At 63.4% G+C, this 46719-nt stretch carries 41 protein-coding genes, 1 tRNA gene and 3 pseudogenes; 28 read left to right on the top strand and 17 right to left on the bottom strand.

The window, feature by feature from the left end:
- The 5 genes and pseudogenes from CWO89_RS06500 to CWO89_RS06480 form a co-directional block, all read right to left on the bottom strand.
- On the bottom strand, positions 1-1570 hold a 1570-nt coding region (locus CWO89_RS06500; RefSeq protein WP_130577809.1), incomplete at its 3' end, for a methyl-accepting chemotaxis protein.
- A gap of 38 nt (positions 1571-1608) precedes the next feature.
- Positions 1609-2079, bottom strand: a complete 471-nt coding sequence (locus CWO89_RS06495) for a chemotaxis protein CheW (protein WP_130577808.1) — start codon at positions 2077-2079, stop codon at positions 1609-1611.
- Positions 2080-4118, bottom strand: a pseudogene (locus tag CWO89_RS06490) (chemotaxis protein CheA).
- A complete protein-coding gene (locus CWO89_RS06485; RefSeq protein WP_130577807.1) occupies positions 4115-4480 on the bottom strand; it encodes a response regulator in 366 nt (121 codons plus the stop codon). Before CWO89_RS06485 ends, CWO89_RS06490 begins: the two are co-directional and overlap by 4 nt.
- Positions 4480-4797 carry an STAS domain-containing protein gene (locus CWO89_RS06480; RefSeq protein ID WP_130577806.1) on the bottom strand — a complete coding sequence of 106 codons (318 nt, stop codon included), beginning with the start codon at positions 4795-4797 and terminating at the stop codon, positions 4480-4482. The genes CWO89_RS06485 and CWO89_RS06480 overlap by 1 nt, the downstream gene beginning before the upstream one ends.
- A 297-nt stretch (positions 4798-5094) precedes the next feature.
- On the opposite strand from CWO89_RS06480, the gene CWO89_RS06475 reads away from it, so the two are divergent.
- Positions 5095-6177, top strand: a complete 1083-nt coding sequence (locus CWO89_RS06475) for an HD domain-containing phosphohydrolase (RefSeq protein ID WP_130577805.1) — start codon at positions 5095-5097, stop codon at positions 6175-6177.
- Positions 6178-6475: 298 nt separating this feature from the next.
- Entirely contained in the window at positions 6476-6730 is a 255-nt protein-coding gene (locus CWO89_RS06470) for a hypothetical protein (RefSeq protein WP_130577804.1), read from the top strand.
- Positions 6731-7155: 425 nt separating this feature from the next.
- Here CWO89_RS06470 and CWO89_RS46850 read toward each other — a convergent pair whose 3' ends face one another.
- Positions 7156-8352: a hypothetical protein gene (locus tag CWO89_RS46850; protein ID WP_207234415.1), complete on the bottom strand. Its 1197-nt coding sequence runs from the start codon at positions 8350-8352 to the stop codon at positions 7156-7158.
- A 52-nt stretch (positions 8353-8404) separates the two neighbouring features.
- On the opposite strand from CWO89_RS46850, the gene CWO89_RS06455 reads away from it, so the two are divergent.
- The 9 genes from CWO89_RS06455 to CWO89_RS06420 all read left to right on the top strand — a co-directional run bounded on the left by CWO89_RS06455 (position 8405) and on the right by CWO89_RS06420 (position 23008).
- A complete protein-coding gene (locus CWO89_RS06455; RefSeq protein ID WP_130577801.1) occupies positions 8405-9589 on the top strand; it encodes an efflux RND transporter periplasmic adaptor subunit in 1185 nt (394 codons plus the stop codon).
- Positions 9586-12699, top strand: coding sequence for an efflux RND transporter permease subunit (locus tag CWO89_RS06450; protein WP_130577800.1), 3114 nt, complete (start codon positions 9586-9588; stop codon positions 12697-12699). The genes CWO89_RS06455 and CWO89_RS06450 overlap by 4 nt, the downstream gene beginning before the upstream one ends.
- 122 nt (positions 12700-12821) lie before the next feature.
- Positions 12822-12980, top strand: a complete 159-nt coding sequence (locus tag CWO89_RS45735) for a hypothetical protein (RefSeq protein WP_165421026.1) — start codon at positions 12822-12824, stop codon at positions 12978-12980.
- Between the two features lie 193 nt (positions 12981-13173).
- On the top strand, positions 13174-14397 hold the full coding sequence (locus CWO89_RS06445; RefSeq protein WP_245475775.1) for an MdtA/MuxA family multidrug efflux RND transporter periplasmic adaptor subunit: 1224 nt from the start codon (positions 13174-13176) through the stop codon (positions 14395-14397).
- Positions 14394-17501, top strand: a complete 3108-nt coding sequence (locus CWO89_RS06440; protein ID WP_130577798.1) for an MdtB/MuxB family multidrug efflux RND transporter permease subunit — start codon at positions 14394-14396, stop codon at positions 17499-17501. Before CWO89_RS06445 ends, CWO89_RS06440 begins: the two co-directional genes overlap by 4 nt.
- A gap of 3 nt (positions 17502-17504) precedes the next feature.
- Positions 17505-20792 (top strand): efflux RND transporter permease subunit, encoded by a 3288-nt coding sequence (locus tag CWO89_RS06435; RefSeq protein WP_130577797.1) that lies wholly within the window; start codon positions 17505-17507, stop codon positions 20790-20792.
- 85 nt (positions 20793-20877) lie between these two features.
- Positions 20878-22335, top strand: a complete 1458-nt coding sequence (locus tag CWO89_RS06430; protein WP_130577796.1) for an efflux transporter outer membrane subunit — start codon at positions 20878-20880, stop codon at positions 22333-22335.
- A gap of 55 nt (positions 22336-22390) precedes the next feature.
- Positions 22391-22687 carry a hypothetical protein gene (locus tag CWO89_RS06425; protein ID WP_130577795.1) on the top strand — a complete coding sequence of 99 codons (297 nt, stop codon included), beginning with the start codon at positions 22391-22393 and terminating at the stop codon, positions 22685-22687.
- A gap of 9 nt (positions 22688-22696) precedes the next feature.
- The gene (locus tag CWO89_RS06420) at positions 22697-23008 is read left to right on the top strand and encodes a BA14K family protein (protein ID WP_130577794.1); all 312 of its coding nucleotides are present in this window, start codon (positions 22697-22699) and stop codon (positions 23006-23008) included.
- Between the two features lie 142 nt (positions 23009-23150).
- On the opposite strand, the gene CWO89_RS06415 is transcribed toward CWO89_RS06420, so the two are convergent.
- Positions 23151-23396 (bottom strand): hypothetical protein, encoded by a 246-nt coding sequence (locus CWO89_RS06415; RefSeq protein ID WP_130577793.1) that lies wholly within the window; start codon positions 23394-23396, stop codon positions 23151-23153.
- Positions 23397-23591: 195 nt separating this feature from the next.
- Positions 23592-23819 carry a hypothetical protein gene (locus CWO89_RS06410; RefSeq protein WP_130577792.1) on the bottom strand — a complete coding sequence of 76 codons (228 nt, stop codon included), beginning with the start codon at positions 23817-23819 and terminating at the stop codon, positions 23592-23594.
- Here CWO89_RS06410 and CWO89_RS06405 point away from each other — a divergent pair.
- From CWO89_RS06405 to CWO89_RS06390, 4 genes and pseudogenes are all read left to right on the top strand, one after another.
- Positions 23806-24108 (top strand): BA14K family protein, encoded by a 303-nt coding sequence (locus CWO89_RS06405; RefSeq protein WP_130577791.1) that lies wholly within the window; start codon positions 23806-23808, stop codon positions 24106-24108. The two genes, CWO89_RS06410 and CWO89_RS06405, sit on opposite strands and share 14 nt — an antisense overlap.
- A 213-nt stretch (positions 24109-24321) precedes the next feature.
- Positions 24322-25385, top strand: a pseudogene (locus tag CWO89_RS06400) (ketopantoate reductase family protein).
- 193 nt (positions 25386-25578) lie between these two features.
- Complete coding sequence (locus CWO89_RS06395) at positions 25579-26358, top strand: alpha/beta fold hydrolase (protein WP_130577790.1); 780 nt, start codon at positions 25579-25581, stop codon at positions 26356-26358.
- Between the two features lie 118 nt (positions 26359-26476).
- A complete protein-coding gene (locus CWO89_RS06390) occupies positions 26477-26902 on the top strand; it encodes an OsmC family protein (protein ID WP_130577789.1) in 426 nt (141 codons plus the stop codon).
- Positions 26903-27171: 269 nt separating this feature from the next.
- Here the strand turns inward: CWO89_RS06390 and CWO89_RS06385 are convergent, their stop codons facing one another.
- From CWO89_RS06385 to CWO89_RS06370, 6 genes and pseudogenes are all read right to left on the bottom strand, one after another.
- Positions 27172-27363 carry a hypothetical protein gene (locus tag CWO89_RS06385; RefSeq protein WP_130577788.1) on the bottom strand — a complete coding sequence of 64 codons (192 nt, stop codon included), beginning with the start codon at positions 27361-27363 and terminating at the stop codon, positions 27172-27174.
- Between the two features lie 34 nt (positions 27364-27397).
- Positions 27398-27529, bottom strand: a pseudogene (locus tag CWO89_RS49415) (DUF8370 family protein); the annotation flags it as partial.
- 156 nt (positions 27530-27685) lie between these two features.
- Positions 27686-28102: a hypothetical protein gene (locus CWO89_RS46845; protein WP_207234414.1), complete on the bottom strand. Its 417-nt coding sequence runs from the start codon at positions 28100-28102 to the stop codon at positions 27686-27688.
- Positions 28075-28881: a hypothetical protein gene (locus tag CWO89_RS06380; RefSeq protein WP_207234413.1), complete on the bottom strand. Its 807-nt coding sequence runs from the start codon at positions 28879-28881 to the stop codon at positions 28075-28077. The genes CWO89_RS46845 and CWO89_RS06380 overlap by 28 nt, the downstream gene beginning before the upstream one ends.
- Positions 28882-29240: 359 nt before the next feature.
- A tRNA-Arg gene (locus tag CWO89_RS06375) sits at positions 29241-29317 on the bottom strand.
- A gap of 192 nt (positions 29318-29509) precedes the next feature.
- Complete coding sequence (locus CWO89_RS06370) at positions 29510-30988, bottom strand: sensor histidine kinase (RefSeq protein WP_130577787.1); 1479 nt, start codon at positions 30986-30988, stop codon at positions 29510-29512.
- A 374-nt stretch (positions 30989-31362) separates the two neighbouring features.
- On the opposite strand from CWO89_RS06370, the gene rpmH reads away from it, so the two are divergent.
- From rpmH to dapE, 11 genes are all read left to right on the top strand, one after another.
- On the top strand, positions 31363-31497 hold the full coding sequence (gene rpmH, locus CWO89_RS06365) for a 50S ribosomal protein L34 (protein ID WP_008542748.1): 135 nt from the start codon (positions 31363-31365) through the stop codon (positions 31495-31497).
- A 27-nt stretch (positions 31498-31524) separates the two neighbouring features.
- Positions 31525-31905: a ribonuclease P protein component gene (rnpA, locus tag CWO89_RS06360; protein WP_130577786.1), complete on the top strand. Its 381-nt coding sequence runs from the start codon at positions 31525-31527 to the stop codon at positions 31903-31905.
- Positions 31906-31924: 19 nt separating this feature from the next.
- Positions 31925-33775, top strand: coding sequence for a membrane protein insertase YidC (gene yidC, locus CWO89_RS06355; RefSeq protein ID WP_130577785.1), 1851 nt, complete (start codon positions 31925-31927; stop codon positions 33773-33775).
- Positions 33776-33884: 109 nt separating this feature from the next.
- Positions 33885-34538 (top strand): ribosome biogenesis GTP-binding protein YihA/YsxC, encoded by a 654-nt coding sequence (yihA, locus tag CWO89_RS06350; protein WP_130577784.1) that lies wholly within the window; start codon positions 33885-33887, stop codon positions 34536-34538.
- A complete protein-coding gene (locus CWO89_RS06345; RefSeq protein ID WP_130577783.1) occupies positions 34535-34912 on the top strand; it encodes a DUF423 domain-containing protein in 378 nt (125 codons plus the stop codon). The genes yihA and CWO89_RS06345 overlap by 4 nt, the downstream gene beginning before the upstream one ends.
- 117 nt (positions 34913-35029) lie before the next feature.
- Positions 35030-35926 (top strand): acetylglutamate kinase, encoded by an 897-nt coding sequence (argB, locus tag CWO89_RS06340; RefSeq protein WP_130577782.1) that lies wholly within the window; start codon positions 35030-35032, stop codon positions 35924-35926.
- Positions 35927-36090: 164 nt separating this feature from the next.
- A complete protein-coding gene (locus CWO89_RS06335; protein ID WP_165421027.1) occupies positions 36091-37077 on the top strand; it encodes a DUF1036 domain-containing protein in 987 nt (328 codons plus the stop codon).
- A 42-nt stretch (positions 37078-37119) separates the two neighbouring features.
- Complete coding sequence (locus CWO89_RS06330; protein ID WP_165421025.1) at positions 37120-37818, top strand: pyrimidine 5'-nucleotidase; 699 nt, start codon at positions 37120-37122, stop codon at positions 37816-37818.
- A gap of 151 nt (positions 37819-37969) precedes the next feature.
- Positions 37970-38815, top strand: a complete 846-nt coding sequence (dapD, locus tag CWO89_RS06325) for a 2,3,4,5-tetrahydropyridine-2,6-dicarboxylate N-succinyltransferase (RefSeq protein ID WP_130577779.1) — start codon at positions 37970-37972, stop codon at positions 38813-38815.
- A 51-nt stretch (positions 38816-38866) separates the two neighbouring features.
- Positions 38867-40081, top strand: coding sequence for an MFS transporter (locus CWO89_RS06320; protein ID WP_130577778.1), 1215 nt, complete (start codon positions 38867-38869; stop codon positions 40079-40081).
- An 89-nt stretch (positions 40082-40170) separates the two neighbouring features.
- Positions 40171-41337 carry a succinyl-diaminopimelate desuccinylase gene (gene dapE / locus CWO89_RS06315; protein ID WP_130577777.1) on the top strand — a complete coding sequence of 389 codons (1167 nt, stop codon included), beginning with the start codon at positions 40171-40173 and terminating at the stop codon, positions 41335-41337.
- Positions 41338-41550: 213 nt separating this feature from the next.
- Here dapE and truA read toward each other — a convergent pair whose 3' ends face one another.
- From truA to def, 3 genes are all read right to left on the bottom strand, one after another.
- Positions 41551-42288 (bottom strand): tRNA pseudouridine(38-40) synthase TruA, encoded by a 738-nt coding sequence (truA, locus tag CWO89_RS06310; RefSeq protein WP_130577776.1) that lies wholly within the window; start codon positions 42286-42288, stop codon positions 41551-41553.
- A 3-nt stretch (positions 42289-42291) separates the two neighbouring features.
- On the bottom strand, positions 42292-43227 hold the full coding sequence (gene fmt, locus CWO89_RS06305; RefSeq protein ID WP_130577775.1) for a methionyl-tRNA formyltransferase: 936 nt from the start codon (positions 43225-43227) through the stop codon (positions 42292-42294).
- A gap of 126 nt (positions 43228-43353) precedes the next feature.
- A complete protein-coding gene (def, locus tag CWO89_RS06300) occupies positions 43354-43881 on the bottom strand; it encodes a peptide deformylase (protein WP_207234411.1) in 528 nt (175 codons plus the stop codon).
- Positions 43882-44051: 170 nt separating this feature from the next.
- On the opposite strand from def, the gene CWO89_RS06295 reads away from it, so the two are divergent.
- Both CWO89_RS06295 and CWO89_RS06290 read left to right on the top strand, forming a co-directional pair.
- Positions 44052-45260, top strand: a complete 1209-nt coding sequence (locus CWO89_RS06295; RefSeq protein ID WP_130577773.1) for a DNA recombination protein RmuC — start codon at positions 44052-44054, stop codon at positions 45258-45260.
- 42 nt (positions 45261-45302) lie between these two features.
- Positions 45303-46673, top strand: a complete 1371-nt coding sequence (locus CWO89_RS06290) for an AmpG family muropeptide MFS transporter (RefSeq protein WP_130577772.1) — start codon at positions 45303-45305, stop codon at positions 46671-46673.
- Positions 46674-46719: the final 46 nt, after the last annotated feature.

Genomic DNA, 46719 nt, shown 5'->3' with positions numbered 1-46719 from the left:
CGCCGCGATCGGCGGCCGCCATGGTCGCGGCCTTCGCGCGCAGTTGGCTGACCGCCTTGTCGATCGGCGCGGCCGCGGCCTTGCGGCCATGGTCGATACGGAAGAAGGCGATCGTCGACTGCAACTGCTCGGCCTGGGAGGCCAGTTCTTCCGACGTCGAAGAGACCTGCTCGGAGGCGCTGGCGTTCTGCTGGCCGACCTTGTCGAGCTGCTGGATCGCCTGGTTGATCTGCGCCGAACCGACGTCCTGCTCGCGGCAGGCCGCCGTGATCTCCTGGACCAGGTCCGCGGTTTTCTTGATATCGGGCACGAGCTTCGAGAGCATGCTGCCCGCCTCTTGCGCGACCTTCACGCTCTCCGTTGACAGCGTGCCGATTTCGGCGGCCGCCGCCTGGCTGCGTTCGGCGAGCTTGCGCACTTCGGAGGCGACCACCGCAAAGCCCTTGCCATGCTCGCCGGCGCGCGCGGCTTCGACCGCAGCATTCAGGGCCAAGAGATCGGTCTGCCGGGCGATCTCCTGCACGATGGTGATCTTTTCCGCGATCGTCTGCATCGCTTCGACAGCCCGGCCGACCGCGGCGCCGCTGGCTTCGGCATCCCTGGCCGATTGCCCTGCGATCTTCTCGGTCTGGTTGGCGTTGTCGGCGTTCTGCTTCACATTGGAGGCCATCTCCTCCATCGAGGACGAGGCTTCTTCAGCCGAAGACGCCTGCTCGGTCGCGCCCTGCGAGAGCTGTTCGGCGCTGGCAGAGAGCTCCTGGCTGCCGGCCGAAACGTTCTGCGCTGCGGTCAGGGCTTCCGAGACGATCTGCCGGAGTTTTTCGACCATCACGTTCAGCGACTTGACGAGATCGCCGATCTCGTCGTTGCTGGCATTGGGAATGGTCTTGCTGAGATCGCCGTCGGCGACTGCGCCTGCAAGACCGACCGCACGTCCCAGCGAGCGGCTGATGCTGATCGAAATCCAGAGCGCCGCCGCGATCGCAACCGCGAGCGAGATACCAATCAGGGTCATCAACATCAGTTGCGCCTGATGGCCCGCCTCCTTCGATTGGACAGCCTGCTCGGCCAGCTGCCTCTTCGTATTCGCGACATAGGCGCCCATGGCGTCGAGCGCATCGGCGACGACCTTGCGTCCCTCATGCATCGAGCGCTCTGTGGCCTTGGCCTTGTCGGTCTTCGCCAGCTTGATGGTATCTTCCTGGAAGGCGTTCATCTTGGCGTAGGCGGCCGCAAACGTGTCGAGCAGCTTCCTGCCGGCCTCGCTCGCCAGCGCGTAGACCTCGTCCTTTATCTTCAGCGCCGCCTCGCGGGTCTTCGCTGCCTCTGCGGCAAACTGCTCGACGTCAGCTTCCGTCCCCAGAATCGCATTCTTCTCCGCTCGAAGCTGGAGCAGGATGTCCTTTTCGATCTGAGTCGCCTTCTCCATCCGCGTGGCGCGCAGCACCATGCTGTCGGCGGTCTCCATCATGTCGCCGAGCTTCATATAGGCGACGCCGCCCGCGACCGCGGACAGGACGATGATCAGACCGAACGCAGTGGCCAGCTTGGCCTTGACCGTAAATCTCATGTGCAGCCCCTAACCCCAGTCTCGCCCCCGAGACTTCTTCAATTCAGGATACGTTCCATATTCGGTACGATGACGAACTCTTCACGCCACTTGGTGATGAAGCGGATGAACTCCGGCTTCCAATGCATGCCGACGCGCGGCGTCTGCTGCACGTCGGTCCGCGAGATCTCGGTGACCTCGTAGACTTTGTCAGCGGTGACGCCGACCAGCACCGGCTCGTTGTCGATGCCGACCTCGATCACGACGATCCGTGTCTCCGTGGAGGCTTCGGTCTGCGGCATCCCGAAACGGATGCGCAGGTCGGCCAGCGGAATGACATTGCCGCGCACATTGATGACGCTGGGCACGAACGAGCGCGAGCCGGCCACTTTCGTTGCGGGAACCGGATCGATGATCTCGCGCACCAGGCCTGCATCGAGCGCGAATTTCTCGTCGCCGAGCCCGATCATGACCACCTGCATCGAACCGTCCTGGACGGTTCCGGCGTCTTGCTGCCGATCTGTCGCCATCTATGCCGCCTCGCTCATCTGCTGCTTTTCCGCACGCGACTGCGCCAGCGCGACGAGCTGCACCACGTCGAGAATAAGCGCGGCGGTGCCGTCACCCAGGATGGTCGCGCCGGAAAAGATCGTGACATCGGAATGCAGCTTCGAAAGCGACTTGATGACGGTCTGATGATTGCCGATGATCTGGTCGGCAACCAGCCCGACGCGGGTCTCGCCGGTCGAGATGATGATCGTCTTCTGATGCTGTCCGGGCACACCCGGCACGTCGAGAATGCCGCGGAGCCGCAGGAAGGGCACGAGGTTGCCGCGCACGTTGAGGAAATTGCGGCCGCGCGAGCGCTCGTCGTCCGCCGTGAGTTCGACGCACTCTTCGACCGCCGGGAGCGGAATGATGTAGCGTCCCTCGCCGACCCGGATCAGCAATCCCTCGATGATCGCAAGCGTCAGCGGCAGGCGCAGCGTGACATTCGTTCCCTCGCCGGCTTTCGTCGACAAATCGATCGAGCCGCGCATGTTCTCGATGGTGCGCTTGACCACGTCCATGCCGACGCCGCGGCCGGACAGCGCCGAGATGGTCTGGGCGGTCGAGAACCCCGGATGGAACAGGAACTGGTGGATCTCATGATCCGACATCGCGGCACCGGGCGCGATCAGCCCCTGTTCTTCGGCCTTGGCGCGGATGCGCGCGGTGTTGAGGCCGCCGCCATTGTCCTTGACGGTGACGAGGACCTGCGCGCCGGAATGGACCGCCTGCAGCTCGATCCGTCCCTGCTCGGTCTTGCCGGACGCCGTGCGAGCCTCGGAATCCTCGATGCCGTGATCGATCGCATTGCGGATCAGGTGCACAAGCGGATCGGCGAGACATTCGATCATGGTCTTGTCGAGCTCGGTATCCTCGCCCGAGGTGACGAATTCGACCGGCTTGCCAAGGTCGCGGGACAGATCGTGGACCAGTCTTCGGAAGCGCCCAAACAGGGAGCCGATCGGCACCATCCGCGCGCCCATGGTGGTGTCGCGCAGGCTTCCCGCCAGCCGCTCGATCTCCTCCGCGATCATCTTGATCGAGAGATCGGAGCCGGCCGCGGCCAACTGGCTGAGCCGCGCCTGGGCGATGACGAGCTCACCGACCCGGTCCATCAACTCGTCGAGCCGTTCGGCCTGCACGCGGACCGTGGCGATGCCACGCTCTTCGGTGCGCTTCGGCTCCTCGCGCTTCCGCTCCGGCGACGTCGCCGGCTCCGCCGCAGCGGGGACCAGGGCAGCGGCCAGCACCGCAGCCGGGGCGCCGGCTCAGCTTCCACCACCGGCAATGCGAGCGCCGGCGCCGCGCGCTCAACCTGCGCCAGCGGCACCAGCGTCAGCTTCATCTCGTCCTGCACGAACATGAAGACGTCGTCGATGGCGTCCTTGTCGCAACCGCTATGCAGCGTGACGTCCCATTTCAGGTAGCAGTCCTCGGGCTCCAGCTCGTCCAATAGCGGCACGCCATCGGTGACCGGCACGACGAAGCAGGGACCGAGCTTGCAGAGATCATCCAGGAGGTCGAGCGGATTGGAGCCGTTGCGGAGAATATGTGACTCGAATTCGAGGCGCAGTTGCCAGCCCGCCGGACGGCTCTCGCTTACCGGCCGGGCGTCGACGTTAGACTCGACCGGCAGGACCTGCTCGACAGGTGAAACGAAGCGCTTCAGATCATCCAGGATGGCGTCGCCGATGATCGAATCAGCGTCATCGGGCGCTTCGATCAGGGCACGGATATAGTCCTTCGCCGCCAGCGCGACCGCGATCAGCTCCTGCGTCGGCTTGATCTCGCCTTTGCGGACCAGTTCGAAGGCGGTCTCGAATTCATGGGTGAACGCGGCCACCTTGTCGAAGCCGAACATGGCGCCGGAGCCCTTGATGGTGTGCAGGGCCCGAAACGCCGAGTCGACCAGCTCGCGATCGTCGGGACGCAGGCCGAGATCCAGCAAGGCCCCTTCGAGGGTTTCGAAAAGCTCGCTCGCCTCCTGACGGAATATCTCCGTCGGGTCCATGCTGCTCATAACCGCACCAGCTTGTTGACCACCGCGAGCAATTGCTCAGGCTTGAAAGGCTTGGTGATCCATCCGGTGGCGCCGGCGCTCTTGGCTTCCTGCTTCACCGCGTCGTTGGACTCGGTGGTGAGGAAGACGATCGGCAGGCCGACCTGCGACGGCAGCTTGCGCAGGGCCCGTATCAGTTCGAGGCCGTTCATGACCGGCATGTTGAGGTCGGTGATCACGAGATCAAGCTTGCCCGCCTGCGCCTTCGCCAGGCCCTGCGCCCCGTCGCCGGCCTCGATCACGTTGTGGCCCGCCGGCTCGAGCACGACCTTGATCATCTGGCGGATGCTGGGCGAATCATCGACCGTCAGGACCGTAGCCATCACGCGCCATCCTTCTTGTGAAAATGTTGGTCGATCATCGCGTCGCTGGAGAAGCCTGCGCGGCGAAGGGTATTGCGGAGGCTTTGCGAGAACGCAGTCAGGACGACCGGGCGGCCCTGCGCCTTGCCGGTCTCCGCGGTGGAAAGCAAAAGCTGGATCGACGTGACGTCGGCCTTGTCGACGGCGGAGCAGTCGATCTCGAGCCGATCATTGCGGCTGAAGGCCTCGCGGATCGTTTCATAGACCTGACGGATCGACGCGATGCTGCAGTCCGGTGGCAATTGTAGCCACCGTTTGGGCTCCGTCACTTCAGCCATTCGCCGTCCCCCGCATTCCCAGTGATTCGCTTTAGCCGGAATGCGAATCTCTTTCGGCTGAAGTATCGGCAGAGATGGTGATTAAGATGTTAATCAAGCGCGATCTCGTTTCTGTGCGAGACGTCCGTACGAATACGGTGCCGAGGATTCGATGGGTAGCCTGGTACGATTTGCGCCTGCATTCACGCGCATCGAGCAGGTTGTGCAATCGGCGATTGTCAGGCTTAGGTCGACGTTAAGAGCCCGCACAGTAGCTCTTGATCTCGTACAACCGACCGTCGCGTACCTGGACACCCGATGCTTACACAAGCGCTTCTCGTTGACGACAGTCGCTCTGTCCTCGACTTCCTCACGCGGCTCCTGGAAGCCGACGGCGCCGTTCAGGTCACGGCGTACACGGATCCGCTCCAGGCGATGACATCGGCGATGCAGCGCCAGTACGACATCGTGCTCGTGGACTATGAGATGCCGAGAATGGACGGCGTCACCTTCATCCGCGAACTCCGTGCACTCCAGAACTTCGGCAATATTCCGATCGTGATGATCACCTCGATACAGACGGACGAGGTGCGGATGAAGGCACTCGAGGCCGGCGCCACCGATTTCCTGCCGAAGCATCCGCAAACTCTGGAGACGAGGGTTCGGCTCAGAAATCTTATCCGGCTGGGCATTGCCGTTCGGCAACTGAACGACCGCGCTGCCGACCTCGTCCGGGACGTTGCCAGCGCCACGCAGAAGCTCCAGGAACGCGAGGAGGAGATCATTCTGCGTCTGGCGCTCGCCGTCGAGTACCGCGACAACGACACCGGCGAGCACACGCTTCGGGTAGCGAAATACAGCCGCATCATCGCCGAAGAACTCGGCCTGCCGTCGCGGCTCATCCGCGACATCTATCTTGCGGCACCCCTGCACGACGTCGGCAAGGTCGCGATACCCGACAGCATCCTGCTCAAGCCGGGCCGGCTGAACGCGGAGGAGATCGCGATCATGCGCACCCACGCCACGATCGGCGGACGCATCCTCGCCGACAGCCATTGCGAGCTGATCCAGCTTGGAGCCGAGATCGCTGCCGCTCATCACGAACGCTGGGACGGCGGCGGCTATCCCAACGGGCTCAGGGAAACCGACATTCCGATCGCGGCCCGCGTCGTCGCAGTCGCCGATGTCTTCGATGCGCTGACAATGAAGCGTCCCTACAAGGACCCGATGCCGCTTGCGGACGCACGCCGTTACCTCCAGGACAACAGGGCGCGCCAATTCGATCCCGCCTGCGTCGACGCCTTTCTTTCGCGCTGGAACGAAGTCGTGACGATTGCTACCGCGCAACATACAATAGCACCGTGGCAGGCCGAAATGCGCGCGCTTTCGACGGCCGTCTAGCTTCAACTGAAATCAAGCTGCTCGAGCGGGATGATTTTTTCCTCGAATCATCATCCCGCTCTATCCTCTTGTTTGAGCATGATCTTTTCGGAAAACCGATATCCGCTTTTCCGGATCATGCTCCAGGTTGTGTAACGTCGTTGTGAGCGGGCAGCTCCCGTCTGCAACCTGCGCACGAATGTGCTCACGCGGCATTGAGAGAACGTGAGAAGACGCGCCCTTTAAACAGCCTGCCGTGATCCGCACTTCGGAAAGGGAGCCACGCTCCATTGGCTCCGCTTCCTGATGGAGAACACCTATGTCTGCAATCAAGTTCTTGTCGATAGCGCTGGTCGCTGCGGCGACGCTTGCGACTCCCGCGATGGCTCGCGAACACACCCGGCACGTCGCGCGTGCCAATGCCGTTGCGGCACCGGAGCAAGTCTATGTCGGCGGACCGGGCTGCGTTCCTGCCCCGCGGGTAGGCGCCTTTGCATCGCAGCCCTGGACCGACGGCAACGTTCCCTGTGAACCGGGCACCGGCTACGGCTATTACGGTTACGGCTCTTATTGATCCGGTCGCTTCGGAGCCACCGTCGAACGTTGGCCGCCACTGGCCGGAAAACGAGTGTCCTGTCGGTCAAGCTGACAGTCGAGACTGAAGAGGCCGGACCGCTTATGCGGTCCCGGCCGCTTTCTTTATTGATAGTATCGTAGATTCAAATCCCGCGATCCTGCGCATCCGCGCGTCCGTGGATTAGCGCTGCGCTATTGCCGCGCTCCGCGCAGCGGCTGCGCAAAGAAAATCCCAAGCGATATCTCACTGCATTCCTAAAGACGAATTTAGTGGATGCGCCGTCGAACGCGCCTACGTTCAAGCCGTCGGAGAACCCGGTCGGCTCGTTCGGCTGGCGCATTCGATGCGGGGCGCTTCATTCACGGAGAGGAAGTGTCATGATGAAACGATTGACAGCGATCCTGGCGACAACCTTGCTTGCCTCAAGCTTGTTTACCGCTGCAGCGGAGGCGCGCGGCGGTGGCGGCCATATGGGAGGGTTTGGCGGCGGAGCTCATTTCGGCGGGCTCGGCGCCGGCGCCCATGTCGGAGGTCTCGGCGGTGTCCACGCCGGAGGAATTGGCGGCGGCGCGCATGTTGGCGGTGTCGGCAGCGGCATTCGCCCGGAAGGCTTCGGTGGTGGCGCCAATATCGGCGGCATGACAGGGCACGTTGGGGCAGACGGCCATACCAGCGCTTTCAGCCCGGGTCTCCATCATCACGCCCTTGGTCGCCTCCGTCTCGAGGAGGGCGACAGTCTCGGCTGTTCCGATTGGAACCTGCTGCATCCGGGCGAGCCGCGGCCGCCGAGCTGCAGCTAAACCCGCAACGTCCCCTTTCCTACGGAGAATGCAAATGAGATTCTCGCTGGCCGCTGCGATCCTTCTTCCCGCGTTGCTCACAGCGAATGCCGCTGTCGCGCAAGTGACTGGTATGGCGACCCCGACTCCGACGCTTGACGCAACCTCTCCGCTAGGCAGCGCGAGCTCGCCGGTCTCGCCAACGGGAATTCCGCTGGGCGCGACCGAGCTCTCATCCGCGGGAGTCAGTCCGCTCGCGGCTCCCGCGACGGGCACGATCGCCATTCCAAGCAGCGGCACGGTCTGCTCGACAGTTGGGACAGCGCCGACCCAGATGTTCGGATCGACCGCCACATTCGACGGCGCTGGAATGGCGGTTGGATCGACCGCGCCTGCAACCGCGGCCATGGCGGGCGATACGGCCGCAACACCGGGCATGTCGCCTGCGATATCGGCGACATCGGGCGTGTCGACGACGTCAGGCACGCTTGAGAGCTCGGGCATGGCGACGGCCTCCGGCATCATCGACACGTCGGGAACGTCGGGGATGTGCGGTTCGGGCTCGACCAGCGTCATCGCATCATCGACGCCGTCATCGACCTCGCCCACGACAGTCGGCGGCGTCCAGCGAACCGGCATTCCCCTCGACTCGTCCGAGATCAGCAATCTCGGCGTCAGCTCGGGGGCGCCGGTGCCGACACCTGGCGTATCGCTGCTCCCAGGTGTCGTTGGACCGGTTGCAGCCTTGCCGACAGTGCCGACGGTTCTCGCTCCCACTCCAACCGCCTCCACGATGGCGGGCAGCAGCGCCTGCTCAGGCTTCGTGACGGGGAGCGTCACGTCAAGCGCAGTTATTCCGGGTTGCTAACAACCTCTCAGCGAAGCCCAGACCATGAAAAAGAAGATCGTTGTCGGTGCCGTCATGCTGACCGCCGCAGTGGCGACCGGCGCTCTGCTCCACGCCATGCATGACTTCCCGTTCGAGACGGCGGTCGCCGCGCCGGCCCGGCCGTCCCCGGTGCCGATCGTCGCCGGAACGGTCAGCCAGCACGACGTGCCGATCTATCTGACCGGCGTCGGCACCGTGATCGCCTACAACACCGACGTGGTGCGCGCCCAGATCCAGGGCCAGATCTTCACCATCAACTTCACCGAAGGCCAGCATGTGCATGCCGGCGACCTGCTGGCGCAGATCGATCCGCGTCCCTATCAGGCGCTGATCGATCAGTATACCGGATCGCTCGAACGCGATCAGGCGCAGCTCGCCAACGCCAATGCCAACCTCGTCCGTTACAGCCAGTTGGGAGCCAAGGGCTGGGCGACGCCGCAACTGATCGAAACCCAGAAGGCGCAAGTCGGGCAGTTGGACGGCGCGATCACAACCGACAAGGCGCTGATCGAGGCCGCGAAAGTGCAGCTCAGCTTCACGCGCCTGACCTCACCGATCGACGGCGTGGTCGGGATCCGCCAGATCGACGTCGGCAATATCATAAGCCCGTCGAGCACGAACGGTCTGTGCGTCGTGACCCAGCTCGATCCGATTTCTCTGATCTTCACGCTTCCGGAGACGGTTCTGCCGCAAATCCAGAAGCAGCAGCAAATCACCAAGGCGCCGCTGACCGTCCTCGCCTATAACCAGGACGACACGATAGAGCTCGGTCAAGGCCAGCTCGGCCTCGTCAACAACGAGATCCTGCAGACCACGGGCTCGATCCAGCTCAAGGCCAATTTCTCCAACAAGGAGAACCGGCTCTGGCCGGGCGAGCTGGTCAACGCACGGCTGCTGCTCGACACACGACACAACGGTCTCACCGTGCCCGCGGCGGTGATCCAGCAAGGTCCGAACGGAGCCTATGCGTGGGTCGTCAATCCCGACAACACCGTATCGATCCGCCAAGTCAAGGTCGCGCAAATCAGCGACGGACAGGCGCTGATCGATTCCGGGCTCTCGGCAAATGAGCGGGTGGTCCTCGACGGCCAATACAAGCTTCAGCCGGGTACACATGTCATCGCGCTCCATGGCAAGGCGGCCGAGGAAGCCGCCGCGCAGGACGCCATGCAGACGCCAATCCCATGAATATTTCCGCACCGTTCATCCGACGGCCGATCGCGACCGCCCTGCTCATGGTGGGGCTGCTGGTAGCCGGCCTGGTCGCCTATCCGCTGATGCCGGTGGCGGCGCTGCCGAACGTCAATTATCCCACGCTGACGGTCACTGCACAGTTGCCGGGCGCTGATCCGCAGACCATGGCGTCCTCTGTGGCATCGCCGCTCGAACTGCAGTTCGGCGAGATCCCCGGCCTCACCCAGATGACGTCGGCGAGTGCGCTGGGCTACACCCAGATCACGCTGCAGTTCGACCTGAGCCGCCAGATCGACGGCGCGGTGAGCGATACGCTGTCGGCGATCAACGCCGCTTCCCCGTATTTGCCGGCGGGCCTGCCGTATCCGCCGACGATCCGCAAGGTCAATCCCGCCGACACGCCGATCCTCGTGCTCGGCATCACCTCGGACAGTCTGCCGCTCACTACAGTGGACGCCTATTCCGAGAACATCCTGCTGCAGAAGATTTCGCAGATTTCCGGCGTCGGCCTCGTCGGCGTCGGCGGCCAGCAGAAAGCCTCCGTCCGCATCCAGGTCGACCCCGAGGCATTGGCCGCCCGCGGCATCAATCTCGAGGATCTGCGGACGGTGCTGGGCCAGGCCAATGTCGATCTGGCGAAGGGCACGCTCAACAGCCCGCGTCAGACCTACACGCTCAACACCAATGATCAACTGTTCAAGCCCGACCAATATGCCGATCTCGTCGTTGCCTATCGCAATGGATCTCCGGTCCGCATCCGCGACATCGGCCGCGCCATCAGCGCGCCGGAAAACGATCTGATCGCCGGCTGGTACAACAATCAGAGGGCGATCCTCCTGGCGATCCAGCGTCAGCCGGGCGCCAATGTCGTCGACACGGTCGCGCGCATCAAGGCGATGATGCCGGTGCTGCAGGCCTCGATTCCCTCCGACATCAAGATCAACGTCATTTCCGACCGCACCGATACCATCCGTGCATCGATCGCCGACGTGCAGTTCACGCTGCTCCTGACGATCGGGCTCGTCGTGATGGTGATCTTCATCTTCCTGCGCAGCTTCTGGGCGACCATCATCCCGGCCGTCACCGTGCCGCTGTCGCTGGTCGGCACTTTCGCCATCCTGTACGAAATGGGCTACAGCCTCGACAATTTGTCGCTGATGGCCCTGTCGATTGCGGTCGGCTTCGTTGTCGACGACGCCGTCGTCGAGATCGAGAATATCACGCGGCACATCGAGGAAGGCCTGTCGCCCTATGACGCGGCGATGAAAGGATCCGGCGAGATCGGCTTCACCGTCATGGCGATCACGTTCTCGCTTATCGCGGTGTTCATTCCCCTGTTCCTGATGAGCGGCTATGTCGGGCTATTGTTTCGCGAGTTCGCGATGACGGTGAGCGTGGCGCTCGTTCTCTCGCTGGTGATCTCGCGCACGCTCACGCCGATGATGTGCGCATATCTGCTCAAGCCCGAGAAAGAATCGCACGGCCGGCTCTACCGATTGTCCGAACGCGGATTCGATGGGCTGCTCAATCTCTATGAGGCCGGTCTCAGGATCGTACTGCGTCACCGCTTCATCACGCTGATGGTGATGCTCGGCACCATCGCGCTGACCGGTTATCTTTACGTCGTCATTCCAAAGGGCTTCTTCCCGGAGCAAGATACCGGGCTGATCCTCGGTCAGTCGGAAGCGTCGCAGGATATTTCCTTCAAAGCGATGGCCCAGCGCCAGCAGGCCCTGCTCGACGTCATCATGCGCGATCCGGCTGTCGCCTCCGTCGGGGCCGCGGTGGGCGCCGGCGGCGGTGTCTACACGGTCAATGACGGGCGCGTCTACATCCAGCTCAAGCCTGACGACCAGCGCGATCCGATCGACAAGGTGATCGCGCGGCTGCGCACCAGCCTCGCCAATATCCAGGGCATTACGCTGTACATGCAGCCCGCCCAGGACATCACGATCGGAGCCCGGCTGAACAAGACTCAATTCCAGTACACGATGAACGATGCCGATCCGGGCGAGCTGACCCGTTGGGCGTCGCTGTTCCTCGACAAGATCAAGACGATCCCGTCGATCACCGATGTCACCACCGACCAGCTCAATGCCGGGCCGCTGCTCGACATCACCATCAAGCGCGAAGTCGCCTCGAGCTACGGCATCCTGCCTTTCACCATCGACAACACGCTGGACGATGCGTTCGGTCAGCGCATCGTCTCGACGATCTACACCACGCTACAGCAGTACCATGTGGTCATGGAGGTCAACCCGAAGTTCCAGTACTCGCCCGATGCGCTCAACGGCATCTATGTGAAATCCTCGAGCGGGCAGCAGGTGCCGCTATCGACGCTGGTCGAATCGGTCGTGAAGGTGTCGCCGCTCGTCGTCAATCACCAGGGGCAGTTCCCTTCGGTGACGATCTCGTTCAACCTTGCGCCGGGTGCTGCGATCGGCCAGGCCGTGAGCGCCATCGACGGGGTAAAGAAAGAGTTGAATCCGCCGCTCTCGCTGCAGACCAGCTTCCAGGGCAACGCCCAGGCGTTCGGCGCCTCGCTGTCGAGCACGCCGATCCTGATCCTCGCCTCGCTGTTCGTGATCTACCTGATCCTCGGCATCCTCTATGAAAGCACGATCCATCCGATCACCATCATCTCGACCTTGCCATCGGCCGGCGTCGGCGCGCTGCTGTTGCTGATGGCGGCCCATTTCGATCTGACCGTGATCGCGATCGTCGGTCTCATCCTGCTGATCGGCATCGTCAAGAAGAACGGCATCATGCTGGTCGACTTCGCGATACATGCCGAACACAATGAAGGGCTCAGCACGGAAGAAGCGATCTACCAGGCCTGCATCAAGCGGTTCAGGCCGATCCTGATGACCACGATGGCGGCAATGCTCGGCGCCGTGCCGATGATGGTGGGCACGGGTGCGGGCTCGGAGATCAGGCAGCCGCTCGGCTATGCCATTGTCGGCGGCCTTGCGGTGTCGCAAATCCTCACGCTGTATACGACGCCGGTGGTCTATCTCTATCTCGACCGGCTGCAGATCTGGCTGTTCGGCGAGAAGGAGGCGGCAACCTCCTCCGCCCAACCCCAGGCAACGCCGGCCGAATGAGAAGAATCCGGCCGCCGCCGTGCACGTCTGCTGCAACGCGACCAAACTCCCGACTTTGTGAATTCGCATCGTGCACCGCGCACCTACATAATTGTTTGAAACCATGAGTTGCGGAGTTGAGTATGCCGAGCAAGGAATTTTCGAGCCCAGCGCAGACCTTGCGCCGGGTGGCGGAAAGCGTGAGCGACCAGGCGGTCGCCGATCGTCTCAAGGTTCTTGCCGAGAGCTATGAGCGGCGGGCCGAAACGGCGTCACACGCCGATCCGGCCAAGAATTGTTGAGCCGCCCTACCGAATGTTAATGGGCTTTCCGGCCCCTAATCGTTCAATATGTCGACCTGGAAATGTTGCAGGAACCGGGCTGCGGCGATATGCGCCCCACACGGGTCCGTTCATGCGCTTTCGCAGGTGACCCATGGATCAGCAGCTAAGGAAGTCGACGCCACCCCCTTCGATTGCGCCTGGGAAAAAAATCATGCGCCCGGCTCGCGGGCGCATTGGGTTCGCGATCGCCGTTATTCTCCTGCTGGGTGCCGGCATCGTCTGGTGGACGAAGCCGGCAGGCACGCCACAGGAAACAGCCGGCCGGCGAACCGCCCCGCCGATGTCTGTTGTCGCCGAGACTGTCGGCAAGGGTGATATCGGGATCAACCTCAATGGGCTCGGCACCGTCTCTTCACTCGCCACCGTCACGATCAGAAGCCAGATCAGCGGATATCTGACCCGCATCGCGTTCAAGGAAGGCGACGAGGTCAAGAAGGGTGATCTCATCGCGGAGATCGACTCACGCCCCTTTGAGGCGGCGCTTGCCCAGGCCAAGGGACAGCTTGCGCGCGACCAAGCCATGCTGAAGGGCGCCCAGGTCGACCTTGCCCGCTACCAAGGCCTGGCGAAGCAGAACGCCGTGCCGCACCAGCAGCTCGACACGCAAATAGCCCTGGTCGCGCAGGACGAAGGCACGGTTGAAGCGGACCGCGCCTCGGTGCAGGCCGCCGAAGTGAACCTGCGCTATTGCCACATCCTGTCGCCGCTGGATGGGCGCGTCGGATTGCGGCAGGTCGACCAAGGCAACTACGTCACCCCTGGTGATGCCACCGGCATCGTGGTGATCACGCAACTGCAGCCGATCAGCGTCCTGTTCACACTCCCGGAGGACCAGCTTCAGGCGATCGCCAGGCGGCTCCGCGAGGGGGCGGTGCTGCCGGCTGCGGCCTACGATCGGAGCGGCACCAACAAGCTCGCCAGCGGGGCGCTGCAGACCTTCGACAGCCAGATCGATCCGACCACCGGCACGATCAAGCTGCGCGCGCAATTCTCGAACGAAGCGCGGACGCTGTATCCCAATCAGTTCGTCAACGTGCGTCTCTTGCTGGACACCCGCAAGGACGTGACGACGATGTCGACGGCCGGCATCCAGCGCGGCACGCCCGGCACCTTCGTCTATCTCGTCAACAGCGACAGCACGGTCTCGGTGCGCCCCGTCAAGCTTGGCGTCACTGACGGCGACCGGGTCGAGGTTCAGTCCGGACTTTCCCCCGGCGACCGCATCGTGATCGATGGCGCCGACAAGCTGCGGGAAGGCGCCAGGATCGTCATTCGACCTCCGACGGGAGCGGGCGAGTCGGCCGCTGCAGCCAAGCCGACGGATTCAAAAGCTGGGGGCGGCAACGGGCAGCGCTCCGGAAACGGGCACCAATGAACCCGTCGCGACCATTCATCCAGAGACCGGTGGCGACGACACTGCTGATGATCGCCATCATGCTGTCGGGGATGCTGGCGTTCCGCTTCCTGCCCGTCGCCGCCCTGCCCGAGGTCGATTACCCGACGATCCAGGTCCAGACCTTCTATCCCGGCGCCAGTCCTGACGTGATGACGTCGTCCGTCACGGCGCCGCTGGAGGTGCAGTTCGGCCAGATGCCGAACCTGAGCCAGATGAGTTCGGTCAGTTCGGCCGGCGCCTCGGTCATCACCCTGCAGTTCGGATTGACGATCTCGCTCGATGTCGCCGAGCAGGAGGTGCAGGCCGCGATCAACGCCGCCGGCAATCTGCTGCCGTCAGATCTTCCGGCGCCGCCGATCTATGCCAAGGTCAATCCGGCCGATGCCCCGATCCTGACCCTTGGCCTGACGTCGAAGACCATGCCGCTGACGCAGGTCCAGGATTTCGTCTACACGCGCCTGGCGCAGAAGATCTCGCAATTCCCGGGAGTAGGCCTCGTCAGCATCAGCGGCGGCCAGCGGCCGGCGGTCCGCGTCCGCGCCGACATTCGCAAGCTCGCGGCCTACGGCCTCAATATCGACGACCTGCGCACCACCCTCGGCAATGCCAACGTCAACACGCCCAAGGGCAATTTTGACGGCGCGATGCGCTCCTACACCATCAACGCCAACGACCAGATCCGCGGTGCCGGTGGCTACAAGTCCCTGATCGTGGCCTACAAGAACGGCTCCCCGGTCCGTCTCAGCGACATCGGCGACGTCATCGATGGCGCCGAGAACGACAAGCTCGGCGCCTGGATGAATACGACGCCCGCGATCATCCTCAACATCCAGCGCCAGCCTGGGGCCAACGTCATCTCTGTGGTCGAAGGGATCAAGGCGGTGTTGCCGCAGTTGCAGGCGGCGTTGCCCGCCAGCATCGACCTGAACATCCTGACCGACCGCACCGTGACCATCCGCGCCTCGGTCAGGGACGTGGAATACGAGCTCTCGCTCGCAGTCATGCTGGTCGTGCTGGTGATCTTCGTATTCCTGCGCAGTCCGCGCGCGACGCTGATCCCAAGCCTCTCCGTGCCGCTCTCGCTGGTCGGCACGCTGGGGGCCATGTACCTGTTCGGCTTCAGCCTCAACAATCTCTCTTTGATGGCGCTCACGATCGCGACCGGCTTCGTGGTCGACGACGCGATCGTCGTCATCGAGAACATCTCCCGCTACATCGAGGAAGGCGAAGCGCCGCTGCAGGCTGCGCTCCGCGGCTCCGAGCAGATCGGCTTCACGATCATCTCGCTGACGGTGTCGCTGATCGCGGTGCTGATTCCGCTGCTGTTCATGGGTGACGTGGTCGGCCGCCTGTTCCGCGAGTTCGCCATCACGCTGTCGGTCACCATCCTGATCTCCGCCGTGGTGTCCTTGACGCTTGTGCCGATGGCCTGCGCCAAACTGCTCAAGGCGGAAGGCGAGGCGCATGAGAACATGCTCCAGCGTCTGAGCCGCGAAGGCTTCGATCACGTCATCGCGATCTATGCCCGGATGCTGAACTGGGTGCTGGACCACCAGACCCTGGTGCTGCTGGTGGCGCTCGCCACCTTCGGCTTGACCGCCCTGCTCTATGTCGCCATCCCCAAGGGGTTCTTCCCGCTGCAGGATACCGGCGTCATCCAGGCGATTTCGGAAGCGCCGCAATCGGTCTCATACGCCGCGATGGCGGAGCGGCAGCAGCAACTGGCCGACGTCATCCTCCGCGATCCCGACGTCGAGAGTCTCTCTTCCTTCATCGGCGTCGACGGCACCAACACCACGCTCAACAGCGGCCGCATCCTGATCAACTTAAAGCCGCATAATCAGCGGAAGTCCGATATCGCGACCGTCATGCGCCGTCTCAAGGACAGCACGGCATCGCTGACCGGCGTCACGCTCTATATGCAGCCGGTGCAGGATCTGACCATCGAAGGCACCGTCAGCAAGGCGCAATATCAGTTCATCCTGCAGGATGCCGATCCGGCCCAGCTCGCCGAATGGGCCCCGAAGCTCGTCGACAGATTGCGGCAGCTTCCCGCGTTCACCGATGTCTCGACCGATATTTCCACCAAGGGACTTGCGGTCTTTGTCGACATCGACCGCGAGCAGGCAGCGCGGTTCGGGATCACGCCCGCGACCGTCGACAATGCGCTCTATGACTCCTTCGGCCAACGCATCGTCTCGACGGTGTTCACCAATTCAAACCAGTACCGGGTGATCCTGGAAGCCGATCCGACGCTGCAGACATCCCTGCAATCGCTGTCGTCGATCTACCTGCCCTCCTCGGTCGGAGGCGCGCCGGTGCCGTTGCCGGTCCTAGCCAAGGTTCACGAGGGCATCGCGCCGTTGCAGGTTTCGCATCTCGGCCAGTTCCCCTCGGCCACCATATCATTCAACCTGGCGCCCGATGCGTCCCTGGGAGAGGCGGTCGTCGCCGTCAAGCAGGCGCAGATCGATATCGGCCAGCCGCTCGGCATCATCACGAGCTTCCAGGGTGCGGCGCTTGCCTTTCAATCCTCGCTCTCGAACCAACTGTTCCTGATCCTGGCCGCGATCGTCACGGTCTATATCGTGCTGGGCGTGCTCTATGAGAGCTTCATCCACCCGCTGACGATTCTCTCGACCCTGCCTTCAGCCGGGATCGGCGCATTGCTCGCATTGATGATGGCGGGGCAGGACCTGACGATCGTCGCGATCATCGGCATCATCCTGCTGATCGGCATCGTCAAGAAGAACGCGATCATGATGATCGACTTCGCGCTCGATGCCGAACGCAACGAAGGCCGGTCGCCGCGCGAGGCGATCTACCAGGCCTGCCTGCTTCGGTTCCGGCCGATCATCATGACCACCATGGCCGCGGTGCTCGGCGCGCTGCCGCTGATGCTCGGAACCGGCGCCGGATCGGAACTCAGGCATCCGCTCGGCATTTCCATCGTCGGCGGCCTTCTGGTCAGCCAGTTGCTCACCTTGTTCACGACGCCCGTGATCTATCTGTGGTTCGACCGCCTCGCCGTGCGGCTTGCCGGAGGGCCCGGCGGTGCCCGCGAAACACGCGGAGCCCACTGAGCCATGGACCCGGCAACGCCCTTCATCCGCCGGCCGGTCGCGACCACGCTCTTGACCTTCGGGCTTGCGGCGGCGGGCATGGTGGCGTTCTTCAAGCTACCGGTCTCGCCGCTGCCGCAGGTCGACTTCCCGACCATCGCGGTGCAGGCGACGCTACCGGGCGCGAGCCCCGAGGATGTCGCGACCACGGTCGCAAGCCCGCTCGAGCGCCATCTCGGCCAGATCGCCGACGTCACCGAGATGACCTCGCAAAGCACAGTGGGCTCGACGCGGATCACCCTGCAGTTCGGGCTGAACCGCGACATCAACGGCGCGGCGCGCGACGTGCAGGCCGCGATCAACGCCGCCCGCGCCGACCTTCCGACCAGCCTGCGCAGCAATCCGACCTACCGCAAGGTCAACCCCGCCGACGCGCCGATCCTGATCCTGACGCTGACCTCCGACACGCTCACGCGCGGCGACCTCTATGACGCCGCCTCCACCGTGCTGGCGCAAAAGCTTTCGCAGGTCGAAGGGATCGGCGAGGTCGTGGTCGGTGGCAGCTCGCTGCCTGCGGTGCGCGTCGACCTCGTTCCGCAGGCGCTCTACAAATACGGCATCGGGCTCGAGGACGTGCGCGCCGCGCTCGCCAGCGCCAATGCGCACAGCCCCAAGGGCGGGATCGACGTCGGCGAGCGGCGCTACCAGATCTACGCCAACGACCAGGCCAACAAGGCCGACGACTACAAGTCAATGGTCATCGCCTATCGCAATGGCGCGGCCGTGCATCTTTCCGATGTCGGGGAGGTCACCGATTCCGTAGAGAATTTGCGCAATGCCGGCCTCGCCAACGGCAAGCCCGCCGTCCTGATCATCCTGTACCGGCAGCCGAATGCCAACATCATCAGCACGGTCGATCTGGTCAAGGCGCTGATGCCCCAGCTCAGGGCCTCGGTCTCGCCCGCGATCGACATCGATCTCGCGGTCGACCGCTCGACCACCATCCGCACCTCGCTGCATGACGTCGAGCGGACTCTGGTCCTTGCCGTGCTGCTGGTGATCCTCGTGGTGTTCTCGTTCCTGCGCAACGCCCGCGCGACGCTGATCCCGGTGGTCGCGGTCTCGGTGTCGCTGGTCGCGACCTTCGGCGTCATGTATCTCGTCGGCTACAGCCTCGACAATCTGTCGCTGATGGCGCTGACGGTGGCGACCGGCTTTGTCGTCGACGACGCCATCGTTGTGCTCGAAAACGTCACCCGCTATATCGAGCACGGGATGTCGCCGTTTGAGGCGGCGCTGAAGGGCGCTGGCGAGGTCGGCTTCACCGTGCTTTCGATGAGCATCTCGCTGATCGCGGTGTTCATCCCGATCCTGCTGATGGGCGGCATCGTCGGCCGGCTGTTCCGCGAATTCGCGATGACGATCTCGATCTCCATCCTGATCTCGCTTGCGGTCTCGCTCGCGACCACGCCGATGATGTGCTCGGTGCTGCTGCGCCGGGAAAGCAGCCGGGCACACGGCTGGCTCTATCGCGCCAGCGAGCGCTTTTTCGAAGCGATGCTCAGCTTCTATCGGCGGACGCTCTCGGCCGCACTCGCGCACCCGAGATCCGTGATGCTGATCCTTGCCGCGGTGCTGGGGCTCAACTTCTATCTCTACGGCGTGATCCCCAAGGGCTTCTTTCCCCAACAAGACACCGGCCGGCTGGTCGGCTCGATCCAGGCGGACCAGAGCATTTCGTTCCAGTTGATGCAGCAGAAGCTGACTCAATTCGTCACCATCATCAAGCACGATCCCGCGGTGGAGGCCGTCGTCGGATTCACCGGCAGCAACCAAACCAATTCCGGTTTCGTTTTCGTCTCGCTGCGCCCGCTCGACCAGCGGAAAGTCGGCGCCGACCAGGTGATCGCGCGGCTACGGCGCGAGCTCGCCACCGTGCCCGGGGCGACCCTGTTCCTGCAGTCGGTGCAGGACATCCGCGTCGGGGGACGGGTATCCAGCGCGCAGTACCAGTACACGCTGCAAAGCCCGACGCTGGAAGAGCTCAACGAATGGACGCCGAAGATCACGGCGGCGCTGCAGCGCGAGCCCAATCTCGCAGACGTCAACAGCGACCAGCAGGACAAGGGGCTCGAATCCAACCTGGTCATCGATCGCGACGCCGCGGCGCGGCTCGGAATCACCGTCAGCCAGATCGACAACACGCTCTATGACGCGTTCGGCCAGCGCCAGGTCTCGACCATCTATGTCGCGCGCAACCAGTATCACGTGATCATGGAGGTGGCGCCGTCCTACTGGCAGAATCCGGAGACGCTCAAGGACGTCTATATCAGCACCTCGGGCGGCTCCGTCGGCGGCTCGCAGGCGACCAACGCGGTGGCGGGAACGGTGGTGGCGCCTGGAATATCAAGCGCGGCCAACTCGGCCAACGCACAGGCCGCACGCAATCTTGCAACCAATTCGATCGGGTCGACCGGCAAAGGCGTGGCCTCGACCGGCGCGGCGGTCAGCACCAGCAGCGAAACGATGATCCCGCTTTCAGCGGTCGCGCATTTCGGTCGGGGCGCAACGCCGCTCTCCGTCAACCATCAGGGACTTCTCGTCGCCAACACGATCTCCTTCAACCTGCCTCCCAACGTGTCACTCGGCAGCGCCGTCAGCACCATCGAGGCCACCATGAACCGGATCGGCGTGCCCGCGACGATCCGCGGCACCTTCCAGGGCACGGCAAAGGTCTTCCAGGATTCGCTCAGCAATCAGCCGCTGCTCATCCTGGCCGCTTTGGTGACCATCTATATCGTGCTCGGCGTGCTCTATGAGAGCTACATCCATCCCCTGACCATCCTCTCGACGCTGCCGTCGGCCGGCGTGGGCGCGCTGCTGGCCCTGATCGCGTTCCGTACCGAGTTCAGCATCATGGCGCTGATCGGCGTGATCCTGCTGATCGGCATCGTCAAGAAGAACGCGATCATGATGATCGACTTTGCGCTCGACGCCGAACGCAAGCGCGGCCTCGATCCGCTCGAAGCCATTCGCGAAGCCTGCCTCCTCCGGTTCCGCCCGATCATGATGACGACCATGGCCGCCCTGCTCGGCGCAGTGCCGCTTGCCATCGGAATGGGCGATGGCGGCGAATTACGCCAGCCGCTCGGCATCGCCATCGTGGGCGGCCTCATCCTCAGCCAGATGCTGACACTTTATTCGACACCTGTGATCTATTTGTATCTGGACAGGTTCCGGCTCTGGGGCCAACGTCGAAGGGGCAATGCGCCTCCCAACCTGCCAAAGTCCTCACTGCAGCCAGGCGAGTGAGATGTCGAAATCCCCGGTGGTACGCGTCCGACACCGAAGTCTGGCCCGGGCGATTTTGCCGTGGGGGGACGGTCGCATCCGCGCGATGTCCGCTTTGATCGCACTCGCGCTCGGCCCCGGCTTGTCCGGCTGCATCCTGGGATCGGAACGGCCCGAGCTCAATCTCGAAGTGCCGGAGAAATATCGCGCGGCAAGTTCGGCGAGTCCCGATGCCGCGGTCCCGGTCCTGGACTGGTGGCGCGGCTTCGGCTCCGGCGAACTGACGTCGCTGATGGACGCGGCGCAGATCAGCAATCTCGACGTTGCAGTTGCGGTCGCCCAGGTCGTGCAGGCCGACGCCCAGGTGGGCGTGGCGGGTTCGCCGCTATTGCCGTCGCTAACCGGAGCAGCCAGCGCCGAGCGCGCGCATTTCGGCTCCACAAGCAGCGCCAGCAGCAGCAACCTTGGCGGGGGCGTCACCGGGACCGGAGGCGGACGCGGCGGCGGAAGTTCGAACTTCTCGCAATTCAGCACCAGCCTGACTGCGAGCTACATGCTCGACTTCTGGGGCAAGAACCAGGCAGCCCTCCTTGCAGCGGAAGAAAGCGCGACGGCATCGAGATATAATCGCGAGGTGGTCACGCTGACCGCGATCGTCACGGTGGCCAACACGTACTTCCAGATTCTAGCGGCGCAGGACGAGTTGCGGGTGACGCGCCAGAACCTCGCAGCGGCCGAGCGAATCCTTGCGCTGATCAAGACGCAGTTCGCCGGCGGAACGGCCTCGCAGCTCGACGTTTCGCAACAGGAGGCGCTGGCAGGAACGCAGCGGGCGGCGATTCCGCCTCTCGAAGTCACCATCGGTCAGAACATTGCCGCGCTCGCGGTGCTTGTTGGACGAGCACCGGCGAACTTCACGGTGCGGGGCGGATCCACCAGCCGCATCAAGGTGCCTCGGGTGACCCCCGGCCTGCCATCGGAACTGCTTTACCAACGGCCGGACATCCGCCAGGCAGAGGCGCTGCTTGCGGCATCGAACTTCAGCGTCGAGCAGGCTCGCGCGGCATTCTTTCCGCAGATCCAGCTCACCGGCACCGGCGGATTCCAGAGCAGCGCGCTGGCCTCGCTGTTCACGCCAGGGGCGGCGTTCTCCACCCTTACGGCCAGCCTCGCGCAACCGATTTTCGACGGCTTCTTGCTCGAGAGCCAGTTGAAGCAGGCGAAGGGCGTGCAGCTTCAGAACCTGCAGGCCTATCGCAAGGCGGTTCTGTCGGCATTCTCTGATGTCGAGAAGGCGCTCATTGCGTTGCAAAAGTTCACGCTGCAGGAGCGGCTGCAAGCGCAGGTCGTTGCGAGCTCACAAACGGCGTTCGATGTGGCGGAGAAGCAATTGCGGGGCGGGACGATCAATCTGATTACGGTCCTGCAGGCCGAACAGACGCTCTTCACCGCGGAAGTTACGCTGGTTCAGGTGCGGCTCTCGAAATTGTTGGCGGCAAGCAGTCTGTTTCAGGCGCTCGGCGGCGGCTGGACGCCGGCCGGGACGTTGGTCTCGCTACAATGATGTCCGCCTTCGCCGCATTGGTTTGCGTTTGCCGTGCCGCAAATGGGTGTATCGGATGAAGAAAACCGGCTTGCTTGTGATGGCGCTCGCTCTGGCAGCACTCGAAGCAGCGTCAGCGGCTGCACAGCAAAGCGCGCCCTCGCTTCGGTTTGGGATGAAGCCCGATGAGGTCGCTGGCACGCTCGGCGTGCCCTTGACCTATGTGCGAGGGCGCCGCGGCAGCGAACTCTATCTGGCGCTGCCCAATGTCAAGGGAAGCGCATTCGCGAGCCGAAGCGACGGGCTCTATCTGCAGTTTCGCAACGGAAAGCTTGCGGGTTGGAAGGGCGACTGGGGCACGATCCGGCCATAAGGAAAGCCAATGGGTAGATTGAAGATCGTAATTTGCGCGGCGATCCTGGCAGCGATCCCTATCTCGCCGGGATCGGCGACCGAGTTTGGGTATCGCGTCATACGATACGGCCAGACGAGCGGCTGGTTCTATGACAACCGCAATGATAATCGCGACTTCCCGACCAATGGTGTGTTTCCGGGCAATTTTGCCGCGCAGCCTAATGTTGCGTGGACCGGCGCCGCAGGCTTTCTCGAGAGCACGCCTCAGCGCTCGGCTTCTCCTTATCCATCGCAAGTCGTGTTCGGCACCGTTAGCCGCAGCAGACGATCGAAGAAGTGATCTCGACGTCACTTCAGCTATCGACCAAGCGATCGATGTAACGCCGTCTCGCGCCACTTCAACGACGCGCGAGGTTCGCGCGTCGTTACCTTGGGGTGGCGCGGTGGCTTTCAAGCAAAGCCCGATCAACTGCGGCTTTCACTTAGTTGTAACCGCTGGTGCCGGGCGACGAGCCACCGAATTGAGAATCGCCGGTGCCGCTCAACGTGGTCGGACCATCCGGATCGCCGTTCGGATTGCCGTAGTTCGGATGCAAGACGACCGGCGGAGCAGCCTCTCTGTATATCGGATAGCTCCTGACCACCGGTTCTTGACGCGCCGTATTGGCAAAAGCGTATGTGCTTGAGAGCATGGACGCAGCGACCAATGCTACCATTGCGACTTTCATGGCTTTGTCCTTTCGAGTGGTGACATAAAGAACGTTACACAGAGAAAGGTGGGGCTCTTTCTCGTCGCTCCCACTAAATTCGCGTTTAGGAACGCGGCACAACCGGCATAAGGAATTTCTGGCTACTGAAAGCGTTTCGCTCGCGTTTCGCTGCTTCGTGATGATAGTCGCGCCACGTATCCTGTTGGCGATCTCTCACGTTCCCGCCGTCAACTCGAGTTGAGGAATCGTAAAGCAGAATTTAGTGGGATGCGCGCGCAGGCCGCTTAGATCTTGGATCGAAAGCTCCGAGCATTCGGACAACCCCAATACGAGAAACTCGTATTTGACGGCGCGCACCGCCTGGCGGTGCGCCATGCGGACCTGCGCGCCCCGATCGAGCTTTCGTATCGATCGATGGAGAATTTCGATGACCTCACTCAAGATCCTCGCGGCCGCCGCGCTGCTATCGGCAACGGCTGCAACACCAGTATTCGCTCAGGCGGCTATCCAGGAGCCCGGACTGTACGCGTTCTATCATCCCAATGCAGACCTTCTGAACGGCGGCGCGCCCACGCCTGCGGCCAGACTGGAGTCAGAGCCGCCTTCTGCTCTGCAATACTATAACGAAGAGGCCAGCGGCATCGACACCTGCGCGCAGCGCCACCGCTCGTACAATCCCGCGACCGGCACATTCCTTGGCCGCGACCGTCATCGCTATCGGTGCGAGTGATGACCCTCTTCTGCTTCTGCGGTCTGAAACCAGGAGCCGCTGTGCGATTGTAATGCCCATCAATTGGCGGTAGACAAGTATGCTCCTTGCCCGAAGAGGCTGTCCCCGTGTGATGTAGAGGTCCGGCCTGCGCCGTTCCTTCGCCCAAGCGGATACCCGAAAATTCGAGACTGGCTTGGGTTGGGACGTTGGAGGAAACCTTAGGAGAGGGACATGGCGCGCAACATTCTGATCCTGGGAGCCTCGTACGGCTCATTGCTCGCGACGAAGCTGCTGATGGCCGGTCACAACGTGACGCTGGTTTGTCGCAAGAAGACCGCAGAGCTCATCAATCGCGACGGTACCGAGGTTCGCATTAAGCTGCGTGACGAGCCGACGCACCGGTCGATCTTCTCGCGCGATCTACCCGGGACCTTGGACGCGGCACCGCCCGCAGACGTCGACCTCTCCCGTTACGATCTGGTTGGCCTTGCCATGCAGGAGCCGCAATACACCAACCATACGATCCGGGTTCTGATGATCAAGATCGCCGAGGCGAAGCTGCCTTGCCTTTCGATCATGAACATGCCGCCGTTGCCCTATCTCAAACGGATCCCGGCGCTGTCGGACATGGACCTCGAAGAGGCCTATACCAATGCGCAGGTATGGGAGCGCTTCAAGCCGGGACTGGTCTCGCTCTGCTCGCCTGATCCTCAGGCCTTCCGTCCGCCGGACGAGGCGGCGAATGTCCTTCATGTCGGCCTGCCGACAAACTTCAAGGCAGCGGCATTTGCGGATGAGACGCATAACCGGCTGCTTCGCGAACTGGAGGCGGACATCGACGCGGTGAAGCTGGATGGCCAGGATGTTCCGGTGAAGCTCAAGGTGTTCGACTCGCTGTTGTCCCGCTGGCCAAATGGTCGATGCTGTTGACCGGCAATTACCGCTGCATCACGCCGCAGGAGCCGCAATCGATCCGCGACGCGGTGCACGCCGATCTGAAGCGCTCGCCGTCGATCTATGAGCATGTCGATGCGGTCGCGCGGCGCCTGGGAGCCGACCCGAAGGATCAGGTGCCGTTCGAGAAATACGCCAAAGCGGCGGAAAGCCTTCTCAAGCCCTCATCGGCGGCGCGCGCGGTGGCGAGCGGAGCGCCCTTCATCGAGCGGGTCGACCTGCTCGTGAAGCTGATTTCGCATCAGCTTGGCGCGCCCAATGCCGAGATCGATCGTACGGTCCAGATCGTAGATCAGAAGCTCAATGAGAAGATCGTGGAGGGCGGATCCAGCGCGCTGTGACGTGCTGCTCCGTGCGATCCAGAAATCTTTCCGTTTCGCGGTCAACTATCTTCACGGCCACTACAGCATCGAGAACAACCGCGAGGCCTTCGCGCGCGGCGGCATCACTGTGTGTTCACGCTGGGACTGCTTGAAACCGCGCGGCCATTCCGCGCCCTCAAGACAATCCCCTCGTGGTCAAAGGAAGAGCATCATGACGATGAACAGACGAGCTTTTTCGACCGCTCTGCTTGCCGGCGCAGCGGCCTCGCTGATCTCCACTCGCGGCATGGCCGCAAACGCAACCCCGCCGAAGGCGCGCAACGTCGTGCTCGTGCATGGACTGTTCGCCGACGGCTCGTGCTGGTCGGAGGTGATCGCGCGATTGCAGACGACCGACCTCAACGTGACCTCCGTGCAAAATCCGCTGACCACGCTGCCTGAAGCGGTCGCGTCAGCCGAGCGCGTGCTGGCACGGCAGGACGGCCCGACGGTTCTGGTCGGCCATTCCTTCTCCGGCATGATCGTCACCGAGGCCGGCGTGCATCCGAACGTCTCGGCGCTCGTCTATGTGGCGGCGCGTGCGCCGGATGCCGGCGAGGACTACACTGCGCTCGCGAAGACCTATCCGACCCCGCCGGCGACGGCCGGCATCGTGTTCGACGGTGATGAAGGACGGCTTTCCGAGGAGGCTTTCCTGCGCGATTTCGCAGGCGACCTGCCGGAGGCGAAGGCCAAGGTGCTCTATGCAGTCCAGCAGCCGTTCCACAAAACCCTGCTCGCCGGCAAGACCACGAACGCGGCCTGGCGATCAAAGCCGAGCTATTACGCCGTCTCGACCGAGGACCGCACGATCAATCCGGACCTCGAACGATTCATGGCCAAGCGCATGGGAGCCAAGACCATAGAGGTCAAGGCGAGTCACCTGTCGCTGATCTCTCAACCTGACGAAATCACGCAACTGATCCTGGAGGCCGCCGGCCAACGCCCATGAGGTGAACACACTTGGGATGGCCGCGCTCTCGACATGATCGAGGCCGGGAAGAGACGAGCGGCGGTCTGACGCGCTCGTAGGCTGCAGGGCATGCAAAACAGGAAAGGAGTAAAGAACAATGAAACGTTTCGGATCCGCCGCCTGGAATGGCAGCCTGCGCGAAGGCAAGGGTTCGGTCTCCACCGAGAGCCGCGCGCTGGACAATCATCCCTACACCTTCTTCAGCCGCTACGGCGAGAAGCCGGGCACCAATCCGGAGGAGCTGTTAGGTGCAGCGCATGCCGCGTGCTTCACCATGTCATTCGTCAGGCAGCTCGGTCAGGCGAATTTCGTGCCGGAGCACGTGGACAGCAAATCGGAAATCACCATCGAGAAGGACGGGGACGGCTTTTCGATCACCTCGGCGCATCTCACCACCACGGCGAAGATACCGGGCATCGACCACGACACGTTCCAGTCGATCGCCGCAAGCGCAAAAGCCGGCTGCCCCGTCTCCAAGCTGATGAAGGTTGAGATTGATTTTAGTGCCACACTCGTTTCGTGAGGCTGCATGATCGCATAACGATTCACCTCGCACCGACAGCGGTCATGCAGGGAATCGAGTGCTTGCGGTTTTGTATCGAAAAACGGCGAAGCGTCCCATGCGCCCGGGCGGCAAGACGCAGCGCTTCACGACCGTGCGGTTGATGAAGTAGCGGGCAGGAGCCGGATGAGATCCGGTTCAGCCTGCCGCTTTCGTGCCCCCGAAACAAAAAAGTCGAAAACAACCCCATGCACAGTAGCCGCTTCGCGGCGAAGCGACCAAGTCCTGCACTAGGCGGCGAGACACTCTGCTCGCAGCGGTGGCTCTTGCGCAACAGCTAAACTAATTCGCTTCCCCTTTTTCGTCGCTGCACCGCCCAGTCCGACTTCTTCGCATTCGGACATCTGCTGGATGATCTGAACAGCCAACTCTGTTTGCCCTCGTTGCGAGAGCATTCCAAGACGGTTGAACGCCGCGATCATGGCTCCGTGCAGTGATTGATCCTTGCAACGAGGGCGACTTCCAGAGGAGGAACGGGTCAACGTAGAGGGGAAGATCCTCTTCAAGAAAGGGAATGGCGAAGTCCACGTTGGCTTGGGCAACGTCGATGCCGTGGAATTCAGTTAAGCGCGGGCGAACAAGGGCCATTTTCAGACTGAAGTAGCGTGAACCCAGAGTATTCGGCAACTCGCGGTTGGCCCAAATCCCCTGATGAATTCTGTGCAGCCGCGTCTCGGAGAGGTCTAAGGCCGCCTGTTAGTGACGCCAGACCTTCACCGCTGACACCAGCAGCAGCTGGCGGCTCTATGCCAGCGTCGCACGAAGCGTTGGAAAGAAAATGGATATTGGGGTCTCAACCGCTTCAGGAGCTTCGAGCGCTCGCCTTATGTGAGAGGATATGTCCGTTTGATATGTGCTAATGCGCGGCGCGAACGAATAGATATCCGACGTGTCGATGATGACGGTCCTCATCTGGTTGACGTCGAATGGTATCGTGTCCGCCTTCCGAACAATCTGTACAATAGGCAGTCGCATCATATGGCGAATTGCCAGCTCATAGAAGACGTTTGGATTGTGATAGGACATATCGACAATTACAAGTCGGGCTTTGACCAGAAATTCCATAATCTGCTTCGTGATCATCCCCGGCTTATCTATCTGATCGGCACGCACCAGTGACAACCCAAATGACGCTACGGCTGGTTCGATGAGTGTGCCCATGAACAGGTCGGAGTGCTGGCGGTACTCACTGTCAGCAGCGCCGATAGGACTGATGTAAAAGCACGTAGCTTCGAATTTGGCGTGGTCCGCGGTGATGACAGCGCGCCAGCCGATGGCGGCGTTATTGGTGGTAGACCGGCTGACAAAGACGTTCCCAGCGTCGTCTGTCCTGCGGGTTGCTGAACAGCATCCACCGCAGCGTCTTTCGAGACGAGACGCTCAGCACCCGACAGCATCGCTAACAGGCCGACATATCGCGCATTAAGGATGAATGTTTCAACCGCCTCCGGGGCGGCGTCTTTACTTTCACCCAGTTCCATAGCCGTATCGATTAGAGCGGTCTTCGCTGGTAAGGCCCGGCCAACAAATCGCTCATGGAGCTTCGCGAAAATCTCGATATCCTCTATCGATAGCTTGATTTTTGCACGAAGCTGGTCTCGTGCTGGTATCTGCGGGTCAACAGTACGTACACCGTCTTGCGTCAATTCGAGCGTTTCGCTGGCATAATTGCCTTTGATGAGCCCGTACTTGTTCGCGTTGGTCACCAACATGCGGCTAGCGCCGCTGTCTGGCGACTTACCGATATGGTCGAACAGCGACAGCCTGCGCACGGCTTCACCGCTTCCGAACTCGAACATGCTCTTCACAAAATCGATACTGTCCTCGAACGGAGCGGCCGGGAAGCTGCGTACGGTGCGCTTGCGCCGTGCGACCTCCTTCTCAACCTTGTCGTTTGCGGCTGTGATAGTGTCCGAAGTCGCCCCTGCCTTGCGTGCCATTCCGTGCCCCTTTCTTGCGGGTTCCCAGATAGCACTCGTGCAAATAGAGAAGCAACGGGACTACCACAGCCACGCCGGTGGATGAGCCAAGGCGGTGCAAGCGCCAGAGCGCTGCCATCCAACGGAGCACTTTCCGTTAGGGTCTGCACGGCCTTGCCGTTGTTCAGCTCGCGCGCAACTGCGGGCCTGCAAACCCTTGGGCTGCTCTGGCACCGTCTTGCGGGCACAGTACGTCCCGGCCTGTCCTTGATAACGCCCATCAATACGCGCACGATTAGCACCACCGCTTGTGACCACCACGCGGCAGCTAAGCGTTGTATCTGCGTTAGTTCTTGATTTCCAATAGGAGCTTGTGCGAATGGCGCGCCCGGAACGATTCGAACGTCCGACCCTCAGATTCGTAGTCTGATGCTCTATCCAGCTGAGCTACGGGCGCGTTTTCGCGTGAGGGGCGTGAAAGCCCGAGGTGCATCCGAGGAGGCTCGGACGCATCAGCGAAAGAGCGCTCTAGCTACAAGGTCCCGATCCCGTTGGCAAGGTCTGGGGTGGGGGTTCTCTGGGTTGATTTGGGCCGGAAGCGCGCCCCGGGCAGTGAAAGCCGGAGTTTCCGGCTATTCCGGCATACGCCTCAGGCCCGTGCGCGCTCGGTGCGGATGATCTGGAGTTCCACCGGCCGGTCGGGAATGGCGATGCGGAAGGTGGCGCCGATGGTGCCCTCGACCAGGTTGATCTCGCCGTCATGGGCGCGGATCAGCTCGGCGGCGATCGCAAGGCCGAGCCCGCTGCCGCCGGGGCGGCCGGACGTCTGGAACGCCTCGAACAGGTGATCGCGGGTCTTCTGGGGAACGCCGGGACCGGTGTCGGAGACCTCGACGATCGCGACCGTCCCCTCGCGGCGACCGGTGATGCGGATCTGCTGGGCACCGCCGTCGGTCGCCGGACGGCTCTCCAGCGCCTGCGCCGCGTTGCGCACGAGGTTGAGCAGCACGCGGAATAGCTGGTCCGGATCGGCGTCGATCGCGAGCCCGCGCTCGATCGCGCTGATCCAGGTGATCGAGGCATCCGAGGCAAGCCCTGCCGATTCGCGCACCTCGACGACGACGGGCTCGACCAGGATCATGCGGCGGTCGGGCGCGGCCTCCTGAGCGCGGCCGTAGGACAATGTCGACTGGCAGAAGGCGATCGCGCGCTCGAGCGAACGCAGCAGTTTCGGCGCGAAGCGTTGCACCCTGGGATCGGGGACGCTTGCGAGCTGATCGGACAGAAGCTGCGAGGAGGCAAGCAGGTTGCGCAGATCGTGGTTGATCTTGGAGACGGCGAGCCCCAGCGCCGCCAGCCGGCTCTTCTGATGCAGCATCGAGACCAGGTCGCGCTGCATGTCGGACAGCTCGCGCTCAGCGACGCCGATCTCGTCACCACGTTGGCTCGGCACGATGATTCGCGCCGAACTTTCGGGGTTTTCGTGGAAACCGATCAGGCTCGCGGTCAGCCGCCGCATCGGGCGCACGAACAAATAATGCAGGGCGAGATAGACCAGGCCCGCGGTAAGGCCCGCGATCAGGAGCGCGACGATCAAGACGTTGCGTGAGAAGCGGTACATCGCCTGGCGCAGCGGCTTCTCGTCGATCACCACCTCGATGAACTGCGCCTGGCCCGGCGCCGGCCCGACCACGCGGATGGTCTGGTCGCCGTGCTCCAGCATGATCTGGAACGCATCGACGATCGCCGACCACACCGATATGTCGCGCAGGTCGACGTCATGGTCGATCGCAGCCGGCAGGTCGGCGCTGGCGAGCAGTCGCCGCTGCTGGCCCATCTTGATCGCCACCGCGCGGGCGCCGATGCTGGTGAGGATCTGGCGCGCCAGCGATTCGGGGACGTAGCCGGATGGCGCGGCATCGAGCACCAGCGCCGCGGTGTTGGCCGCGGCCAGCCGGTCGTTCAGCCGGTTGATCCGGAAGTTGGCGATCGCGGGCACAAAGATCAGCATCCCGGCGATCATCACCAGGGGGATCGTGAGCAGCAGAAGCTTGCCGGACAGGCCAAGCCGGTAAACCGGCTGCGCCCGAGACTTCTCCGTCGTCGGCTGATCGTCGGTCACTGACACGATATAGGCCTTCTTTGGCGCATGTTCAGCATGCTGCCGTGCACCATCGCCGGTCAAATTACGGATCGCTAATGTAAGCCGGTTCCATGAGCCCCGGATGCAGCCGGCTAAAGCCAGCCCACATATGCAACAACCCCACAGAATCAGGACTATTTCCGCGAATTACGACCTTTCGAAGAACCGCTTTTGCCGCACGGGGCGACATTGACGAAAAGGAGGCGCTCCCTTATAAGCCGCGCAAATTGTCCGCGATGGCCCGGTTTGCCGGGGGCGGCTCATTTGGGGCCGCGAATGGCCGATTTTGGGCCAGCCTGCATCACCGGACACCCTATCTCAATTCATCGGCAGATTGCCTGTTCAGCGGAGAACTACCCGTGAAGCGGACTTATCAACCCAGCAAACTGGTGCGCAAGCGCCGCCACGGCTTCCGCGCCCGTCTCGCCACGGCCGGCGGCCGCAAGGTCCTCGCTGCGCGCCGCGCGCGTGGCCGCAAGCGTCTGAGCGCCTGAGCCCCGGGCGTCTTCCGGAGATTCTAAATGGATCGGCTAAGGCAGCGGGCGGACTTCGTCGCCGTTGCCAATGGCGCGCGGGCGACCAGCCCGGCCTTTGTGCTGCAGGGCCGCGCCCGCGACGATGATGGCCCGATCCGCGTCGGCTTCACCGTCACCAAGAAGAACGGCACCGCTACCGAGCGCAACCGCATCCGGCGCAGGCTTCGCGCGCTGATACAGCAGCTCGACGTCATACCGATGCGACCACATCATGATTATGTGTTAGTCGGCCGCCGGGATGCACTGACCCGCGACTTCGCGGCCATGCTCGACGACCTCCGCGCGGCGCTTCGCCGCCTCGACCGGCAACCGGCCAAAAGCGGCGGCAGCCAGAATAATATAAAGAGCGGCGGCAACCGGAATTGAATGACGAGACCTTGAAGAGATGACCGATAACCGCAACACCATCATCGCCGTCATTCTGTCCGGCCTGGTGCTGATCGCCTGGCAATATTTCTACAACGTGCCGCAGATGGAGAAGCAGCGCGCGCAGCAGCACGCGCAGGCGGAACTGCAGAAGCAGCAGACGCCGCAGACGCAGCAGGCGACCCCTAGCACCGCACCGCAGCCGGGATCGGCGTCACCGCCTTCAGCCACACAACCGGCCTCCGGCGCGCCGGTCGTCAGCCGCGAAGCCGCGGTCGAGGCCAGCCCGCGCGTCAAGATCGACACACCCACGCTGTCCGGCAGCATCTCGCTGAAGGGCGCGCGCATCGACGACCTGTCGCTGGAGAAATTCCGCGACACCGTCGACCCGAAATCACCGCCGATCGTGCTGTTCTCGCCGTCGCAGACGGCCGCGCCCTATTACGCGGAATTCGGCTGGGTGCCGGCGAGCGGCACCACGTTGCGGATGCCCGACGCGAGCACGGTGTGGCAGCAGGAGGGTTCCGGCACGCTGACGCCGACGAATCCGGTCACGCTGAAATACGACAATGGCGAAGGCCTGACTTTCCGCCGCACCATCGCGGTCGACGATCGCTATCTCTTCACCATCAAGGATGAAGTCACCAATGCCGGCAGCGCCCCGGTCACGCTCTATCCCTTTGCGCTGATCTCGCGCCACGGCACGCCGCAGGTTTCCGGCTACTACATCCTTCATGAAGGCCTGATCGGCTATCTCGGCGACCATGGCCTGCAGGAATACGGCTACAAGAAAATCGACGACGCCAAGCGGGTGAACTTCACCGCCACCGATGGCTGGCTCGGTATCACGGACAAATACTGGGCTTCTGCGCTGCTGCCGGACACCTCCGCCAAGCTGCAAGCGAGTTTTTCCTCCGATCTTGTCAACAATATCAGGCGGTACCAGACGGACTATCTGCTGGAGCCGCAGACCGTCGCGGCCGGCGGCACCGTCACCGCCAACGCGCGGCTGTTCGCCGGCGCCAAGGAAGCCGGCGTCGTTGGCATCAACTTCCCGCTTGGGCCGGGCGGCTACAATCGGCAGCTCGGCCTCAATCACTTCGATCTGCTGATCGACTGGGGCTGGTTCTACTTCATCACCAAGCCGATGTTCCTGGCGCTCGACTGGTTCTATCGCCTGTTCGGCAATTTCGGCGTCTCGATCCTGCTGGTGACGGTGATCGTGAAGCTGTTGTTCTTCCCGCTCGCCAACAAGTCCTACGCCTCGATGGCGAAGATGAAGTCGATCCAGCCGCAGCTCGCGGCGCTGAAGGAGCGTTATCCGGACGACCGGGTGAAGCAGCAGCAGGAGATGATGGAGATCTATAAGAAGGAGAAGATCAACCCGATCGCGGGCTGCCTTCCCATCGCGCTGCAGATCCCGGTGTTCTTCTCGCTCTACAAGGTCCTGTTCGTCACCATCGAGATGCGGCATGCGCCGTTCTTCGGCTGGATCAAGGACCTGTCGGCGCCGGATCCGACCAACCTGTTCACCCTGTTCGGCCTGATCCCGTTCGATCCCACCACGATCCCGGTGTTCGGCCACTATCTGTGGCTCGGCATCTGGCCGATCATCATGGGCATCACGATGTGGTTCCAGATGAAGCTCAATCCGACACCGCCGGATCCGACGCAGAAGATGATCTTCGACTGGATGCCCTTGATCTTCACGTTCATGCTGGCCGGCTTCCCGGCAGGCCTGGTGATCTACTGGGCCTGGAACAACCTGCTTTCGGTGGCGCAGCAGAGCTACATCATGCACCGGAACGGGGTGAAGGTGGAATTGTTCGACAACCTCAAGGCCACCTTCGCGCCGAAGAAAGCGACGTAACGACGTCATTGCGAGCGAACCGAAGCAATCCATTTCACCGCTTGCGGAGCAATGGATTGCTTCGTCGCTTCGCTCCTCGCAATGACGGGCGCGAGCGAGACCTTCCCACATGACCGCCGAAACTGATGCGGAGCTGATCGAAGCGGGGCGAAAACTGTTCGCCGGCGACTGGCACTTCATCTGGGCTGCGCCGTCGATCGAGACGCTGCCGCCGATGGCGGGGTTAGAGGTTGCGTTTGCCGGACGTTCCAATGTCGGCAAGTCGAGCCTGATCAACGCGCTCACCGGCCGCAGCACGTTGGCACGCACCTCGCACACGCCGGGACGCACCCAGGAATTGATCTTCTTCGAAGGCCCAGAGAAAGCGGGCTTCCGTCTGGTCGACATGCCCGGCTATGGCTATGCCTCCGCACCCAAGGCCAAGGTCGCGTCCTGGACCGCGCTGATCCATAAATTCCTGCAGGGCCGCGCCACCCTGGCGCGGGTCTATGTCCTGATCGACGCCCGCCATGGCATCAAGGATGTCGATCTCGCCGTCCTGAAGACGCTCGACAAATCGGCCGTCAGCTACCAGGTCGTGCTGACCAAGGCGGACCAGGTGAAGGCCTCCGAGCTTACGACCCGCATCGAAGAGACCGCGGCCGCGCTGGCCAAACACCCGGCCGCCTTTCCGGATATATTGGCGACCTCCTCACGGACCGGCGCCGGCATGCCGGAGCTGCGCGCCGCGATGGTACGCCTGCTCGAGGAGCGCCGCGGATGACCAGCCTGCATCGAATCCTGCTCTTCCTGGCCGGCCTCATGGGCGCTTGTGGCGTGATGCTGGCGGCCGGATCCGCCCATCTCGCCGATGCGACGCGGCTTGCAGCCGCCTCGTCGATGCTGCTGTTTCATGCCAGTGCGGTGCTCGGGGCAATCGCCCTCGTGGGTCGCGGCCTGCTGAACCGCGCGATCGGGAGCGCCTCTGCGGTCGGCTTCGTCATCGCCGCGTCATTGTTCGCCGGCGATCTCTGCCTGCGCCAATATGCCGGCCACGGACTGTTTCCGATGGCCGCGCCGACCGGCGGAACGCTGTTGATCGTGAGCTGGCTGGTGCTGGCGGTAGCGGCGGTATGGCCGAATCGCGATAAGCTGTAACCTCGTGGCCCGGGTGGAGCCAACGGGGCTACAAGTGAGAGACGCGCTTTTCGCGAGCCCGCCAATCAGATAGAACCGCGCCCGACGCCGCTCTCTGGGAATTGCGAGACCCGCTTCATGACCGACACACAGATCAGCCCGCTCGACCAGGCCCGCATCCTGTCCGAGGCGCTGCCGCACATGCAGGAATATGACGATGAAACCATCGTCATCAAATATGGCGGCCATGCCATGGGCGCAGAGGACACCGCCAAGGCCTTTGCGCGCGACATCGTGCTCCTGGAGCAGACCGCGATCAATCCGGTGGTCGTGCATGGCGGCGGGCCGCAGATCGCGACCATGCTCAAGCGCCTCGGCATCCAGTCCGAATTCGCGGCGGGCCTGCGCATCACCGATGCGGCGACGATCGAGATCGTCGAAATGGTGCTGGCCGGCTCCGTCAACAAGCAGCTCGTCGGCTATATCAACGAGGCCGGCGGCAAGGCGGTCGGCCTCTCCGGCAAGGACGGCAACATGGTGAAGGCGTCGAAGACGACGCGCACCATGATCGATCCAGGTTCCAACATCGAGAAGGCGATCGATCTCGGCTTCGTCGGCGAGCCCGAGAAGGTCGACCTGACGCTGCTCAACCAGCTCATCGGCTATGAGCTGATCCCGGTGCTGGCGCCGCTTGCGACATCCAAGGACGGCGGCCAGACGCTGAATATCAATGCCGACACCTTTGCCGGCGCGGTCGCGGGCGCGTTGAAGGCCAAGCGCCTGCTGCTGCTCACCGACGTGCCGGGCGTGCTCGACAAGTCCAAGAAGCTGATCCCGGAATTGTCGGTGAAGGACGCGCGCAAATTGATCGCCGACGGCACCATTTCCGGCGGCATGATCCCGAAGGTCGAGACCTGCATCTATGCCTTGGAGCAGGGCGTGCAGGGCGTCGTCATCATCGACGGCAAGACGCAGCATGCGGTCTTGCTGGAGCTGTTCACCGATCAGGGCACCGGCACGCTGATCCACAAGTGATGGCTGGGGCGGCCACGCACACTGGAGCCGTCATGGCCGGGCCTGTCCCGGCCATCCACGTCCGGTTTGCCGACGGTAGGAAAGGCGTGGATGCCCGGGTCAAGCCTGGGCATGACGAGCTTAAGACAAAGCAATCGCGTCGTTCCGGGCTGGCGCGTCTTCTAATGGCGCTGCCGGCCGCCACGCTCTCGTTGTTGTTTTCCTCCGCGCCGGCGCTGGCCGACCTGAAGCTCTGCAACCGCATGAGTTACGTGGTCGAGGCCGCCATCGGGATCGATGAGAAATCGGCGACCGCGACGCGGGGCTGGTTCCGCATCGACCCCGCCGCCTGCCGCGTGGTGGTGCAGGGCGCGCTTTCCGCCGACCGCGTGCTTCTGAATGCGCGGGCGCTCGGCGTCTACGGCGCCTCGCCGATCCCGCAAAACGGCACCGATACGCTCTGCGTCGCGCAGGACAATTTCGTCATCGCCGCCGCCCGCCAGTGCCGCAGCGGCCAGACGCCGGCGCAATTCACGCAGATAACACCGACCCAGTCCGAGGACGGCAACCTCGTCGCCTATCTCGCCGAAGGCTCGGAATATGACGAGGAGCAGGCACGGCTTGCCGGCATCCAGCGCTTGCTCGTGATCGCCGGCTATGATGCCGCGCCGATCGACGGCGTCGACGGGCCGAAGACGCAAGGAGCGTTGTCGGCGTTCCTCAGGAGCCGCGGCCTCTCCAGCGACGTCGTGCAATCGCCGAATTTCTTCACCACCATGATCGATGCCGTGCAGAAGCCATCCGCGACCGGACTGACCTGGTGCAACGACACGCCGCACAAGATCATGGCGGCGGTGGCGACCGACGACGGCAAGGCCGTCACCAGCCGCGGCTGGTATCGGATCGATCCCGGCAAGTGCCTGCATCCCGACGTCGCCGGCCAGCCGAAGCAGATCTTCTCCTTCGCCGAAGCCGTCGATGCCGAGAACCGCACCATCCGCCTGAAGGACAAGCCGTTGAACTGGGGCGGCGCGACGCAGCTCTGCACCCGCGAGAGCAAGTTCGAGATCGCCGAGCAGGGCGATTGCCCCACGCGTGGCCTTGCCACGGTCGGCTTTGCGCCGGTCGACATGACCAGCGGCGGCAAGACGCTGCGCTTTGCGATGCCGTGATAGAAGTTCGTCTCCCGGCGAAGGCCGGGACGACGTGAGAGAGTGGTGAAAATGTCCCGCGCCTTCGACCATATCGACACCTGGGTGTTCGATCTCGACAACACGCTGTATCCGCATCACGTCAATCTGTGGCAGCAGGTCGATGCGCGGATCGGCGAATTCGTGAGCAACTGGCTCAACGTCACGGCGGAAGAAGCCCGCCGCATCCAGAAGGACTATTATCTGCGCTACGGCACCACCATGCGCGGCATGATGACCGAGCACGGCGTCCGCGCCGATGACTACCTCGCCTATGTCCACCAGATCGATCACTCGCCGCTGGAGCCGAACCCGGCGATGGGCGCTGCGATCGCAAGGCTGCCCGGCCGCAAGCTGATCCTGACCAACGGCTCGACCGACCATGTCGGCGCGGTGCTCGCGCGTCTCGGTATCGGAGACCATTTCGAGGCGGTGTTCGACATCATCGCCGCCGAGCTCGAGCCGAAACCGGCGCCGCAGACCTATCAGCGCTTCCTGGCGCTGCACGACGTCGATCCAGGCAAGGCCGCGATGTTCGAAGACCTCGCGCGCAACCTGGTCGTGCCGCATCAGCTCGGCATGACCACGGTGCTGGTGGTGCCCGACGGGACGCAGGAGGTGGTACGCGAGGACTGGGAGCTCGAGGGCCGCGACGCCGCGCATGTCGACTATGTCACGGACGATCTGACGGGGTTTTTGCAGATGCTGCGCGCCACAGGCTGAAAACGTAGCCCGGATGGAGCCAACGGGGCGCGCATTCGCGCGACCCGTTGGCTTCATCCGGGCTACGGCAGAACCAGCCTTGACTCCGCCGCGCCAAATCCCGAAAAAGCTCCAAATACCCTCCCCGCCGCTCGCCTCAAGGAATCGCCCGATGTCGCTGTCCGCCCTCGAGTCCATCGTCAACGCCGCGTTCGAAGCCCGCGACGGCATTTCGACCTCGACCACGGGCGAGGTGCGCGAGGCCGTGGATTACGCGCTCGAGCTGCTCGACAAGGGCGAGACGCGCGTTGCCGAGCGTGAGACGAGCGGCAAATGGAAGGTCAACCAATGGCTGAAGAAGGCGGTGCTGCTGTCGTTCCGCCTCAACGACATGGGACAGATCCCCGGCGGCCCCGGCAAGGGGTCGTGGTGGGACAAGGTGCCGTCGAAGTTCGATGGCTGGGGCGAGAACCGCTTTCGCGATGCCGGCTTTCGCGCGGTGCCGGGCGCCATCGTCCGCCGCTCCGCCTTCATCGCCCGCAACGTCGTGCTGATGCCCTCCTTCGTCAATCTCGGCGCCTATGTCGATGAAGCAACCATGGTCGACACCTGGTCGACCGTCGGCTCCTGCGCGCAGATCGGCAAGCGCGTGCATATTTCCGGCGGCGTCGGCATCGGCGGCGTGCTCGAGCCGCTGCAGGCCGAGCCCGTGATCATCGAGGACGATTGCTTCATCGGAGCCCGCAGCGAGGTCGCCGAAGGCGTGATCGTGCGTAAGGGCGCGGTGCTCTCGATGGGCGTGTTCCTGGGGGCATCCACCAAGATCGTCGATCGCGAGACCGGCGAGACGTTTGTTGGCGAAGTGCCTGAATATGCCGTCGTCGTGCCCGGCACGCTGCCGCCCAAGCCGATGAAGAACGGCCAGCCGGGCCCGGCGACCGCCTGCGCCGTCATCGTCAAGCGCGTCGACGAGCGCACCCGCGCCAAGACCAGCATCAACGAATTGCTGCGCGACTAAGGACGCTGCTAAGCTCGCTCATGGGGCATGATCGCTTGAAAGGTCAGCTCCATGGCTGAGGCGAGCACCCGACCAGGCCGCTCCCTTCGCGAGATTCCGGCAGGTATCTGGGCGCTCGGTTTCGTCTCGATGCTGATGGACATCTCTTCGGAGATGATTCATGCGCTGCTGCCGGTCTATCTGGTGACGGTGCTCGGCACCTCGATGGTGACGGTCGGCGTCATCGAAGGCATCGCCGAGGCGACGGCCTCGATCACCAGGATATTTTCCGGCGCGATTTCCGATTGGCTCGGCAAGCGAAAATGGCTGGCGGCGCTCGGCTATGGCCTTGCAGCGCTGACCAAGCCGATCTTTCCGCTGGCGCCGACGGTCGGCTGGCTGATGGCCGCGCGCTTCATCGACCGGATCGGAAAAGGCATTCGCGGCGCTCCGCGCGACGCGCTGGTGGCGGACATTGCTCCGGCGCATCTGCGCGGCGCCAGCATTGGCCTGCGGCAATCGCTGGATACGGTTGGCGCCTTCATCGGACCATTGATCGCCATCGGCCTGATGTGGCTGACTTCAGACCATTTCAAGGCTGTGTTCTGGTTTGCAGTCATTCCCGGCTTGCTGTCGTTCGCCCTTATCGCGTTTGCGGTGCGTGAACCCGCGCGGGCGAAAGGGTTGCGCGAGGTGCGCAATCCAATCAGCCTCAGCGAAATCAGAAATCTGGGCGCGGCCTATTGGTGGGTGGTGGCGATTGCGAGCGTGTTCACGCTGGCTCGCTTCAGCGAGGCGTTTCTGATCCTCCGCGCGCAGAATGTTGGCCTGCCGGTTACGCTCGCACCGGCCGTGCTGGTCCTGATGAATGTCGTCTACGCCGGCGCGGCATATCCGGCCGGCGTGGTGTCCGATCGCATGGACCGCACAACCGTGCTGGCGTTCGGCATCGTGCTTTTGATCGTCGCCGATCTTTTGCTCGCGCTTCTGCCCAGCATGACCGGTGTCGCGCTGGGCATCGCGCTGTGGGGACTGCATATGGGCTTCACGCAAGGGCTGTTGGCAGCGCTTGTCGCGGATACCTCGCCCGCCGAGCTGCGGGGCACAGCTTACGGCTTTTTCAACCTGGTCTGCGGGATCGCGATGCTTGCGGCCAGCGTGATCGCGGGGGCGTTATGGGACAGTGCCGGACCGCGAGTTACGTTCTTCGCGGGTGCCGTCTTTGCGCTGGTTGCACTGGCAGGTCTAGTCAGCGTGCGGGGCCGCGCCACGTCAAAAGCAAGCTGATCGGCTGCGTCGCAGAGCCGCAACACGAAGTCGGGAGCATGCCGCGCAAGGCTGGCCCGCCGCCGCGGTGGCGTGTTAAGTCCGTACGCATGACCGATGCCATTTCCATCACGCGCGACCTTGTCCGCTGCCCTTCCGTCACGCCGGCCGACGCCGGCGCGCTCGGCGTGCTTGAGAACATCCTGAAAGCCGCCGGCTTCGAGGTGCACCGGGTCACCTTCAGCGAGCCCGGCACCGCCGACATCGACAATCTCTATGCGCGCATCGGCGATCAGGCGCCGCACATCACCTTTGCCGGCCATACTGACGTGGTACCGCCGGGCGACGAGTCCGCCTGGACGCATGGCCCGTTCTCCGGCGAGGTGAAGGACGGCTTTCTCTACGGCCGCGGCGCCGTCGACATGAAGGGCGGCATCGCCTGCAGCGTCGCTGCTGTGCTTGAATATCTCAAGGACCATGGCGGCAAGCCGCGAGAGGACGGTCGAGGGTCGATCTCGTTCCTGATCACGGGCGACGAGGAAGACGTTTCCATCAACGGCACGATCAAGCTGTTGAAGTGGGCGGCAGAGCGCGGCGAAAGGTTCGATCACTGCGTGCTCGGCGAGCCCTCCAATGTCGAGGTGCTCGGCGACACCATCAAGGTCGGCCGCCGCGGCTCGCAATCCGGCACGCTTTATGTCGAGGGCGTGCAGGGCCATGTCGCCTATCCGCACCGCGCCTCCAATCCGGTGCCCGATATTTCGCGATTGATCGTCGCACTGAGCGACGAGCCGCTCGACCATGGCAGCGCGCAATTCCAGGCGTCCAACCTCGAATTCACCTCCGTCGACGTCGGCAATGCCGCGAGCAACGTCATCGCCGGCCAGGCGCGGGCGAAATTCAACATCCGCTACAACGACAACCACACCCAGGAGAGCCTGCGTAAGCTGGTGGAGGAACGCCTGACCAAGGCCTGCGGCAACCGCATCCGCGCCCGCATCGTCTGGGAGCCGTCGAACTCGAACGTGTTCGTAACCAAGCCCGGCCCGTTCACCGACCTTGCGGTGGCAGCGATCGAGGCGGTGACCGGACGCAAGCCGGAGCTCTCGACCTCGGGCGGCACGTCGGATGCGCGCTTCATCTCGAGCTGTTGCCCGGTGATCGAGTTCGGCCTGGTCGGCCAGACCATGCACCAGATCGACGAACGAGCGCCGATCGCCGATTTGGAAAAACTGACGCAAGTCTATCGCGGCGTGCTGGACAGGTATTTTGCCTAGTCTCCAGGACTGAGGCGTTTGCTCCGCCGTCGCCACTCACTCCGCCATCATGGCCGGGCTAGTCCCGGCCATCCACGCTTCTCCGCTTGGGGTTAAGTATCCGTCGTCATGCCCGGCCTTGTGCCGGGTATCCACGCCCTTCGCCCACCCTCCCACAAGGAAGGCGTGGATGGCCGGGACAAGCCCGGCCATGACGGCGGAGAGGGCCGAGGTCTAATACTCCACCCGCACGAGATACAGGCCCTCCGGCGGTGCCACCGGCCCGCAGGCGGCGCGGTTGCGGGCGGCAAGGGCTGCGGCGAGATCGTCGGCGGTCCAGCGGCCTTCGCCGACCCAGACCAGCGAGCCGACCAGCGAGCGCACCTGGCTATGCAGGAACGAGCGCGCCGAGGTGACGATACTGACCGCATCGCCGTTGCGCGTGACATCAAGCTGGTCGAGCGTTTTCACCGGCGATTTCGCCTGGCATTCGGTGTCGCGGAAGGTCGTGAAGTCATGCTTACCGATCAGGCGCTGCGCGGCTTCATGCATCGCGTCCGTATCGAGATGGCGTGGCACGCGCCAGACGCGGCCGATGTCGAGCGCAAGGTTCGCGCGCGTGTTCCTGATGCGATAGAGGTAATGGCGCTTCTTTGCGGAGAAGCGCGCCTGGAAATCATCCGGTACGATCTCGGCCCCGAGCACCGCGATCGGATTTGGACGCAGATGCGCGTTCAGGCCGTCGCGCAGGCGGTCCGGCGGAAACGGCTTTGCGATGTCGCAATGCGCGACCTGTCCGAGCGCGTGCACGCCGGCATCGGTGCGGCCGGAACCGTGGACGCGCACATCCTCGCCACACATCGCCTTCACCGCGGTCTCCAGCGCGCCCTGCACGCTCGGCGCATTGTCCTGGATCTGCCAGCCGCAGAACGGCGTGCCGTCATATTCGATGGTGAGCTTGTAGCGGGGCATGACCTATGTGAACCGCGCGCCGGCCTTCAGCGGCGTGCCGCGCAGGAAGTCGATCGACTTCATCCGTGCCTTGCCTTCGCGCTGCAGCTCGAGGACACGGATGGCGCCCTCCCCGCAGGCGATCGCGAGGTTGTCATCGAGCACGGTGCCCGGCGTGCCCGAGCCGCTCGCGAGCTCGCAGCGGAGAATCTTGATGCGCACCGATTCGCCGTCGTGTGGCAATTCGGCCCAAGCGCCTGGGAATGGCGACAGGCCGTGGACATGCCGCAGCACGTCGTGCGCAGGTCTGTTCCAGTCGATCCGCGCCTCGGCCTTCTCGATCTTGGCGGCGTAGGTGACGCCGTCCTCACTCTGCTTGGTCAGTTGCAGCCCGCCGCGTTCCAGCGCGGCCATCGCCCGCACCATCAGGTCGGCGCCGAGCGGCGCCAGCGCATCGTGCAGATCGGCCGCCGTCATCCGGTCGGTGATCGCAAGCCGCTCGGCCATCGCGATATCGCCGGTGTCGAGACCGACATCCATCTTCATCACCATCACGCCGGTTTCGGCATCGCCGGCCATGATCGCGCGGTTGATCGGCGCGGCGCCGCGCCAGCGCGGCAGAAGCGAAGCGTGCAGGTTGTAGCAACCAAGCCTCGGCGCATCGAGGATCGCCTGCGGCAGGATCATTCCATAGGCAACCACGACCGCCGCATCGGCCTGATGCGCGCGGAATTCTTCCAGCGCTTGCGGCGTCTTCAGCGTCTTCGGCGTTAGCACGGGAATGCCGTTTCGCCGTGCCTCCTGCTCGACCGGCGTCGGTTGCAGTTGCAGGCCGCGCCGCCCGCCCGGCTTCGGCGCGCGGGTATAGACGGCGGCGATCTCGTGGCCGTGCGCGACCAGTTCGAGCAGCGTCGGCACGGCGAAATCGGGCGTACCCATGAAGATCAGGCGGAGCGGCATGGGGCGGGTTACCTCGGCTGAAAGTAGAGTACCCGTCATGGCCCGGCTTGTCCCGGCCATCCACGGCTGCAGAGAACGTGGATGCCCGGGTCAAGCCCGGGCATGACGGCGAAAATAGTGCCGACCTTACTCCACCGCGCGCTTGGCGGCCTTGGCGAACTTCTTCAGCACGCGGTCGCGTTTCAGCTTCGACAGATAGTCCACGAACAGGATGCCGTTCAAATGGTCGATCTCGTGTTGGATGCAGGTGGCGTAGAGGCCCTCGGCATCCTCTTCATGCACCTTGCCGTCGATGTCGGTGAAGCGCACGCGCACCCGCGCCGGCCGCTCGACCTCCTCGTAATATTCGGGGATCGACAGACAGCCCTCTTCGTAGACCGACTTCTCCTCGGACGCCGAGATGATCTCCGGATTGATGAAGACGCGCGGCTTCGGCGTGGTCTCGCCGTTCTCGTCCTTTTTCGCGAGATCCATGGTGACCAGCCGCAGCGGCTGCGCGACCTGGATCGCGGCCAGCCCGATGCCGGGCGCCTCGTACATGGTCTCGAACATGTCGTCGACCAGCTTGCGGATCTCAGGCGTGATCTTTTCGACGCGTTTGGAAACGAGCCGCAACTGCCTGTCCGGCAGGATGATGATTTCTCTTAGGGCCATGGCGGGCGATTTAAGCGCTTGATATGCCGGGGTCAATGCGATCCGGAACCGGTTAAGACCGCCTTAACCATGATTCTTCAGCCATTCTTAACCATGAAACTTCACGGCTTGTTAACCATAAATGTTCCACTTTCGTTCGCGCCCGCCAGCGAATCGGCTATAGCGCTTCTATGAACGAGATTCTCTTCATGGTCGGCGACTGGCCGGTCCGCATCGCCGACGCGCTGGTTGCGTTCGGTGTGCTCGTGCTCGTCCTGCTGCTGACGATCGCCATCGTGATAGCGCGGTCCTCCCGGCGCGGCGCAGAACTAGCTGTCGCGCAGACCATCCGCGCCGATGAGCTGGAAGAGCGGCTCAGCGAGGTGCTGCGCGCCCAGAGCGAGGCGAGCGGCCGGGTCGATGCGATGACGCAGGCGCTTGCCGGCCGCCAGACCGAGATGGCGCGCGCCGTCAACGAGCGCCTGGATTCGGTCACCCATCGCGTCGGCCAGTCCATGGAACAGACCACGCGCCACACCATGGACAGCCTGCGCCATCTGCATGAGCGGCTCGGCATCATCGACAACGCGCACAAGAACCTCACCGACCTGACGACGCAGGTGACGACGCTGCGCGACGTGCTCGCCAACAAGCAGTCGCGCGGTGCCTTCGGCCAGGCGCGGATGGAAGCGATCGTCCAGGACGGACTGCCGAAGGATTCCTACGAATTCCAGTTCACCCTCTCGAGCGGCAAGCGGCCGGACTGCGTGGTGTTCCTGCCCGACCAGCGCCCGCTCTGCATCGACGCGAAATTCCCGCTGGAGGCGATGACCGCCCTGCACGATGCGCGCAGCGACGAGGAACGCAAGATTGCCAGCCAGCGCCTGCGCAACGACGTGATGAAGCACGTCAGCGACATCGCGGAGAAATACCTGATCGCCGGCGAGACCCAGGATACCGCGCTGATGTTCGTGCCGTCCGAATCGGTCTATGCCGAGATCCATGACGGTTTCGACGATGTGATCCAGAAGGCCTACCGCGCCCGCGTGGTGCTGGTGTCGCCCTCGCTGTTGATGCTCGCGATCCAGGTGATGCAGCAGATCATGAAGGACGCGCGGATGCGCGATGCAGCCGACCAGATCCGCACCGAGGTGATCAAGCTCGGCGACGATCTGTCGCGGCTGCGCGACCGCGTGCTCAAGCTGCAGAACCATTTCTCGCAGGTGAACGAGGACGTGCGCCAGATCCTGGTTTCCGCCGACAAGATCGAGAAGCGCGCCGGCCGGATCGAGGAGCTCGATTTCAGCAAATCGGACGCCCCGGTGGAACTGCCGCGGATCGTGCCGAGCGGCCGGCCCGAATTGTTCCCCGCCCCGCCCAAGCTGCAGGCGGGCGAGTAGGACAGGGGCAGATTTTCCCATCGAATCTGCTAACAGGGCTGCATGACCGCGCCTGAAGCGACAGCCGCCGCGACCGAGAAAGCCGAGCCTGCCGCCACCTCCTGGCGCGACAGCCTTGCCGTCTATCTGCAGCCGCGCGTCCTGATCGTGCTGGTGCTGGGCTTCTCGTCAGGCCTGCCGCTGGCGCTGTCCGGGTCGACGCTGCAGGTGTGGATGCGCGAGGTCGGCGTCGATCTCGGCACTATCGGCCTGCTCGCGCTGGTCGGCACGCCCTACACATTGAAATTCCTCTGGGCGCCGCTGGTCGATGCGCTGCATGTGCCGTTCTTCACCCGACATTTCGGACGCCGCCGCGGCTGGCTATTGTTCTCGCAACTGTTGCTGATCACCACCATCCTGCTGCTCGCGATCGCCGATCCCGCACATTCACCCTGGTTCGCCGCCTTTGCCGCGCTGCTGGTCGCCACCACCTCCTCGACACAGGACATCGTCGTCGATGCCTTCCGCGTCGAGAGCCTGCCCGAGAGCGAGCAGGCCGCCGGCATGGCGTCCTATGTCGCCGCCTATCGCATCGGCATGCTGGTCTCGACCGCGGGCGCGCTGTTCATCGTCAGCGGCTTTGAGGGCGAGGGCCTGGTGCGCTCGTCGGCATGGATGTGGGGTTATGTGGTGATGGCCGCCCTCGTCGTGATCGGCATGATCACCGCGCTGGTTGCAACCGAACCGGCGCAGTCGAAGGACGCCGAAGCGGCCACGGCCGCGGAAACAGCGTTCTCGCGCGTGATCCGCGCGGCGGTCGGCGCCTTCTCCGAGTTCCTGAGCCGGCGCGATGCCATTGCGGCGCTTGCCTTCGTGGTGCTGTTCAAGTTCACCGATGCGTTCTCTGGCACGATGACGGCGCCGTTCGTGATCGATATCGGCTTCAGCAAGGTCGACTACGCCGCGATCGTCAAAGGCGTGGGATTGGCCGCGACCCTGATCGGCGGCTTTGCCGGCGGCTTCGTGGCGCGACGCTATTCGCTGGCAACCAGCCTGTGGATCGGCGGCATCGTGCAGGCGCTCGCCAACCTCTCCTTCTCCTGGCTCGCGCTGGTCGGCGTCAACCAGTGGGCGCTCGCGCTCGCGATCACCTGCGAGAACTTCACCAGCGCGATCGGCACCGTGATCTTCGTCGCCTATCTCTCGGCCCTGTGCCGCAATCCCCTGCACACGGCGACGCAATATGCACTGCTCACCGCGCTCGCCGCTGTGGGGCGCACCTATCTCTCGTCAGGCGCTGGTTTCGTAGCCAAAGCGACAGGCTGGCCGGTGTTCTTCGCGATCTGCGTGCTGGTCGCGATCCCGAGCCTGATCCTGCTCGCCTGGCTGCAGCGCCGCGGGCATTTCGACGAGCTCGGGCCGGTGAAGGTTTAGAACGTAGCCCGGATGGAGCGCAGCGAAATCCGGGACAGTCGAGTGA

The organism is Bradyrhizobium sp. Leo170 (assembly GCF_004296405.1).
Taxonomy (GTDB): domain Bacteria; phylum Pseudomonadota; class Alphaproteobacteria; order Rhizobiales; family Xanthobacteraceae; genus Bradyrhizobium.
This window is presented reverse-complemented; position numbering and strand designations above follow the sequence as displayed.

Excerpts from the sequence above, each read along its gene's own strand:
- CWO89_RS06495 (WP_130577808.1), bottom strand. The coding sequence starts at position 2,079 with ATGGCGACAGATCGGCAGCAAGACGCCGGAACCGTCCAGGACGGTTCG.
- CWO89_RS06485 (WP_130577807.1), bottom strand. The coding sequence starts at position 4,480 with ATGGCTACGGTCCTGACGGTCGATGATTCGCCCAGCATCCGCCAGATG.
- CWO89_RS06480 (WP_130577806.1), bottom strand. The coding sequence starts at position 4,797 with ATGGCTGAAGTGACGGAGCCCAAACGGTGGCTACAATTGCCACCGGAC.
- CWO89_RS06475 (WP_130577805.1), top strand. The coding sequence starts at position 5,095 with ATGCTTACACAAGCGCTTCTCGTTGACGACAGTCGCTCTGTCCTCGAC.
- CWO89_RS06470 (WP_130577804.1), top strand. The coding sequence starts at position 6,476 with ATGTCTGCAATCAAGTTCTTGTCGATAGCGCTGGTCGCTGCGGCGACG.
- CWO89_RS06455 (WP_130577801.1), top strand. The coding sequence starts at position 8,405 with ATGAAAAAGAAGATCGTTGTCGGTGCCGTCATGCTGACCGCCGCAGTG.
- CWO89_RS06450 (WP_130577800.1), top strand. The coding sequence starts at position 9,586 with ATGAATATTTCCGCACCGTTCATCCGACGGCCGATCGCGACCGCCCTG.
- CWO89_RS45735 (WP_165421026.1), top strand. The coding sequence starts at position 12,822 with ATGCCGAGCAAGGAATTTTCGAGCCCAGCGCAGACCTTGCGCCGGGTG.
- CWO89_RS06445 (WP_245475775.1), top strand. The coding sequence starts at position 13,174 with ATGCGCCCGGCTCGCGGGCGCATTGGGTTCGCGATCGCCGTTATTCTC.
- CWO89_RS06440 (WP_130577798.1), top strand. The coding sequence starts at position 14,394 with ATGAACCCGTCGCGACCATTCATCCAGAGACCGGTGGCGACGACACTG.
- CWO89_RS06435 (WP_130577797.1), top strand. The coding sequence starts at position 17,505 with ATGGACCCGGCAACGCCCTTCATCCGCCGGCCGGTCGCGACCACGCTC.
- CWO89_RS06430 (WP_130577796.1), top strand. The coding sequence starts at position 20,878 with ATGTCCGCTTTGATCGCACTCGCGCTCGGCCCCGGCTTGTCCGGCTGC.
- CWO89_RS06425 (WP_130577795.1), top strand. The coding sequence starts at position 22,391 with ATGAAGAAAACCGGCTTGCTTGTGATGGCGCTCGCTCTGGCAGCACTC.
- CWO89_RS06420 (WP_130577794.1), top strand. The coding sequence starts at position 22,697 with ATGGGTAGATTGAAGATCGTAATTTGCGCGGCGATCCTGGCAGCGATC.
- CWO89_RS06415 (WP_130577793.1), bottom strand. The coding sequence starts at position 23,396 with ATGAAAGTCGCAATGGTAGCATTGGTCGCTGCGTCCATGCTCTCAAGC.
- CWO89_RS06405 (WP_130577791.1), top strand. The coding sequence starts at position 23,806 with ATGACCTCACTCAAGATCCTCGCGGCCGCCGCGCTGCTATCGGCAACG.
- CWO89_RS06395 (WP_130577790.1), top strand. The coding sequence starts at position 25,579 with ATGACGATGAACAGACGAGCTTTTTCGACCGCTCTGCTTGCCGGCGCA.
- CWO89_RS06390 (WP_130577789.1), top strand. The coding sequence starts at position 26,477 with ATGAAACGTTTCGGATCCGCCGCCTGGAATGGCAGCCTGCGCGAAGGC.
- CWO89_RS06385 (WP_130577788.1), bottom strand. The coding sequence starts at position 27,363 with ATGATCGCGGCGTTCAACCGTCTTGGAATGCTCTCGCAACGAGGGCAA.
- CWO89_RS46845 (WP_207234414.1), bottom strand. The coding sequence starts at position 28,102 with ATGGGCACACTCATCGAACCAGCCGTAGCGTCATTTGGGTTGTCACTG.
- CWO89_RS06380 (WP_207234413.1), bottom strand. The coding sequence starts at position 28,881 with ATGGCACGCAAGGCAGGGGCGACTTCGGACACTATCACAGCCGCAAAC.
- rnpA (WP_130577786.1), top strand. The coding sequence starts at position 31,525 with ATGGATCGGCTAAGGCAGCGGGCGGACTTCGTCGCCGTTGCCAATGGC.
- yidC (WP_130577785.1), top strand. The coding sequence starts at position 31,925 with ATGACCGATAACCGCAACACCATCATCGCCGTCATTCTGTCCGGCCTG.
- yihA (WP_130577784.1), top strand. The coding sequence starts at position 33,885 with ATGACCGCCGAAACTGATGCGGAGCTGATCGAAGCGGGGCGAAAACTG.
- CWO89_RS06345 (WP_130577783.1), top strand. The coding sequence starts at position 34,535 with ATGACCAGCCTGCATCGAATCCTGCTCTTCCTGGCCGGCCTCATGGGC.
- argB (WP_130577782.1), top strand. The coding sequence starts at position 35,030 with ATGACCGACACACAGATCAGCCCGCTCGACCAGGCCCGCATCCTGTCC.
- CWO89_RS06335 (WP_165421027.1), top strand. The coding sequence starts at position 36,091 with ATGGCGCTGCCGGCCGCCACGCTCTCGTTGTTGTTTTCCTCCGCGCCG.
- dapD (WP_130577779.1), top strand. The coding sequence starts at position 37,970 with ATGTCGCTGTCCGCCCTCGAGTCCATCGTCAACGCCGCGTTCGAAGCC.
- CWO89_RS06320 (WP_130577778.1), top strand. The coding sequence starts at position 38,867 with ATGGCTGAGGCGAGCACCCGACCAGGCCGCTCCCTTCGCGAGATTCCG.
- dapE (WP_130577777.1), top strand. The coding sequence starts at position 40,171 with ATGACCGATGCCATTTCCATCACGCGCGACCTTGTCCGCTGCCCTTCC.
- truA (WP_130577776.1), bottom strand. The coding sequence starts at position 42,288 with ATGCCCCGCTACAAGCTCACCATCGAATATGACGGCACGCCGTTCTGC.
- fmt (WP_130577775.1), bottom strand. The coding sequence starts at position 43,227 with ATGCCGCTCCGCCTGATCTTCATGGGTACGCCCGATTTCGCCGTGCCG.
- def (WP_207234411.1), bottom strand. The coding sequence starts at position 43,881 with ATGGCCCTAAGAGAAATCATCATCCTGCCGGACAGGCAGTTGCGGCTC.
- CWO89_RS06295 (WP_130577773.1), top strand. The coding sequence starts at position 44,052 with ATGAACGAGATTCTCTTCATGGTCGGCGACTGGCCGGTCCGCATCGCC.
- CWO89_RS06290 (WP_130577772.1), top strand. The coding sequence starts at position 45,303 with ATGACCGCGCCTGAAGCGACAGCCGCCGCGACCGAGAAAGCCGAGCCT.